The sequence below is a fragment of the Pseudomonas sp. UYIF39 genome (assembly GCF_029963765.1).
GTDB lineage: Bacteria > Pseudomonadota > Gammaproteobacteria > Pseudomonadales > Pseudomonadaceae > Aquipseudomonas.
Genome location: NZ_JALBYU010000007.1, coordinates 228,977 through 286,336, shown reverse-complemented (window position 1 = coordinate 286,336; position 57,360 = coordinate 228,977). Strand labels below are relative to the sequence as shown.

Genomic DNA, 57,360 nt, shown 5'->3' with positions numbered 1-57,360 from the left:
GCCGGTGGAAGTGCTGGTGATTTCGCCCAGTCAGCCGATCGACGAAATTGCGGCGCGGCATCGGCAGGAGTTACCGGCGGCGTTGCGCCTGTTTCTGCGTGGGCCGGGGGCGACCAGGACGAGCGGGGCGGGGGTGCTGAGTTATCTGCTGTTCGAGGCGGGGTATTGCAGCGAGTTGATTGACCTGGGGCGGCGGGATGCGTTGGCCAAGCGCGGGGAGTTGTGCCGGTTTCTCGGGATAGCCGAGGCAGCGGTCACTGCTTGAGATTTGCGGTGCGGCCATCGCGAGCAAGCTCGCTCCCACAGTTGATCAGTGGTGATCACAAATAATGTGTTCACAGGAGATCGAATGTGGGAGCGAGCTTGCTCGCGATGGCGTCCTTACAGGCGCCGAAGGATCAGAAGTGAACCTTGACCAGGAAGCTGGTCACGCTCTGATCGGTTTTGAAGCCCTGACTGTCTTCAATACCGTACTTGTTTTTCCAGTAGTCATACTCGACACCCACGTACAACTGCTTTTCGCCAAGGTTCAGCGCCTTGCCCAAGTCGTATTTGACCTGTGGATTGAAGTGCAGGTTGGCGTGGTATTCGCCTTTTTTGTTGACGTCGTTGTCGACCACCCAGTCCATGAAACCGTCGATCAGGATGTTCGAATCGCCCATCGGGATGGTGTAGGACCAGACCGGAGTGACCTGCCAGATATTGTCACCCGGGCGGTCGCCTTCGGTATGACGGTTATAGAAGTTCAACTGGAAGTAGTCGAAGCCCGGGATCGCCAGGTCGAAACCGGGACCGATCAGGTAGGACTCGGTATCGTTTTCACCGAACTCGTAAGTCATGGCCAGCAGTACATCTTTGATCGGGCCGAATTCGAGCTTTTGGTCGAATATCTTGCCGAACGACAAGCGTGGGCTGATCTCGCCGTAGTAAGTGTTCGAGCCCGCGTAGCTATCGTCCTTGCCGTTGTAGAAAATCTTGTCGATGAACATGAAGTTGTCGCCGTATTTCCAGCCATCGACGTGTTCGAAGGTCACCGTCTGCTGAATGCGCGGGTTGACCTGGAAGTCCTTGCCATACAGGTAGGTCAGGCTGTTGTTCTGCCATTGCAGCAAGTCGCCGGCCATGGCCTGGCCCCCGGCCAGCAAAGATCCCGCCAGCATCAGGCTAGTGCACGTACGTTTCATTCGGTTGCTCCCAAAAAGTAGGTGGTTCCACGTTATTTTTCTAAGGTCGGCGCTCTGGTGTGGCGCCTTTTTCTGTCGCTGTAAAAAATCATCCAATCGGTCAGCTTCAGTGCTGTTAGCAAGAGCTGAGCCAAGGCTTTTGAAAAGCCAAAAAACTCCCGTTCGGCGGCTCAAGAGCAGTCGATTGAGAGTGTTTTTGGAGTGCCTTGGTACCGTCCAGCGCCGGGATAAGTTGGCTTTCTGGTCAGGAATTAAATCCGGGCTTTTTTTTAGACCAGATTCGGGCGGCCGCGGAGAATACTGACTCATTGGCCAGGTCTCAAGTGCCCCGCAACAGCGCACCGACGACAGGTTTGGAGCACGGTTGCGGATCATCTAGAAATGCACCTTCACCAGCAGGCTGGTGGTGTTCTCATGAGTGTCGAGATTGGCGCTGTTTTCGATGCCGTATTTGTCTTTCCAGTAGCTGTATTCGACGCCGACGTACACCTGTTTCTCCCGCCAGCCCAAGGCCTTCCCCAGGTCATATTTGATCTGCGGGTTCAAGTGCAGGTTGGCGTGGTAGGTGCCATGTGAGTTCTGGGCGTTATCCACGACCCAGTCGATGTAGCCGTCGATCAACAGGTTCGAGTTGCCCAATGGCAGGGTGTAGGACCAGGCCGGCGTGATCTGCCAGACATCGTCGCCGGGACGCGAGCCTTCGGTCTGGCGGTAGTAGAAGTTCAAGGTGAAAAAATTGAAGCCCGGTACCGCGAGGTCGAAACCGGGGCCGATCAGATAGGCCTCGGTGTCGTCTTCGCCATTCTCGTAGGTCATGGCCAGCAACACGTCCTTGATCGGGCCGAATTCGAAACGACGGTCGAGGATTTTTCCGAAAGACAGGCGCGGACTGAACTCGCCGTAATAGGCGTGAACGCCTTTGTTCCGGTCTTTTTCGCCGTTGTAGTAAGTGCTGTCGACGAACAGGAAGTTGTCGCCGTACTTCCAGCGGTCGGCGTGCTCAAAGGTTATCGTCTGCTGGATCGGCGGGTTGACCGCGAAATCCTTGCCATACAGATAGCTCAGGCTGTTGGTCTGCCACAGCAGTAAATCGCCGGCCATGGCCTGACTGGCGGCCAATAGACCACCGCCCAACAGCATGTTTGTCTGTGTCCGAATCATCTGTTGCTCCCTCTTGTTTTTATTGTTTGAGGCGCAGGCATCCACCCTGTGGGAGCGGGCTTGCTCGCGAAAGCGGTATGTCAGTCAACAATGATGTTGAGGCTGATGGCCCCTTCGCGAGCAAGCCCGCTCCCACAGGTTCTGTGGCGCTGATGTGTTAGTGCGGGTGGGCGTGGCAGTCGTTGATGGCCGCGCGTTCGGCGCCGCCGAGGATGTTGAACAGCAGGTTCAGCGACAAAGCACTCAATGTCGCCATGGCGATTCCGCTGTGGGTGATCGGGCTCATCCACAGTGGCAGGTGGGCGAAGAACTCCGGACGGACCACCGGGATCAGCCCCATGCCAATGCTCACCGCCACCAGCAACTGGTTGCGACGGTCACCGATGTCGGCTTCCTGAAGAATCTTGATGCCGGTGGCGGCGACCATGCCGAACATCGCAATCGCTGCGCCGCCCAGTACGGCGGGTGGAATCGAGGCCACCAGAAACGCCGCTTTCGGCAACAAACTCAACACCACCAGCATACCGCCGGCGACGATGGTCACCGAGCGGCAACGCACGCCGGTCATCTGCACCAGGCCGATGTTCTGCGCGAAAGAGGAGTGGGTGAAGGTGTTGAAGAAACCGGCGAAGAACGAGGCGCCGGCATCACACAGCAAGCCGCGACGGAGCATTCGTGGGCAGACGTCCTGACCGGTGATTTTGCCCAGCGCCAGGAACATCCCGGTGGACTCGACGAAGATGATCACCACCACCAGGCACATGGACAGGATCGGTGCGAGTTCGAATTTCGGCATGCCGAAATGCAGCGGGGTCACGAATTGCAGCCACGGCGCCTGGGCCATGCCGCTCAGGTCTACCATACCGATCAGGCCGCAGAGTACGTAACCCAGGCACATGCCGATCAGCACGGAAATGTTGACCCAGAAACCGCGCATGAAGCGGTGGACCAACAGAATGGTGGCCAGCACTAGTGCGGCGATGGCCAGGTAAATCGGCGAGCCGAATTGCGCGGCACCTGCACCGCCGCCGGCCCAGTTCACAGCCACGGGGAACAGCGACAAACCGATCGAGGTGATGACTGTGCCGGTCACCAGAGGCGGGAAGAAACGCACAACTTTGGACATGAATGGCGCGATGATCATGCCGAAGAACCCGGCGGCGATGGTCGCGCCGAAGATCCCTTGCAGACCGATGCCCGGCATGCCGGCCATGGCCACCATGCTGCCGACAGCGGCGAAACTGGCGCCCATCATCACCGGCATGCGGATGCCCATGGGGCCGATGCCCAGCGACTGCACGATGGTAGCGATCCCGGCCACCAGCAGGTCGGCGTTGATCAGGAAGGCGATTTCTTCACGACTCAGGCCTGCGGCCTGTCCGATGATCAGTGGCACAGCGATGGCTCCGCCGTACATCAGCAGAACGTGTTGCAGGCCGACCAGGATCAATTGCAAAAGGGGTAAACGCTGAATGGCGGGTGCGTCGGGGATGCGCGCTTCGGATAGCTCGGACATGCAACACCTCGGATCTTTTTTATTCTTGTGATTTTTGTATCTGGGGGGGGGGCCGCGGCGCGGCCAATCGCGAGCAAGCTCGCTCCCACAGGTCCTGTGTAATCCCTGTGGGAGCGAGCTTGCTCGCGATGCTTTTGCTACTTAATTGGTTGGAGCTCCCTGAACAATCCACGCACCGATCAGGTCACGTTCCTGCTGGGTCATCTGGGTGATGTTGCCCAGTGGCATGATCTGGCTGGTGACGGCTTGAGCCTGGATGCGTGCAGCGTTCTGGCGGATCTGCTCGGGGGTATCGAACATCACGCCAGCCGGTGCAGCACTGAACAGCGGGCTGGTCGGTTTGGCCGAATGGCAAACCGCGCAACGCTCCTGGATCACACTGTGAACCTTGTCGAAACCGGGGCCGGCGTTGGACGCCTGAGCCGGTGCAGCGACAGGCGCAGCAGGTTTCGCCGCTTCAGGTTTCACTCCACCACCGAGAGCGGTTTCCGGCAACGGCTGGTACTCGATGGTGCCAGGCGCCTTGGCTACTTCAGGGGCGCTGGGCATCTGCGCCGGGCCAGTCACGTAAGCCAGACAGATCATGCCCACGGCCGCAACGGGCAGGGTCCAGGCAAATTTGTGGCTGTCATGACGGGTGTTGAAGTAGTGACGCACCAACACCGCGAGCACCGCGATCCCGGCCAGGATCAGCCAGTTGTATTGGCTGCCGTAGGTGCTCGGGAAGTGGTTGCTGATCATGATGAACAGCACCGGCAAGGTGAAGTAGTTGTTGTGACGCGAACGCAGCAGACCTTTGGCCGGCAGCGCCGGATCGGGCGTGCGGTTCTCGGCAATCGCGGCAACCAGTGCGCGCTGGGCCGGCATGATGATGCGGAACACGTTGCCGACCATGATGGTGCCGATGATCGCGCCGACGTGCAGGTACGCACCGCGACCGCTGAACACTTTGCTGAAGCCGTAAGCGGCGCCAATGATCAGCACGAACAGGATGAAGCCGAGCAAGGCAGGGCGTTTGCCCAGGGCCGAGTCGCAGAGGAAGGAGTAGACGAACCAACCGACGAACAACGAGGCAATGCCCAGTGCGACCCCTTCAGGGCCGGTCAGGCTGCTGCCCGGTGCCAGCAGGTACAGCGTCGGGTTGGAGTAGAACACCACGCACAGCAGCGCGATCCCCGACATCCAGGTGAAGTAGGCTTCCCATTTGAACCAGTGCAGGTTGTCCGGCATGGTCGGTGGAGCCAGTTTGTATTTTTCCAGGTGGTAGATACCGCCGCCGTGGATCGCCCACAGATCGCCGGCCAGACCACTTTTCGGATTGACCCGATTGAGGTTGTTTTCCAGCCAGACGAAATAGAACGACGCACCGATCCAGGCCACGCCAGTAATCATGTGAACCCAGCGCACGCTAAGGTTCAGCCATTCCAACAGATGTGCTTCCACAGTCTTTACCTCTCGCCTGTCACTCTGTTGTCGAGTGATCAGACCTTCTCTTATTGGTGGGGGGCAAGGATCAAACGCTCATCCTCTTTGAAAAAATGCTCATCGCAGTTATTGCCTGTGCCACTGCGATCAACCACCAGGAAGTCATCCCGCTTTTCGATCGTCAGCACCGGATGGTGCCAAACGCCGCGATGGTAATTAATGCCCTGCCTGCCGTTGGTGACGAAGGCGCGGACCAAGCCTGATACAGGTTCATCGCCAAGTGGCGCGACCACGATCAGAAAAGGGTTGCCGAGCAGCGGAATGAAAGCCTGGCTGCCCAGCGGGTGACGCTCCAGCATGCTGACGGTCAGCGGCATGTCCTGCGCGTCGGCGCGGAAGATGCTGATGATCGCGTTGTCCTCTGGCGTGGCGGTTTCCACCGTCGCCAGTTTATGGAAGCGCATGGTCGAACCGTTGTTGATCATGAAGTGATCGCTGCCGTCGGTTTCGATCACGTCACCGAAAGGGGCGAAGGCTTCTTTGGTCAGCGGTTCAATCGTCAATGTGCGCATGCTGGTCTTCTTACCCTGAATTCGTTGTTGTCTGTTCTGACGCTATCGCGAGCAAGCTCGCTCCCACAGGGAAACGCGGTCAAATGTGGGAGCGAGCTTGCTCGCGATTGGGTTCAGCGCTTATTTAGCGACCTTGCCGAGAACGCGCAGGCGGCTAACACCACCGTCCGGGAACACGTTCAGGCGGATGTGGGTGATTGGGTCCAGCGCCTTGATCTGCTCGGCGAAGGTGTGTTCGGCGTGCATTTCCAGTTTCTGCGCCGGCAGCAGTTCGCGCCAGAACAGCGATTGGGTTTCGATCTGGCTGTCGGTACCGCCCTTCACGAACGCGCCCTGGATCGAGCACGTGTCCGGGTAGTTGCCCTTGAAGTGCAGGGTGTCGACGATGACTTTTTCGATCTCGCCGGCATGACCCAGCGCGACAATGACCCAGTCATTGCCCGGCGTACGGCGACGTGCAGTCTCCCAGCCGTCGCCCATGTTGATGCCACGGCCCGGGTTGAGGATGTTGCTCATGCGACCGAAGTGTTCGTCGGAGCAGGCGAGGGCGCGGCCACCGTTCAGGGCTGCTGCCAGATCAACTTGCTCGTTGTCGCCCACAGCGGACCAGTTGCGGAACGGAACACCGTAAACGCGCAGACGGGCCACGCCACCATCCGGGTAGATGTTGAAGCGCAGGTGGCTGAACGCCTGGTCGTTGCTGATTTCGTGGTAGTGGTGGCTGTTGCCTTGCAGCTCGACGGCGGACAGCACTTCAGTCCACTGGGTGTTGTCGTCTGGCTCGCCCGAGGCCAGGAAGCAGGCTTCCAGGGAGGCCGACGGCGGGAAGTTGCCGGTGAAGAATGAAGTGTCGATGTCCACGCCCTTGATCGAGCCCGGAACGCCCAGGCGGATCACCGCGCTGTCGTAGCCTTCGAAGCGCTTGCGGCGCGACTCCCAGCCGTCCATCCACTTGCCGTTGTCATCGAACACGCCCTCCTTCCACACAGCCGGGGTCGGCTGGAACAGGCGGTTGGCATCAGCGAACCAGTCATCGGTGACCGAGATGATTTTGGTGCCCAGGCGGGCGTCGGCCAGGTTGACGAACTTCTCGAAAGGTACGGCGTAAGCTTTCATTCTTCTTGTCTGCCTTTAATTAGTTGGCTTGGGATGCTTGCAGTGCCCTGGGTGTCTTCGCGTTTTAAACCCTCGGGCAAGGCTCGCTATAGGGTCAGTAATCGGAACAGGGCGATCTTATTGATCTCTGCCAGCGCGCACTTGAACTCGGTGTCTTCCGGGTTGTGAATGCGCGTTTCGAACGCCGCGAGGATCTGATGCCGGTTGCTGCCTTTTACCGCCATGATGAAGGGAAACTTGAACTTGGCTTTGTAGGCGTCGTTCAGCTCGGTGAAGCGCTGAAACTCTTCGGCCGTGCATTGGTGAATACCGGCGCCAGCCTGTTCATTGGTGCTGGCTTCGGTCAGTTGGCCCTGGACGGCCGCACGGCCTGCCAGGTCCGGGTGAGCGTTGATCAGAGCCAGTTGGCTCTCGTGATCGGCGCTCAACAGGATGTCACTCATGCGCTGGTGCAGGGTTTCGATCTCGTCGATCGAAGCGTCCTGGCCCAGGTCGAAGGCCTTTTCGGCCACCCATGGCGAGTGTTCGTAGATGTCGGCGAAAGCGGCGACGAAAGCGTCGCGGCTCAGGGTTGATGGTTTCAGTGTCTGGAAGTGGCTCATTTGGCGGCCCCTTGGTACGGGTGGGCTTCGTGCCAGTGGCGAGCGATGTCGACGCGACGGCTGAACCACACCTGTTCATGACTTTTAGCGTATTCGATAAAGCGTTTGAGCGAGGCCAGACGCGCCGGACGGCCAATCAGACGGCAGTGCAGGCCGATCGACAACATCTTCGGTGCTTCGGCGCCTTCAGCGTACAGAACGTCGAAGGCGTCCTTTAGGTATTCAAAAAAGTCGTCGCCCTTGTTGAAACCCTGGACCTGGGTGAAGCGCATGTCGTTGGTGTCCAGGGTGTACGGAATCACCAGGTGCGGCTTGCCGGTCGGGTTGTTCGGTTCCCAGTAGGGCAGGTCGTCGTCGTAGGTGTCGCAATCGTAGAGGAAACCGCCTTCTTCCATCACCAGTCGACGGGTGTTCGGGCCCGTACGACCGGTGTACCAGCCCAGTGGGCGCTCGCCGGTGATTTCGGTGAGGACGCGGATCGCTTCGAGCATGTGCTCGCGTTCCTGCGCTTCGTCCATGTACTGGTAGTCGATCCAGCGATAACCGTGGCTGCAGATCTCGTGGCCGGCATCGACCATCGCGCGGATCACGTCCGGGTGACGTTGGGCGGCCATGGCCACGGCGAAGATGGTCAGCGGAATGTCGAATTCCTTGAACAGTTTCAGAATCCGCCAGACGCCGGCACGGCTGCCATACTCGTAAAGGGATTCCATGCTCATGTTGCGCGCGCCTTGCAGCGGCTGCGCCGAGACCATTTCCGAAAGGAAGGCTTCGGATTCTTTATCGCCGTGCAGGATATTGCGCTCGCCGCCTTCTTCGTAATTGAGTACGAAGGACAAGGCGATGCGAGCATTGCCCGGCCAGTGTGGGTGAGGAGGGTTACTGCCGTAACCGATCAGGTCGCGTGGGTAGTCAGCGCTCACTGCAGTCTTCCTTCTTATTCGTTCGACTTGTTCAAGGTCAGGTTTGTGAGGCGGCCTGCAGTGTGATGACAGGCTGGCGTCACAGCGATGGGCTGATTGTATACAACTTTATATCCACTTTGTAAGCCTGTTTTTTTGCATTTTTCACTGACTGCCACCTTCACATGTTATTGCAAGAAACCTGCCTGATCGGTCAGCTAATCGATGAAGGGTCCTTTGATCTTATGGTTCGGCGTCAGATTCGATACGAATCCAAGAATGGTGGGCATAGTGCTAAAAATCTCGTTTTTATTGTGTACAATTTTTTTGAAAAGTGTCTTAATCAGTCGCTCGCCGCAGCGTTTCGTGCTCCGAACCGGTGCGGTCTCCTTTTCAACTGACTTCGGGAGGCGCGAGGTCTGACTGCTCCACGCAGGCAGGCGCGCAGAATCAATGGGACGTTTGACTACTCACGTTTTAGACGCTGCACATGGGTGCCCGGGCAGCTCGATCAAGGTCGAGTTGTATCGCGTTGAAGGCTCGCAGCTGGAATTGGTCGCCACTGCGATGACCAACAGCGATGGCCGGGTCGATGCACCGCTGCTGCAAGGCGATGACTACCGCTCCGGGGTCTATCAGGTTCAGTTTCATGCGGGCGATTACTACCGCGCCCGTGGCGTTCAGTTACCGGAACCTGCGTTCCTGGATGTGGTGGTGCTGCGCTTCGGCATCTCTGCGGAGCAGGATCACTACCACGTGCCGTTGCTGATTTCGCCGTATAGCTATTCGACCTATAGAGGAAGCTAGGACTTTCCCCCCAAAAATCCTGCGCATATAGCTTCTTTGGTCTTTCGCCCGCTCACACTGCGGGCTTTTTTTTGCCTGCCTGAAAGTCAAAAGATCTTAGCGGCTCAACAACGAAGCCGCACCGGCACCACTGAACAACCCCGCACTCACCCGGTTAAACCAGCTCTGCCCCTTGCCGCTGCGCAAATACCGCGCAGCACCATGTGCCCCGAGGCCATAAGCCAACTTGCACAGCAAATCCAGCACGGTCCAGGTCGCAATCATCACCAGCAATTGCGGCAGGAATGGTTGCTCTGCACTGAGGAACTGCGGCAGGAATGCAGCAAAGAACAGAATGTCTTTCGGGTTGCTCGCGCCCAGCACAAACGCGCGCCCGAACAGTGCGCGAAAACGTGGCACTGGCGCGGCCTGGGGCACTTCAGCGCCGTGGGAGGGCAGGCGCGATTGTTGCCAGCTCTGCCAAGCCAGGTAGAACAGGTACAGCGCACCGACGATCTTCAAGGCGCTGAACAACTGTTCCGATGCCAGCAGCAAGGCGCCCAAACCCAGCGCCGACGCACTGAGCAAACAGATCGACGCAATCACGCCCCCCAGAAACGCCGGGTAAGAGCGGCGCAAACCGAAATTCAGACTGTTGCTGATCATCAGCAAAGACAGTGGCCCCGGGATCAGGATTACCACCAGCGCAGCGCCGCTGAACAGCAGCCAGGTTTCCAGACTCATCACTTTCCTCCATTTGCACAAAAGCCTCACCCGACGGGGTGAGGCTGTTTTGAAACACTGTTTTTGAAACGTAGACGGCTTACAAGAAAATGAACTTGGCGATGAAGATCGCGCAAAGCACCCACAGGCTGACGGAAATTTCCTTGTGCTTACCGGTGAAAGCCTTCAGCACCACATACGTGATAAAGCCCAGCGCGATGCCGTCGGCGACCGAGAAGGTCAGGGGCATCATGATCGCGGTAACGATCGCCGGAATACTGTCGGTCGCTTCGTCCCATTCGATGTGCGCCATACCGCCCATCATCAGCATCGCCACATAAATCAGCGCACCGGCGGTTGCGTAAGCGGGGATCATGCCAGCCAGCGGTGCGAAAAACATTGCGGCAATAAATAGCACACCTACGGTCACGGCGGTAAGACCAGTCCGACCACCAGCGGCTACACCCGCGGCACTTTCCACGTAGCTTGTGACCGGGGGAACGCCGACCATCGCACCGAATACGCTGGAAGCACTGTCGGCTTTCAGGGCGCGGGAGAGGTTTTCGATCTTGCCGTCAGCGTTCACCAGACCGGCGCGCTGGGCGACGCCCATCAGGGTGCCGGCGGTGTCGAACATGTGTACAAAGAGGAAGGCTAGCACCACGCTGATCATGCTGATGTTGAACACGCCCGCGATGTTCATGGCCATCCAGGTCGGCGCCAGGCTCGGCGGAGCGGACATGAGGCCCTCGTAGTGCACCAGGCCCAGGCCCCAACCCGCCAGGGTGACGGTGATGATGCTGATGAGAATCGCGCCAAATACTTTGTGGTAGCTCAATACAGCGATCATCAGGAAGCAGATGGCGGCCAGCAGCGGGCCAGGTTCGCGCAGGGAGCCGAGCTTGATCAGGGTGGCCGGGCTGTCGACCACGATGCCTGCGGTTTTCAAGCCGATCAGCCCCAGAAACAAGCCCACGCCGGCACCCATGGCAAAGCGCAAACTCACCGGGATGCTATTGAGCAGCCATTCGCGGATCCGGGAAAAAGTTAGAAACATGAACAACACACCGGAAACAAACACCGCGCCAAGGGCGGTTTCCCAGTTGTAACCCATGGTGCCGACCACGGTGTAAGTGAAGAAGGCGTTAAGGCCCATGCCCGGCGCGAGCCCGACCGGCCAGTTGGCGTACAGGCCCATCAACAGGCAACCCAGCGCGGCGGCGATGCAGGTGGCGACGAACGCTGCACCGTGATCGATCCCGGCGTCGGCCATGATGTTGGGGTTGACGAAGATGATGTAGGCCATGGTGATGAAGGTTGTCAGACCGGCAATCAACTCGGTCTTCACCGTGGTGCCATGCAAGCTGAGTTTAAAGATGCGCTCCAGCCAGCCATTGCGTAACGGCGGCGAGAGTTCCAGCGTCGGGGCTTCGGATTTGCGGCTTTCCACAGCGAGTACTCCTCAAGAGTTTTATTGTTATTTCCAGGTCCGGACCCATGAGGGTGGCAGCGGCCCTTTGAGGTACTTGCGAATTTGTTGACCTCTTGGTCAGGAACTCGCACGAAGTGGATTATGCTTTTGTATACAAATAAAGCAAATAATGTTTTTGAGTTTGTAGACGAAAAGTTTGTTGATCGGGATATATCGGCTATCAGCTTGGAAAGACCTAGGCTTTACCCAGCGCCATGTTCACAGCCAACCACCCGTTCACTGCCGTCTCCCCAGCCTCGGCAAACACCCGCTCCAGTAACTTCACTTGCTCGCGCCGCAACGACTGCTCAAACCGCGCACCATCGTCGGTCAGCTCCAGCAACCGCTTACGCTTGTCGGTTTCGGACGTGACACTGTTCACCAAATGCATCTCCACCAACTGGCGCAGGGGAATGTTCAGCGCCTGCTTCGTCACCCCGAGCGACGCCAGCAACTCCTTGACGCTCAAGTTCGGGTAGCGGGCGATGAAAAACACGATGCGTTGATGCACCCGGCTCAAGCCGCGACGCTCGAGCATTTCGTCGGCCTTCGCGGTGAACGCCTGATAACCGAAGAAAAACGCTTCCATCGCCTGTTGCTGAGTAGCGGGGTTTTTAAGGTCAATCATATTGACGTATCCGTTCGGTCTGTCGTAATTTCGGTCAATCAGTTTGACTCATTTTCCTCAGACCTCGCTACCGGTGACCCCATGGCATTTTCCGAACGCATCTCGCGCCTTAAAAGTTCTTTGATCCGTGAAATCCTCGCCGCCGCCCAGCGCCCGGAAGTGATGTCGTTCGCCGGCGGCTTGCCGGCCGAAGCCATGCTGCCGAAAGTCGAGTGGGCCGACATGCCGCTGTCCATGGGCCAGTACGGCATGAGCGAAGGTGAGCCGGCGCTGCGTGAAGCGCTGGCAGCACAGGCGCGGGCGTTGGGCGTACCCTGCGAGGCGAGTCAGGTGTTGGTGGTCAGCGGTTCCCAGCAAACCCTCGATCTGGCGGCCAAGCTGTATATCGACAAAGGCACCGAAATTTTGCTCGAAGCGCCGACTTATCTGGCGGCGTTGCAGATTTTTCAGCTGTTCGGCGCCGACTGCATCACTGTCCCGCTGGAAGCTGATGGCCCGAACCTTGCGCAACTGCGTACTCGTCTGGAAAAACACTGTCCGGCATTCATCTACCTGATCCCGACTTTCCAGAATCCTTCGGCCGTGCGCTACAGCGAAGCCAAGCGCGATGCCGTGGCAGCCTTGCTGGATGAGTTCGGCGTGACCTTGATCGAAGACGAGCCTTACCGCGAGCTGACTTTCGACGGTGGCAGCGCCACACCGATTGTCAGTCGGTTGAAAAAGGCCAGCTGGATCTACACCGGCACCGTGTCGAAAACCCTGTTGCCCGGACTGCGAGTCGGTTATCTGATCGCCAGTCCGGATCTCTTTCCGCACTTGCTGAAACTCAAGCAATCGGCCGACCTGCACACCAATCGCGTGGGCCAGTGGCAAGCGTTGCAGTGGATCGGTACCGACAAATTCCAGCATCACTTGAGCGAGCTGCGAGGCTTCTATCGGGTTCGTCGGGACGCGTTCCAGTCAGCCCTGGAAACGCATTTTGCGGATTTGGCGAACTGGAACGTGCCGCAGGGCGGGCTGTTTTTCTGGCTGACTCTCAAGCAGCCGCTGGACACACGTACGTTGCTCAAGGCTGCACTGGCAGCGGATGTGGCGTTCATGCCGGGCGAACCATTCTTCCCCGAACCAGACAGCAATCCAGGGCATTTGCGCCTGAACTTCAGCCACATCGACCCGGCTCGGCTGGACGAAGGGCTCAAACGGCTGGCAGCGGTGGTGCGTCAGGCTCAGGCGGCAAAAGCCGCTTGAGGCTGCTTGTGCGAGAGGATGCAGAAACAATAAACCGGCCAATGGGCCGGTTTATTTTTGTCCGAAAGCTGTTGTGCTTCAGGCTGCGGCAAACCGCTTGTCCAGATAATCGATGATTACCTTGGACTCATACATCCAGGTCGTCTGGCCATTCTCTACGATGCGCAGGCACGGAACCTTGATTTTGCCGCCCTGTTCCAGAAGAGCCTGGCGATCCTGTTCGTTGTTCTTCGCGTCGCGCAATGCCACCGGCACGTTCAAGCGGCGCAGGGTACGGCGGGTTTTCACGCAGAACGGGCAGGCGTGGAACTGATACAGGGTCAGGTCCTTGGCGGCCGTCTCGACCTGAGCCTGAGCGGCGGCAGGGCGCTGCTTTTTGCCTGGGCGGGTAATGAAGTCGATGAAGATGATCAGTTGGCCAAGGCCGACACGAAGCGCTTTTACGAACACGATATAAGCCTCACAGGGGCAAACAGAAGGCGCGCAGCTTACCTGATTTTTCACAGACGAAAAAAAACCGGCGATGAATGCCGGTTTTCTTCTGCTGCGAATTACTTGATCAGGCTGAGAAACTCGCTGCGGGTGGCCGCGTTTTCGCGGAACTCACCGAGCATCACCGACGTGATCATCGACGAATTCTGTTTCTCCACACCGCGCATCATCATGCACATGTGCTTGGCCTCGATCACCACCGCAACGCCCAGGGCGCCGGTGACTTGCTGGACCGCATCGGCGATCTGGCGGCTGAGATTTTCCTGGATCTGCAGGCGGCGGGCGTACATATCGACGATCCGCGCGACTTTCGACAGGCCCAATACCTTGCCGCTGGGGATGTAGGCGACGTGAGCCTTGCCGATAAACGGCAGCAGGTGGTGTTCGCACAACGAGTAGAGCTCGATGTCCTTCACCAGCACCATTTCGCTGTTGTCAGAGCTGAACAAGGCACCGTTGGTGACCTCTTCCAGTGTCTGTTCATAACCGCGGCAGAGGTACTGCATGGCTTTGGCGGCACGTTTTGGCGTGTCGAGCAGGCCCTCGCGGGAGACGTCCTCGCCCAGTTGGCCGAGAATCGCGGTGTAGTTCTGTTCCAGTGTCACAGAGGCTGATTCCATACGGGTTTCAGAGGGGTACTGTTTCTGTCTGTACCCATTTTGTACCAATCAAGCTGTTTTCGAGCTTCCCGAGTTCGCCCCAGTCTGTGCTGGCGTTGATCCATCGGGCGTAGGTCGATAGCAAATCTGAACGCTATGACCGAGCTGAGTGGCAATAAACGCAGGGTTCATCCCCGACATGAGGCACATGGTAGCGTATGTGTGCCGGCAGTTGTATTGCCGGCGGGCGCGAATCCACAAATCGGTCATTTCGGGTTTGCGCATCCCGCTACACCCTGTCACCAAGGTGCAGCAGTGATGCTTTCCTGAAGCCTGTATTGCTCAGCAAGCCGAGCAGGTTGTATCAGGCGTGAGTGATCGACAGATCGCTGATGATGCAGACAGAACCGTCTTGCGGGTCGGTGGTGTCGGAGTAATCGATCTGGTTGTACACGCCACCGTGGAAGGCCAGTGTTTTCGTATCCCAAGTGTTGTCGAGACGCATGATCGCGGAAGTGGATTTGACTCCATTACAGCTGGCGGATACAGAGACGGCGCCGCTCGAATTGGCGTGAATGTTGATTTTGAAAAGTGCACCGAGCGGCACGTTCTCCAAAATCGTCGAGTTCACCGGATCGTCCTGGAGGTAACTGGTTCGGAACCCCATCGTGATTTTTCCCTTGTTCCAGAACACCTTTACCGGAGGTCGCTCTGAATCCTTCACATGGATCTGGCCGATCACGACTTTCTGTAGCGAGTTGACCTTCATCAGTCGCATTTCTTGTCGGTTCCAGTGGTCCGTTGCGCTGGAGAACAGCCAATAGCCTGGCTCTTTCCACTCGCAGCGGGTTCGTAGCGTGCTCTTGCTCGAGGCTCCAAGTGTCGGCGCCGTCATCTGCAGCGAACCATCGTCAAGCATTGAGATAACGTCGGGACATTCGAGAAGCGCGCGCCAACCGATGAGCTCAAGTGCAATCGGGTTGGTATCGGAGATTGGAAGCGGGGTAGCGATGGTGAAGTTGCTGATGTCTACAGTCATGGTTTTTGCCTCAGTCCATTGATGTCGCTTTTTGCTCTGGTGAGCCTTGCGTTTGATGCAGGCCTACATCCCACTGCCCACTCAGTGAATGGGCAGAAGTGATGCTTGGCAGCTTCCGATCGACTCCCCGTCGGCCTGAGTTAAAATATTGGCATTCCTATATTTTGTGTCAATGGGTATTCCCATATTTTATTCCGCGGCTATATTCCAGGTACAAAAAAAGCCCACGCTTGGCGGGCTTCTCTTGGATGGGCGTCGATTTGCCGTATTGCACGTAATGGCACTGGACGCTCCCGAATCACCGTAACTCAGTTCACCGCGAATACATCGCCCACCAAAAAACATGACCCAAGATTGCGAGCTGCTGCTCCTGGATCTCGGCGAACGTGTAGTCCTCGTCCGGATGCTCGTCACGGTTGAAGCTGCGCAGGCGGATACCACTGGGCAGTCGGTAGACCTGTTTCACGCGGAGCTGGCCGTTGTGGTTGATCGCGTACATGTCGCCGTCGACGATGTCGCCCAGCGAGTTCTTACCGACGTTCATGCCAACGGTAGCGCCGTCGCGCAGTACCGGGAGCATGCTGTTTCCGCTCACCACCACGCACTTGGCGTTGTTGAACTGCACGTTGTTGTGACGCAGGTCTTTCTTGAAGAAGCGCAGCCTGGCGCTGTCGTTTTCTGCGATCACGAAACGGCCTGAACCGGCCGCCAGCTCGACTTCACGCAGGAAGGGGACATAAACCTCGTCGTCATCCAGGGGCGTGCTGTCGTCCCAAGGCCGGATGTCTGACATTGAAACGCTTGGAGGGGGGCGATTCAACGGAACAGCATCGGACACCCCTTTGAGCATGTCACCGACACCTTCAGCCAGCCACATTGGTGAAACGCCACACACTGAAGCGATCTGGGCAGCAAAGGCTGTTGCCTTCGATTTTCCGCGCTCGAGGTCGGAGATTGAGGTTTGCGTCAGGCCGGCGCGTTCGGCAAGCTCGGTCTGATTGAGCTTGGCGTGTTGGCGGGCTGCTTTGATTCGTTCTTTAAATTCCATTCGCAAAGTATTACGGGAGCTCCCATATCATTGCAAATCGTTATGTCTATAACTTGCTAGGGATAATCCCGTATGGGGTGTTATGAGTGCTATTTACTAGGCGACCGCTTTACTCGTCGCGACCTTCCATCATGGTCCGTTTGAGCATCACATAAACCGCTCCGGCGCCGCCGTGTTTCGCTTGGCACGAGGTGAAGCCGAGCACTTGTGAATGTTGGCGCAGCCAGGTGTTGACGTGGCTTTTGATCATCGGTCGCTTGCCGTCCAGGCGCACAGCCTTGCCGTGGGTGACGCGCACGCAGCGGATTTCGAATTTGGTCGCTTCGGCCAGAAACGCCCAGAGGGTTTCCCGAGCCTTTTCCACGTTCATGCCATGCAGGTCGAGGCTGCCTTCGAACGGAATCTGTCCGATCTTGAGCTTTCGCATCTGGCTTTCCTGAACACCGTCACGCGCCCACATCAGCTCGTCTTCCGGGCCAACATCGATGACGAACTGATCGGACAGCCCGTCAACGGTGGTGGCATCGGTGCGCACGGTGGCGGCCTGACGCAACTTGGCGATTTGCGCGCGGTCAGCTTTGGGTTTGCCGGTTTCTGCGCGATCGTGTTTGATCGGCTTGACGCCTTGGATCGCGCTTTTGAACAGGGAAAAATCGTCGTCTTGCATGTCAGCCTCCGCGAAGGGCGGCCAGTTTACCCAACTCGAAGCGAATGGGGCGCGAGAAAACGCGCAACACTCGACTCAGTCGTGCTTTTTCATCAAATGCGGGGAGATGTTCAGCTCTTGCGATTGCCGCGAGCGGCGACGGCAGCGACGCCACAGCCACACGCCGAGGTACAGCACGAACAGGCCAATCGCCAGAATCACTGCCGAACCGGCCCGGTTGGTATTCAACTCGCCCAAGGCGGGCGCGTGACCAAGCAGGCTGGCGGCACCGGCCATCGCCAGCAACACACCGCACATCGACAGCAAGGCAGCAAATGCCGCGCCGATTCGAAAACGCCAATTGCGTTGGCCTTTGGGCCGCAAGCGGCGAGCGTCAAAACCATCGGATAACTTCATTCCGACCTTCCTCAATGGGTATCGGCCCTTCGACCGGGAGTTGCCCGGGATGTTCCTGAGGCTAAGACAATTACAGCAAATGATAGATTTTTGCGGATGAGCGGCGGAATGGACCGCTCATCGAGCATCGATCAGATCAGTTCGTGAGTCAGCGCGAGGGTGGCAAAGTTGTCCGCCATGATCGCCATTTCAGTTTGTTGAACGTGTTCTGCGCTCAACACGCCGCCCTTGTAAGGCAGGTCGCGAGTCGCGCAGGCGTCTTCCACCAGCGTGCAACGAAAGCCCAGGTTCTTCGCGGCGCGCACCGTGGTGCTGACGCTGGAGTGGCTCATGAAACCGCATACGATCAGGTCCAGCGAACCGAGATTCTGCAGGCGTTCCAGCAGTTCAGTGCCGTGGAACGCACTCGGCAGCAATTTACCGATGATGGTTTCGTCGCCCTGTGGTTCCAGGCCCGGGATGAACTCACCGCGTTCGCCTTGTGGATCGAACAGCCCACCGACGGTGCCGAGGTGGCGGACATGGACGATCGGCCGGCCGGCTGCGCGGGCAGCGATCACCAGTTGCTTGATGTTCGCGACGGCAGCATCCATGCCGCTCAAGGCCAACGGGCCGTTGAGGTATTCTTTCTGGGCATCGATGATGACAAGGGTCGCATGGCTCAGAACGGCAGCTGCATAACCGCGGCCGCTGAGTTGAAACATCGTTTTTGGAACGGACATTCTGGGGCTCCTTCGAGTGGGGCTTTTGCGACATTGTCCTCTGGCTGAGCGCTTCTGTGAATCGCTACCATCGTAGGCGCCGTCTTTGCTGGCTCGCAGCCTTGTCAATAGACCCGTTTTGTTCAATAGGCGGCCGCAAAAATAGAATAGTCCTACATTAGCCCCGGTAGTTTTCCCGCGTCGTCGAGACGCGTTTTGGCTGTTAGAATCGCCAGTCGTTTTTTTTGGAGTTTGCCCCCGTGATCACTTCCCGACTTCGTACCCTGCGTGACCATATCCGTTGGGCCGTCAGCCGCTTCCATGGGGAGGATCTGTTTTTCGGCCATGGGACCGACAACGCCTGGGACGAAGCGCGTCAGTTGGTGTTGGGTGCCTTGCACTTGCCGTGGGAAATCGCCGACAGCTACCTCGACTGCAATCTTGAAGAAGACGAGCTGGTCAAGCTGCAACGCATGCTCAAGCGCCGTATCGAAGAACGCATTCCTACCGCCTACCTGTTGGGTGAAGCGTGGTTCTGCGGCATGTCGTTCATTGTTGATGAGCGTGTATTGATCCCGCGTTCGCCGATTGGCGAACTGATCGAAAAGCGTTTCGAACCGTGGCTGGGCGCCGAACCTGCGCGGATTCTCGACCTGTGCACCGGTTCCGGCTGCATCGGTATCGCCTGTGCCTACGAGTTCCAGAACGCCGAAGTGGTGCTGGCCGATCTGTCGTTCGAAGCGCTGGAAGTGGCCAACCAGAACATCGAGCGCCATGGCGTCGATGAGCGGGTGTACACGGTGCAGGGCGATGGGTTCGATGGTTTGCCGGGTCAGCGTTTTGACCTGATCGTGTCGAACCCGCCTTACGTCGATGCGGAAGATTTCGCCGACATGCCGGACGAATACCAGCACGAACCGGAGCTGGGCCTGGCTTGCGGTGATGATGGCTTGAACCTGGTGCGTCGCATGCTTGCCGAAGCGGCGGATCACCTGACCGAGAAGGGTTTGCTGATTGTCGAAGTGGGCAACAGCCAGGTTCACGTCGAGGCGCTGTACCCGGAAGTCGATTTCGCCTGGCTTGATTTCGAGCGCGGTGGGCATGGCGTGTTCATGCTGACGGCGGAACAGTGCCGTGATCATCAGGCCTTGTTCGCTTCCCGCGTTTAACCCGCAATGATCGCTCCCACGCAGAGCGTGGGAACGATCAGTTACCGGTGTGTAGCAATCCAGATCAACAACCCAGCCTGAAACACCGCAAACGCCACCAGACAGGTAATGGTAAAGCGCAGTCCGGCGTCTTCGCGCTTGTACTTGCTGACTTTTTCTTCGTGTTTCTTGAGTTTGACTTCCTGCTCGGCCAGATTTTGCTCGGCTTGCTGGAGCATCTGCGCCGCCTCAAGAATTTCCACGACCTGCAATTTTTCCGTACTCCAGTCACCCAGCAGGTCGCCGACCTGCACTTCTTTGACGCTGCCCTTCAAATGCTGGGCGTCGGCGTAGATCACGTCGAAACCGTGCATCCGCAAAAAATGATCGCGGCGCAGGCGAGTGTCTTCGTTCAACGCATCCTTGTTGTTCAGGTCTGTGCCGTCGACGGTGTAGCCGGGCCATCTCTTTTTCGCCCAGGTAATGCCCTGAGCGGCCATGAAGCGACCGATGCCACGGTTCATCGGTTCGATCTGCAAACCGCTGTCAGGCCCGAAATGCACGCGCTTGGTGGCGTGATCGACCCACACGTCCAGATGATTCTGTTCCTTGCGCACGCGCTGGCCGGGCAGCGAAATGCTCATGCGCATCAGGCTGTGTTCCTTGTTATTGCGCTCGGCGTAACCGAATTCAACAAAGCGCAGGGGCCGTCCGCCGGTGTTGCGGTCGGTTTGCAATGGCGCCAGACGGAGCATCTTGTGGTGCTCGGCGTGGACGTCCGCCCACGGCAGCTCGACCACTGGTGGTGTGTCTTTTTCAGCAGTGGTGTCGGGTGAAGTCTGGGTATCAGTCATAACGGCGAGATCCTGTCCAAGCTCTGCTTGCCGCCAGTCATAGCGCTGGCGACAAAGGCTTATCGGCCGTTTTTTTCAGGACTGGAGGGTTAGGGGGCGTTCTCAACCAGTTTTCACGCCCCCTGACACCGCTTAACTGGTGCGAAGTCCGTCAATAAACCTGAGGATTCGCGTGCCGAGTTCGGCCGCCAGCGGCAATTGCGGATCTTTGTAAGAGGCCAATTGCCGTTTTACATCGTTGGGCACGATGCGCATGACGTGGTTCATGCCTTCGATCAGCGCCAGCTCGGCGTCCGGTTTGGCGGCCTTCAACAGCTTGGCGTCACCGACACCGACCTGGATGTCGTTGCTGCCCTGGATGATCAGCGCCGGCATCTTCAACTTGGCGAATGCCGCCGCCGGGTCCTGGCGGAACAATGAAATCAGATACGGCTGCACGCTCGGGCGGAAAATCACCTGCAACTGCGGCGGCACGTTGTCGTCGGTGTGGCCGGCCTTGAGACTGTCGAGCAGTTCATTGCTGCGCAGCATCAGCGGTGGCGGCAGGCGATTGCTCAATTGTTGGCGCAGTACCTGATCGATTGGCCGGGCGCTGCCGGACATGGAGATGACCGCGGTGGCGTCCAGGCTCGGCGCCGCGAGGCTGGCGATCAAGGCGCCTTCGCTGTGGCCCAGCAGGATCAGTTGGCCAAAGCGCGGGTCGGTTTTGAGCTTGCGGCCCCAGGCCTCGGCGTCGGCTACATAGGCTTCCACCGAAAGGTTGCGCTCGTCCGGGGTCGCCGCAAGGCTCGCCGCCACGCCGCGTTTGTCATAACGCACGCTGGCGATGTTGTGTTTGGCCAGTACCCAAGCGAGACGCTTGAGGCTGTCGTTGCGTCCGCCGTCGGGGTTGTTTCCGTCGCGATCCGTAGGGCCGGAGCCGGAAATGATGAGGACAACCGGTACCGGCGTGTCGGACTTTGGCAGCAACAGCGAGCCGAAAAGCTCACCAGTGCCAGTGTCCAAAGTGATCGGGCGTTGCAGGACAGTGGCCTGTACAAAGCCGGTAAACAGGGTAAGGCTCAAGGCTATAACTCGCAGCATCATCACGCCATCATGAACAAGATGCCGGTTGGACTCGCAGGCACCCATAAGGTTCGAGGATGAACTAGTTGGGTAGCCTGCGTATACTGGCGCGCATTACGTATTTGGTTCGAATTCACGGAGCGTCCTGCATGTCCGGCAATACCTACGGCAAGCTGTTCACTGTCACCACCGCGGGCGAAAGCCATGGTCCGGCGTTGGTCGCCATTGTCGACGGCTGCCCGCCGGGCCTGGAGATCTCTCTGGAGGATCTGCAGCGTGACCTGGATCGCCGCAAACCCGGCACCAGCCGCCACACCACCCAGCGCCAGGAAGCCGACGAAGTCGAAATCCTCTCCGGTGTGTTCGAAGGGCGCACCACCGGTTGCTCCATCGGCCTGTTGATCCGCAACACCGACCAGAAGTCCAAGGATTACTCGGCGATCAAGGATCTGTTCCGCCCGGCCCACGCCGACTACACCTATCACCACAAATACGGCGAGCGCGATTACCGCGGCGGCGGTCGCAGCTCGGCCCGTGAAACGGCCATGCGTGTAGCGGCCGGTGCGATTGCGAAAAAATACCTGGCCACTCAGGGCATCGTCATTCGTGGCTACATGAGCCAGCTCGGCCCGATCGAAATTCCGTTCAAGACCTGGGATTCGGTGGAAGAGAACGCCTTCTTCAGCCCGGATCCGGACAAGGTCCCAGAACTGGAAGCCTACATGGACCAGTTGCGTCGCGACCAGGATTCGGTTGGTGCGAAGATCACCGTTGTCGCTGAAGGCGTAATGCCTGGCCTCGGCGAGCCGATCTTCGACCGTCTCGATGCCGAACTGGCCCATGCGCTGATGAGCATCAACGCGGTCAAAGGCGTGGAAATCGGCGCCGGTTTTGCCAGCGTTGCCCAGCGCGGCACCGAGCACCGCGATGAAATGACCCCGCAAGGTTTCCTCAGCAACAACGCGGGCGGCATTTTAGGTGGCATTTCGTCGGGTCAGCCGATCGTCGCGCACCTGGCGCTCAAGCCAACCTCGAGCATCACCACGCCGGGTCGTTCCATCGACATCCATGGCAACCCGGTGGAAGTCGTCACCAAGGGGCGTCATGACCCGTGCGTCGGCATCCGCGCCACACCGATCGCCGAAGCGATGATGGCTATCGTGTTGATGGATCACCTGTTGCGTCATCGCGGGCAGAACGCTGACGTGCGCGTGAGCACGCCGGTGCTGGGTCAGCTTTAATGGCTGACCTCATAGCCGCTGCGGTCTGACGACGGTGGCGGCGCTCCCGTACTGGCGGCTCTCCAGTTTCTATCTGTTCTATTTCGCCTTGCTCGGTTCAACAGCGCCGTTTCTGGCGCTGTACTTCGATCACTTGGGCTTTTCCAGCGCACGCATCGGCGAGCTGGTGGCGATCCCGATGCTGATGCGCTGCGTGGCGCCGAACATCTGGGGCTGGCTCGGTGACTACACCGGCCGACGCCTGGCCATCGTGCGCTTCGGTGCGGTCTGCACGCTGCTGACGTTTTCGCTGATCTTCGTCAGCAAGACCTACGCCTGGCTGGCGATGGTCATGGCCTTGCACGCGTTCTTCTGGCATGCGGTGTTGCCGCAATTCGAAGTCATCACGTTGGCGCACTTGCAGGGCCAGACTAACCGTTACAGTCAGATCCGCCTGTGGGGTTCCATCGGTTTCATCATCACCGTGGTCGCGCTTGGCCGGCTGTTCGAAGGGTTGAGCCTGGATATCTATCCGGTGACGCTGGTGCTGATCATGGCCGGGATCGTGGTCAGCAGCCTGTGGGTGCCCAACGCTCAACCGGCCCAGGGTGAAAGACAGGCGGGGGACGGTTTCCTCAAGCAGTTGCGCAGTCCCGGGGTGTTGGCGTTTTACGGTTGCGTGGCGCTGATGCAGATGAGCCACGGTCCTTATTACACCTTTTTGACCTTGCACCTGGAGCGGCTCGGGTACAGCCGTGGGCTGATCGGCGTGCTCTGGGCGGTCGGTGTGGTCGCCGAAGTCTTGATGTTTCTGGCCATGAGCAAGATCCTCGCGCGCTTCTCCGTGCGTCGGGTGTTGCTGGCGAGTTTTCTGCTGGCGGCGTTGCGTTGGTTGTTGCTCGGTTCGTTCGCTGAGTTCCTTTGGGTGCTGTTGTTTGCCCAGGTACTGCACGCGGCGACATTCGGCAGCTTTCACGCAGCTGCCATCCAGTTCGTGCAACGTAGCTTCGGCGCGCGCCAACAAGGGCAGGGCCAGGCGTTATACGCCGCACTGGCCGGCACTGGCGGCGCACTGGGCGCGTTGTATTCCGGCTACAGCTGGAATGCTCTAGGCCCCGCATTGACCTTTAGTATCGCCAGTCTCGCAGCCTTCGCGGCAGCCGTTATCATTGCCACACGTATGCAAGAGGACAGGCCATGAGCCTCACCCGTGAGCACCTCGCCCAGGAAATCATCGATGCCGGGCGTTTTCTGTATGGCCGCGGCTGGTCGCCGGCCACCAGCAGCAACTACTCGACGCGCCTGTCGCCGACGCAAGCGCTGCTGACGGTGTCCGGCAAGCACAAAGGCCAACTCGGCCCCGACGATGTGCTGGCGACCGATCTGTCCGGCAACAGCCTGGAACCGGGCAAAAAACCATCCGCCGAAACCCTGTTGCACACCCAGCTCTACAGCTGGCGCCCGGAGATCGGCGCGGTGCTGCACACGCATTCGGTGAACGCCACGGTGCTGTCGCGCCTGACGCCGCAAGACTTCATCGAGTTTGAAGACTACGAACTGCAAAAAGCCTTCAGTGGTGTGTCGACCCACGAATCCCGGGTACGTGTGCCGATTTTCGACAACGATCAAGACATTGCACGCCTCGCCGCCAAGGTGCAGCCTTGGCTCCAGGCCCATCCCGATTGCGTCGGTTACCTGATCCGCGGCCACGGTCTCTACACCTGGGGCGCGCGCATGAGCGATGCACTGCGGCAGATCGAGGCCTTTGAATTTTTGTTCGAGTGCGAGTTGAAGACGCGCTCGCTCTCGAACCATAAAGCATGAACCGTTAAGGAGTTGCCCTGATGAGCAGCCTGTCCGTTTACCACGTCTCAAGCCCTGATTTGCCTAACAAGGTGCTGACACATTTCGAAGACATCGCCTCGACCCTGGCCGAACAAGGCGTGCGCTTCGACCGTTGGCAAGCCGCGGCGAAAATCCAGCCCGGCGCCAGTCAGGAAGAAGTGATCGCCGCGTATCAGGAGCAAATCGACAAGCTGATGACCGAACGCGGTTACATCACCGTCGACGTCATCAGCCTGAACAGCGATCACCCGCAAAAAGCCGAATTGCGCGCCAGGTTTCTCGACGAACATCGCCATGGCGAAGACGAAGTACGATTTTTCGTGGCCGGCCGTGGCTTGTTCACCCTGCATATCGACGATTACGTCTACGCGGTGCTTTGTGAGAAGAACGACCTGATCTCAGTACCGGCCGGCACCCCGCACTGGTTTGACATGGGCGAGCATCCGCATTTCGTCGCGATCCGTCTGTTCAATAACCCTGAAGGCTGGGTGGCCAATTTCACCGGCGAAGACATCGCCAGTCGCTTCCCGCGTCTTGAGGACTGAGGCGATGCCGATCAAAGCGATTCTCACCGACATCGAAGGCACCACCAGCGCGGTGAGTTTTGTGTTCGACGTGCTGTTTCCCTACGCCGCCCAACACCTGCCGGAGTTTGTTCGCCAGCACGCCGCGCGTACGGATGTGGCCGAGCAACTGGCCGCCGTTCGCCGGGATACCAAAGAGCCGAACGCGGACGTCGAGCGGGTGATCGACATTCTTCTGAACTGGATCGCCGAAGACCGCAAAGCCACGCCGCTGAAAGCGTTGCAAGGTATGGTCTGGGAACAGGGTTATCAGGCCGGACAGTTGAAAGGCCACGTTTACCCGGACGCCGTTGAAGCGCTCAAACGCTGGCATCAGGACGGCTTCAAACTGTTTGTTTACTCTTCTGGATCGATTCAGGCGCAAAAGCTGATCTTCGGTTGCTCGGAGGCTGGTGACTTGTCGCCGCTGTTCAGTGGCTATTTCGACACCACCTCGGGGCCCAAGCGTGAAGCGCAGTCCTACCAGCGGATTACCCAGGCTATTGGCCTGGACGCTTCGCAGATACTGTTTCTGTCCGACATCGTCGAGGAGCTGGACGCGGCGCACACGGCGGGAATGGCTACGTGCGGGCTGGCCCGAGAGGACGGGGCGCTGGCGAGGCATGTGACGGTGGACAGTTTTGCGCGGATCGATCCTGCGACGTTCTGAGGCACATAACACATAACCTGTGGGAGCGAGCTTGCTCGCTCCCACAGTTCTGTAGGCTCTACACCGAGTGATAAGTCGGCAGGGCAAACCGCTGCTGGCTTTGCAGCATGGAAATCTGCGGCAGTTCGCTGGCCTGTTCGGCGATGTCACGGCGAATGGCACTGATCACCCAGGACAGCTGATCGCCAGCATGCAATTGCTGGTACGAAATCGAGCGTTTGAAGACTTTGCCGTCGGTGCTGCTCAAGGTCAGCAGAATGCCGCCGTCCGGACGTGGCTGGGTGGTCACTTCGAAGTTGGAGAATAGGGACGAGAATTTTTCTTGGATCAGGTTCATGGCTATCAGCTCCGTTAGCTCTTGAATGGCAAGCATGCAGAGGTAGTTGCAGTGATTGTGCCAGCATCTTATTTTTTAAAAGTCCTTATATATCAATTAGTTAGTTTTTCAGCGCTTTTGCACTTTCGTGCAATCTGCATGAATGGCCATCGTGCATCCTGCATTTTGCGTGGTCGACATCGATTCGATGGAACCATTTGCCCGGCGCAGGCTCGCGATTTCAAATGCCGCAGCCGTGGATACAAATCATTTCAAAAACCGCGTGTACAGCTCAGGAACCGCTGACGTATTTTCGGCCTCAATCAACGCCGCCCGAACAATAAAAAGATCGACCGGGAGCAACCATGAGCCGCACGCCGCACGACACGATTACCTGGGGCATGATGCTCCGCAAGCTGCCTTCCATTGCCAAAGCCATTCCTCGCGTGGTGAAGGGCATGAAAGCCGCCAACGTCAAGGACCCGACCCAACCGTGTGGCCTGGGCTGGAGCTTCGAGCAAGCAACGTTGCGCAATCCCGATGGCCCGGCATTGCTGCAGGGTGAGGTGGCACTGACGTATTTTCAGGTCAACCAGTGGGCGAATCGCATTGCCCAGCATCTGATTGCCCAAGGCATCCGCAAGGGCGATGCAGTGGCGGTCTTTATCGAGAATCGCCCGGAATTGCTGGTGACGATTCTGGCGGTGGCCAAGGTCGGCGCGATCAGTGCCTTGCTCAATACTTCGCAGACCCGCGATACCCTGGCTCACAGCCTGAACCTGGTGGCACCCGCGGCGATCATTGTCGGAGAAGAGCTGGTGCCGGCGTTTTCGGCAGTTCGCGAACGGGTGTCGATCGAGGCGGCGCGCACCTGGTTCGTCGCTGATCGAGACACCTTCAGCCATCCGGGCATTGCGCCCGACGGGTTCATCAACCTGATGACCGCCAGTGCCGACCGCTCCAGCGCCAACCCCGCCAGCAGTCAGCAGGTTTTTTTCGACGACCCTTGTTTCTATATCTACACCTCGGGCACCACTGGCTTGCCCAAGGCCGGGGTGTTCAAGCACGGCCGCTGGATGCGCAGCTCCGCAAGCTTCGGGCTTATCGCCTTGGATATGCGCCCGGAGGATGTCGTCTATTGCACCTTGCCGCTCTATCACGCCACCGGGCTGTGCGTGTGCTGGGGCTCGGCGATCAGTGGCGCCTCGGGGTTTGCCATTCGCCGCAAGTTCAGCGCCAGTCAATTCTGGAACGATGTGCGCAAGTACCGCGCGACCACCCTCGGTTACGTCGGTGAACTGTGCCGCTACCTCGTCGATCAACCGCCCAGCGCCGACGACAACAAGCACTGCGTGACGAAGATGATCGGCAATGGCCTGCGCCCCGGCGCGTGGGGCGAGTTCAAGACGCGATTCGGGGTGAACCATATTTGTGAGCTGTACGCCGCCAGCGACGGCAACATCGGCTTCACCAACATCCTCAACTTTGATAACACCGTCGGTTTTTCCCTGATGTCGTGGGAGTTGGCGGCGTACGACCACGACAGCGGTGTGCCGATTCGCGATGCCAAGGGCTTCATGCGCAAAGTCGCCAAAGGCGAGCAGGGGCTGTTGCTGGCGAAGATCGACGACAAGGCGCCGCTGGACGGCTACACCGATCCGCAGAAGACCGAAAAGGTTGTGCTGCACGACGTGTTCCAGAAGGGCGACCGTTATTTCAATACCGGTGACCTGCTGCGCAACATCGGTTTTGGTCACGCGCAGTTTGTTGACCGTTTGGGTGATACCTACCGTTGGAAGGGCGAAAACGTCTCGACCACCGAGGTTGAGAACATCCTTTTGCAACACCCGAATATTTCCGAAGCCGTGGCCTATGGCGTGGAAATCCGCAACACCAACGGGCGTGCCGGGATGGCGGCGATTACGCCAGCAGAGTCCCTGGCGACCCTGGATTTCAGTGAACTGCTGGCCTTCGCCCGTGAGCAAATGCCCGCCTATGCGGTGCCGTTGTTCCTGCGGGTGAAGGTGAAAATGGAGACTACCGGCACCTTCAAATACCAGAAGACCAGCCTCAAGGACGAAGCCTTCGACCCCGGCAAAACCGGCGATGACCCGATCTACGCCTGGCTGCCGGGGTCCCAGACTTACGTGCAGGTCACCCCGCAGTTGCTGGCGGATATTCACGGCGGCACTTTTCGTTATTGAATGCAGCGCTATTGAATGTGGCTATGGCCTTCCATGAGAAAAAAGAAGTGACAGCCTCGGGGCTGCTCGGGAAACTGTCGGCTTTGCGAATAACAGAACGTGGAGTGCCCAATGTCAGACCAAAGCCGCCAGATGACCCCCGAAGAAGCCGCTGAATTTGCCGAACAGGTATTCAATAAAGCGCGCGACGGCGACGCGGCCATGATGGCTGCGCTGTTGACCAAGGGCCTGCCGCCGAACCTGCGTAACCATAAGGGTGACACCTTGTTGATGCTGGCTGCGTACCACGGCCATGTAGAGACGGTAAAAGTCCTGCTCGAACACAAGGCCGACCCGGAAATCCGCAACGACAACGGCCAGAGCCCGATTGCCGGCGCGGCGTTCAAGGGTGATCTGGCGGTGGTCAAGGCACTGGTTGACGGCGGCGCGCAAGTGGAGGGTTCATCCTTCGACGGTCGCACTGCGCTGATGATGGCGGCGATGTTCAATCGCGTGGAAATCGTCGACTACCTGATCAGCAAGGGCGCCGACCCGAAAGCCAAGGATGCCAATGGCGTCTCTGCGCTGGATGCCGCCAAGACCATGGGCGCGGTGGACACCACGGCGCAGTTGCAGAAGCTGCTTGGCTGATTTGCACCCTGTAGCAGCTGTCGAGCTTGCGAGGCTGCGTTCGGCTGCGCAGCAGTCGTAAAACCTATATGTGCGGTCTCCCTGAAACACCGCATCGTCTGATTTTACGACTGCTTCGCAGCCGAACGCAGCCTCGCAGGCTCGACAGCTGCTACACACACACCATCAATACACCCAAACCTCAACCCGCCGATTCTTGATTCGCCCCTCATCCGCGCTATTGGCCGCCACTGGCATCTCGGCGCCAAAACCACGAATCTCGCGAAACACCACACCGCTTTTCACCAGTTCCCGCCGCACCGCCATGGCGCGTAGTTTCGACAGCAGATCGGCCCGCGCCGGATCACTTTTGGCGTCGCCAAACCCCACCAGCGTCACCTGCCGATTGGTTTTCTCGCGCTGCTTTATATAGTCGAGCACCCGCGACAGGTCCTGCCGGGCCTTATTGTCCAGCGTCGCACTGCCTTCTTCGAAACGGAAATTCACTGTCAGGCGCTGGGCGTGACGGCTGAGCGCCTGATAACCCTCCGGCATCAATGCATTCGGCGTGACCGTCATGGCCTGGACGGTCTGGGCGATAAAACCATTGGCCGCGACAATTGCCTGGCCCTTGCTACTTTGGGCGAACGCCACCAATGCGTCGGCCCACGGACTTTTCCCATTGGGCGGCAGGTAAAAGAACAGCCGGCGCGACAACGGATAATCTTCCGTGGCAATCAGGCTGTTGAGCGGGAGCATGGCTTGGGATTGGCCATCGGCAATCGCCACGGCTTTGGCCTGACGCACATAAGGCAGGCCGATGAAGCCGATACCTTGCGGGTCTAGGCTGACCGCGTCGGACAATTGCTCGCTGGATTCGAAACGTTTCGCCGCGCTGCTCAGGGTTTTCCCACGACGGCTGAGGACCAATTCCTTGAACGTGTCGTAGGTGCCCGATTGGTCATCCCGCGCATAGAGATGAATCGTCCCACCAGTGCCGCCGAGTTCTTCCCAGGTTTTTGCCTCGCCGCTGAAGATTCGCGCCAGTTGTTCGGTGTTCAGTTCACCCAACGGATTTTGCGGATGAAGAATGATCGCCAGGCCATCGATGGCGATCACCTGCTCGGCGCCGGAACTTTTAAAGTCGCCCAAGCGTGCAAGGTCTGTCCGTTCGCTGTCCTTGATCGGGCGCGAGGAGGCGGCGAGGTCGGCGGTGGCGGTTTTCAGGGCGGTGAAACCGGTGCTGGAACCGTGGGCCGCGATGTCCACCGCGACCCGGCGGCCCTGAACGGTTTCGCCGATGACGCGCAGTTCGTTGGCTTTGTCCGGGGCCTCGCTGTGAATCTTGAGCAGGCCCTGTTCGCGCATCAATCCCTCAACCAGCGCCGGGCCCAATGCCGCGCCTATGGTGTTGGAACCCTGGATGCGCAGCACCGGGCCAGAGTCGGGCGTCGGCAACGCGCCAGCCGACGCCGTCAGCGGCAGGCAGGCGCACAGCATCAACAGGAACAACACGCGCAACGTCATGCCGGCACCTTATAAGCCAAAGGAAGTGCCGGGAGAATAAGTCAGTAAGGTTTCTGAAAGATGACAGTCTTTAATGTGGGAGCGAGCTTGCTCGCGATGAGGGCCTGACATTCAATATTGATGCTGGCTGACAGTCCGCTATCGCGAGCAAGCTCGCTCCCACAGTTGATCTATGTCGATAGGTAGAGATCAGCTCAGCTCAAGCCAGATCGGCGCGTGATCCGACGGCTTTTCCATCCCGCGCAATTCGTAATCCACGCCCGCATCCTTCACCCGTGGCAACAACCCGTGGGACGCCATGATCAAGTCAATCCGCAGCCCACGCTTGGGCTCATCCTCAAAACCGCGGCTACGGTAGTCGAACCAGCTGAAACGGTCGGTCACCTGCGGGTTCAAGTGACGGAAACTGTCCACCAGGCCCCAGTTCTTCAAACGGGCCATCCACTCGCGTTCTTCCGGCAGGAAGCTGCATTTACCGGTTTTCAGCCAGCGTTTCATGTTGTCCGGGCCGATACCGATGTCGCAATCTTCCGGGGAAATGTTCACGTCGCCCATCACCACCAGCGGCTGATCGTTGCTGAACTGGCTTTCCAGCAATTGCTGCAGATCGTTGTAAAAGCGCTCCTTGGCCGGGAACTTGGTCGGGTGATCGCGGCTTTCGCCCTGTGGGAAATAGCCGTTCATGATGGTCACCGGCACGCCATTGGCGTCGGCGAACGTGCCCCAGATGAAGCGGCGCTGAGCGTCTTCTTCATCGGTGGTGAAACCTTTGTGCAGCGCGATAGGTTCCTGGCGCGAGAGCAGGGCCACGCCGTAATGACCTTTTTGACCGTGGAAATACACGTGATAGCCCAGCGCCTGAACCTCGGCCAGCGGGAATTGGTCGTCGTGAACCTTGGTTTCCTGCAGTCCGATCACATCTGGCTGATGCTTTTCGATCAGCGCCGCCAACTGATGGGGGCGAGCGCGCAGCCCGTTGATGTTGAAGGAGACGATCTTCATGGTCGGCAGTCCTGGCAAAAAGGGCGATGCTAGCTGACATGTAGGAATGGGGCTAGCGTGGCAGTAGTCCAAATGCGCTGCTAATGTCTGGGGGCGTGGGAACGATCGCGACCGCGCAAGGCTCGTACCAATAAGAACGAGGCCTTTTTAAGCCTCGCCCAGGGGAGATCTACCGTTATGCCCGAAACCTCGACCGTCATCGCCGATGTTCACATGCTCGACAGCGGCTATTCCCGCGAAGCGCGTTCGCTGTTGTACCAGGCTTACCGGCATGAGCCGACCTTCGGCTACCTGTTCGAAGCGGAGCGTCCCGGTTATGAACAGCGGGTCCGGGCCACTGTGCGCGAGTTGGTCAAACAACATTTTCTTCAGGACTTGCCGGCCATCGGCCTGCTGGTCAATGACCGGTTGATCGGCATCGCGCTGATCGCACCGCCGCAACGTCGCCTGGGCATCACTGAAAGTTGGGCCTGGCGTCTGCGCATGATGCTCAGCACCGGTTTTCGCTGCACCCGACGCTATCTCGAGTATCACGATGCCGTGATGGCTTGCGTGCCGTCCGATTCGGTGCACCTGCTGCCGTTGCTGGGAGTGCATCCGCAATTTCAGGGCAAGCACTTTGGTGAACAATTGCTGAAAGCGGTGCACAACTGGTGTGCGGTGGATGAGCACTCCGAGGGCGTGATCCTTGATACCGGGAATCCTCGCTATCTGGAGTTCTATAAGCGCCAGGGCTATGAGGAAATCGGTGAGGTTGCTGTAGGACCGATTCGCGAACACGTGTTTTTCCACGCCAATCCCCAGGTGTTACAAACAGCAACGGCATAAAGGTAGAACTTTCACCGCACGCCAGGCTCTATCACGCTCCCAAGCTCGTGATAGCATCCGCGCCTATGAAGTTTCCAGGAAGAATTACCAGTGGCGTGCTGATGCTGATTACCAGCTGCGCGGCGCTGGCGCAAAGTGAATTGGATGTGCGGATCAAACCGTCCAACGATGAACTGAAAGCCAATATAGAGGGCTATATCGGCAGCCTCGGCGATCGAGACGAAGAAGCCTTGCTGCGCTTCAGTCGTGGCGCTGAAGAACAGGCGCGCAAGGCCGCCCAGGCCTTGGGTTATTACCAGCCGCAGATCGACACGGATGTGAAGGGCGGCAAGACGCCTCGCCTGGTACTGAATATCGATCCCGGCGAGCCGGTGCATTTGCGCAACGTCACTATTCGCATCGACGGCCCGGCCGCTTCCCTCAAATCCTTCCGTGTACCCAAAAGCAATGCGCTGAAAACCGGCGCGGTACTCAACCATGGCCATTACGAAGACGCCAAGCGCCTGATTCAGAATCAGGCCTCTCGCTACGGTTTTTTCAGCGGTTACTTCAGCAGCCAGAAATTGTCGGTCGACCCGCGAGCCGGCGTTGCCGACATCGAACTGATCTATAACAGCGGCCCACGCTATTCACTGGGCAAGGTCAGTTTTGAGGGTGATTCACCGTTCGACGAAGACCTGCTGCGGCGCATGGTGCCTTTCAAGGCGGGCGCGCCTTATGACTCCGAACTGATCGCCGAGCTCAATCAGGCCATGCAATCGAGCGGCTATTTCGAAAGCGTGCGGGTGGATGCGGCGCCGACGGCGTCGAAGAACGATGTGATCCCGGTGGACGTCAAACTCGAAACCCGCAAACCACGGACCATGGGCCTGGGGTTGGGCTATTCCACGGACGTCGGCCCACGGATCAAGGCCAACTGGACCCGTCACTGGGTCAACCCTCAGGGGCATAGCTATGGCTGGGAGACCGAAGTCTCGGCGCCCCGGCAGAACGTCGGTGTGTTCTACGACATTCCCCTGGACCCGCCGCTGACCGACAAACTGCGGTTCGCCGGTGGCTATCAGAACGAAGAAATCGCCGACAAGGACTCCCTCAGCAAACTGCTGACCCTCGGCCCCGAATGGCACAGCAAGTTGCCCAGCGGCTGGCAGCGCGTTGTGTCGCTCAAGTGGCAGCGCGAGGAATACAGGCTCGGCGACGACTCAGGGCTCAGCACGTTGCTGATGCCAGGCGTCAACTATTCCTACCTGAAAAGCGACAACCGCATCGACCCGCACAACGGTTATCGCCTGGAATTCGCGACCAAAGTGGCCAAGGAAGGTTTGGGCTCGGACACCAATCTGGTCTACGGCACCGCGCTGGTGAAAGGCTTGACCACGGTCTTCGACAAGCACCGCTTCCTCGGTCGGGTGCAGGTCGGCGGCAGTGCCACCAATGGCTACAGATCTGTGCCGCCGTCGCTGCGCTTCTTCGCCGGTGGCGATCAGAGCGTGCGCGGCTACGACTACCAGAGCCTGTCCCCGGAAAACTCCGAGGGTGACCGCATTGGTGGCCGTTACATGGTTGCCGGCAGCGTCGAGTATCAGTACTCCATCGCCGAAAAATGGCGGGTCGCGACCTTCATCGACCAAGGCAACTCCTTCAATACCCTCGAACTGCCGAACCTCAAGACCGGTGTCGGCATCGGTGTGCGCTGGGTCTCGCCGGTGGGGCCGATACGCCTCGACCTGGCCCATGCGATGGACGACGACGGCGGCATTCGACTGCACTTTTCCATGGGGCCTGAGCTGTGAAGCGTGGTTTGAAAATAACGCTGGTGGCGATTCTGGCGCTGCTGATGCTGGTTGTCCTGACCGTGGCCACGGTGCTTGGCACGGCGACGGGCAGCCGCTGGGCGCTCGGCTTTGTGCCGGGTTTGACCGTCGAAAATTTCCAGGGCCGTTTGGGCGGGCAGTGGAGTGCCGACCATGTGCTGTGGCAGCAGGACAGCAGTCGGGTTGAGCTGAACAAGGTGATTTTCGCTTGGTCGCCGCTGTGCCTGACGCGCATGACCCTGTGCATCGAGCAATTAAAGGCCGATCAGGTCAGCCTGCAATTCCCGCCCGGCACGCAAGAAGAAAGCAGCGGGCCGATCAGTCTCCCGGATCTGAAGTTGCCCTTGGCCATCGAGCTGGGCGATGTCCAGGTCGGCAGCCTGCTGTTCAACGGCAGCGAAGAACTCAAGGGTTTGCAACTGGCGGCGCACTGGACGGCCAACGGCTTGCAGATCGATTCCGTTCATTTGCAAAGGGATGATCTGAGTCTGAATCTTTCAGGCCTGCTGCAACCCAGCGGTAACTGGCCGCTCAAGGCCGAAGGCAAACTGACCCTGCCAGCCCCCGGCACCGGGCCTTGGACGCTGGCCCTGAAGGTCGACGGCGATCTGCTGAAAACCCTGAATCTGAAAGCCGACAGCAGCGGTTACCTCAACGGGCAATTGACCGGCGAACTGCAACCGCTGGTGGAAAACCTGCCGGCCAAGGTGCGAATCACCGCTGACGGCTTCAAGGCCAGCGCCGATCTGTCGGACACCCTGCAACTCAACCAACTGGAACTCACCGGCGACGGTGACCTGAAAAACGGTTACCAATTGCTCGGCAAAGCCACGTTGCCCGCAGAACTTGGCCCGGTCGCGCTGTTGTTGCAAGGCAAGGTCGACGCCAACGGCGCGCAGATCGCCGGGTTGGACCTCACGGCCAACGACAAGCAAAGCCTGAAACTCACCGGCAACCTCGACTGGAGCAAAGGCTTGAGTGCCGATGCAAAAATCGACTGGCTGGATTTCCCGTGGCACCGGCTCTATCCGCTGATCGACGAGCCAGAAGTGGCGCTGCGCAGCTTCAACGGTGAAGTCTCCTACACCGACGGCAAGTACATTGGTCACTTCAGCGCCGCACTCGACGGCCCGGCCGGGGCGTTCAGCCTGACCAGCCCGTTCAGCGGCGACCTGACGAAAATCTACCTGCAACAAATTCAACTCGAAGCCGGGCAGGGCAAGGCCGAAGGGCACCTGAACCTACAATTTGCCGACGGCATCGCCTGGGACACCGCGCTCGACCTGTCGGCGATCAACCCGGCGTACTGGGTCGCGGAGTTGCCGGGCACCCTGGCCGGACCGTTGCGCAGCAAAGGCGAGATGAAGAATGAAAAACTCAGCCTGACCGCTGATCTCGACTTGAAAGGCAAACTGCGCGGCCAACCGGCAGTGATCCAGGCCAAAGCCGATGGCGGCGGCGAGCAATGGAACCTCAACGCGCTGCAAATTCGCCTCGGCGACAACAGCATCAACGGCAAGGGCAGCTTGCAACAGAAGCTCGCCGGTCAGATCGATATCAAGCTGCCGCGCCTGGCTCAGTTGTGGCCGCAACTGCGCGGTCAGCTCAATGGTCGCGTCGATGTCGCCGGCACGCTCAAGGCCCCGCAAGGCAAGCTCGGGCTGCAAGGTACGCAACTGGCCTTCGAAGACAATCGCCTGCAAAGCCTGAATCTGGACGCCACACTCGACAGCGCGCAACACGCAAAGATCGACCTCAAGGGCAGCGGCATCCAGGCCGGTGAAACGTCGCTGGGCACGCTGACCGCCAGCGGTCAGGGCGATATCAAAAACCAGAAACTCACCCTCGACCTGCAAGGGCCGAAGCTGAAGCTCGCGCTCGGCCTCGACGGCAATCTGGACAAAGGCAATTGGCGTGGACGCCTGTTCAGCGGCGACATCCAGGCCGGCGGTCAAGACTGGAAGCTGCAAGGTCCGGCGAAGCTTGAACGGTTGGCGGACGGCAAGATCAATTTTGGCACCCACTGCTGGACGTCCGGCCCGGCCAGCCTGTGCGGTGAGGATCAGCGCCTGATGCCTGAGCCGAAGCTGCGTTATCACCTCAAGCAATTCCCGATCGACAGCCTGGCGCAGTGGTTGCCCAAGGATTTCGCCTGGAAGGGCCGGCTCAACGCCGAACTGCAACTGGACCTGCCGGCCAGCGGCCCGAACGGTCAGATCAGCGTCGATGCCAGCGGTGGCACATTGCGCATCAAGGAGAAGGACCAGTGGTTGGACTTCCCGTACCAGACCCTGAAACTGAACAGCAAGCTCACGCCCAAGCGCATCGACGCTGACCTCAATTTCGTCGGCGGCAAGCTCGGTGAGCTTATGCTCCAGGCGCAGATCAATCCGCTGCCGAAGGACAAACCACTGACCGGCTCGTTCCGCCTGAGTGGTCTGGACCTGTCGGTGGCGCGGCCATTCGTGCCGATGGTCGAGAAACTGACCGGTCGTTTGAATGGCAGCGGCACGCTCGCAGGTACGCTGCTGGCGCCGCAGGTCAACGGCAATCTGCTGCTCAGCGACGGCGAGATTTCCGGGCCTGAACTGCCGATGGACCTCGAAGCGCTGCAACTTCAAGCCGTGATTGCCGGCGAAACCGTGCAGTTGAACGGCGGCTGGAAAAGTGGCAAGACTGGGCAGGGCACTTTGAGCGGCAACATCGCCTGGGGTCAGGCGTTGGTGGTGGACCTGGCGCTCAAAGGCACGCAATTGCCCGTCACCGTCGAGCCGTACGCCAAGCTGGAAATGGCGCCGGACCTGAAGATTTCGATGAAGGACGACAAACTGGCGATCACCGGCAAGGTGCTGGTGCCAAAAGGCGAAATCACCGTGCGTGAGTTGCCGCCCTCGACGGTCAAGGTGTCCAGTGACACGGTGATCGTCGGCCAGCAGACCGAAGAGGGCAAACCCCCGATGGCCATGGCGATGGACATCGATGTGGTGGTCGGGCAGGACAAACTCAGCTTTGCCGGGTTTGGCCTGACCGCCAACCTGCAAGGTCATGTGCACATTGGCGACAACATGGACACCCGCGGCGAGCTCTGGCTCAACGATGGGCGTTATCGCGCCTACGGTCAGCGATTGACCGTGCGCCGGGCGCGCTTGTTGTTTGCCGGCCCAATTGACCAGCCGTATCTGGACATCGAAGCGATTCGCCAGACCGACGACGTGATCGCCGGCATTCGCCTGAGCGGCAGCGCCGAGCAGCCGACCACACAGATCTTCTCCGAGCCGGCGATGAGTCAGGAGCAGGCGTTGTCCTATCTGGTGCTGGGGCGTCCGCTGAGTACCAGCGGTGAGGACAACAACATGCTCGCCCAAGCGGCGCTCGGGTTGGGCTTGATGGGCAGTTCCGGTGTGACCAGCGGGTTGGCCAAGGACCTGGGCATTCAGGATTTCCAGCTCGATACCCAAGGCAGCGGCAATGCAACCAGCGTGGTGGCCAGCGGCAACCTCTCCGAGAAGCTCAGCCTGCGTTATGGCGTTGGCGTGTTCGAGCCGGCCAACACCATCGCCTTGCGTTACAAGCTGAGCAAGAAGGTTTACCTCGAAGCGGCGGGCGGCGTGGCCAGTTCGCTGGACATCTTCTACAAGCGGGATTTCTAAACCCCTCCTGATCGGGCACGGTCCCCTGTGGCGAGGGGGTTTACCCCCGTTGGGCCGCGTAGCGGCCCCCCCTCAGCTGCAACTCCACTCCTTCTGAACCCCTACACATCTAAAAGCGACGACTGCTGCGCCGCCGAACGGGGCGGTGCGGCGTTCTGATAAACCCCCTCGCCACAGGGATTGTGGGTCGCCGTTTATCAACTAAATAGCAAGCACCCTAACTATTACGTTGACATTCGCTGCCTAGGCAGTAACATCTCGTCATACATTCTCTGCCTAGGCAGCTAATTGGTGGTCAGATGAAACATTTCACCCCAGACGCATTCCACACTTGCCATCTCGGTCTCCTGCTCGGGCGCGCTGCGCTGCTCAAGGACCGGATCATCGACACGCACATGGAACCCCACGGCATCACCGCCGCGCAGTTCAAAGTGCTGATCATCATGGCCCAATTCGGCGTCGATACCCCGGCCGAGCTGTGCCGTCACCTGTCGCTGGATAGCGGTTCGATGACCCGCATGCTCGATCGTCTGGAACAGAAAGGCTTCCTCGCCCGCCAACGCTCCGAGGCGGACCGCCGTCAGGTTCAGCTGGTGCTGACCGAGCAAGGCCAGCAGTTGACTGACCGCCTGCCGGAGATCGGCGCCGACGCCATGAATGAACTGGCTGGCGCGATCACCCCAGAGGAGTTGAAAACCCTCGAACAGATCCTGAAGAAAATTTTGGTGGCAGCCGGTGACTCGATCACCCTGCTGCGGGTAGGTGACAAATGAGCAGTAAAACCCTGCGGACCGGACTGAGCCTGGTGCTGGCGGCCATGACCCTGGCCGGTTGCGCCAGCTACAGTGGCCTGACCACTGAAGGCAAAAGCCTCGATGCGAAAAACCTCAAGGCCGGGCAATCCCTCAGCGGTGTAACTCTGTCGCCCGCGGCCTGGCCGAAAAGCGACTGGTGGAAAAGCCTCGGCGACCCACAGCTCGACGGCTTGATCCGCGAAGCCCTGCACGACAGCCCCGACATGCAAATCGCCGACGCCCGTGCTCACCAGGCCAGCGCCGCCGCCTATGCCGCCGACGCCGCCCGCATGCCCACCCTCGATGCCAGCGCTGGTGTCAGCCGTTCGCGTCTGGCCCGGGATCAGGACCCGAACGGGCAGGGCGGCACTTATTCCACCGTGCGCAACATCAGTGCCAGTTTCAATTACAACTTCGACCTCTGGGGCGGTCAGCGTGATGCCTGGGAAGCTGCACTGGGTCAGGCCCGTGCTGCCGAAGTCGATCAACAGGCCGCTCAGCTGACGTTGTCCGCCGACGTCGCTCGCGCCTACAGCGATCTGGGTCAGGCACACATCGTCTACGACCTGGCCAGTGAAGACCTCAAACGCACCAAGCAAATGCTCGACCTGAGCCAACGTCGACTGAGCTCGGGGATCGACAGTCAGTACCAGTTCCAGCAAACCGAAAGCCTGGAAGCCACGTCCGAAGCCAGCCTGATCGACGCCGAGAAACGCCTGCAAAGCGCGAAAATCGCTTTGGCCGTCTTGCTCGGTAAAGGCCCGGATCGCGGCAATGAAATCGCCCGGCCGAAAATCCTTCAAGCCAGCGCTGTAGCGTTGCCATCGGTGTTGCCGGCCGAGTTGCTCGGTCGTCGTCCGGACCTGGTGGCCGCGCGTTGGCGGGTCGAGGCGGCGAGCAAGAACATCGACGCCGGCAAAACCCAGTTCTATCCAAACTTGAACCTTAGCGCTGCGGCCGGTGCCGAATCTTTGCTGGGCGATGCGATGTTCGGATCGGCCAGTCGTTTCTTCAATATTGCGCCGACGATCTCGGTGCCGATTTTCGACGGCGGCCGCCTGCGTGCCAACCTCGATTCCCGCGACGCCGATTACGACCTCGCGGTGGCGCAGTACAACAAAAGCCTGGTGAAAGCCCTGGGTGATGTCAGCGACACCATCAACCAGTTGCGCGACATCGGCCGGCAGATCGGCGCTCAACAGCACGCCACCGACATTGCCCAGGATTCTTACAACACCGTGGTCCAACGCTACGGTTCCGGCATCGGCAATTACCTGGACGTGCTCAGCATCGAGCAACAATTGCTCCAGGCCCAGCGTCAGCTGGCCAACCTGAATGCCGAGCAGATCGACCTGTCGATCCAACTGATGCAGGCGCTGGGCGGCGGTTTTCAGGGTGAAACCCTGACCGCAGCCAACGCAACCCCAGCCACGCAGCACAACTAATTCAAGGTACTTGTCATGGCCACTGCCGATACAACTCCTGCTCCAACTGATAAAGCGTCTGACAACACTCAAGACACCAGCAACCCGCGCAAACGCAAAGTCATGCTGGTGGTGTTGGCGATCGTGGTGATCCTTGCCGGTGTTGGCGTCTGGGGTTATCACGAATTCTACGGGCGCTGGATCGAAAGCACCGACGACGCCTATGTGAACGGCAATGTGGTGGAAATCACTCCGTTGGTCACCGGCACCGTAGTCAGCATTGGCGCCGACGATGGCGACCTGGTTCACGAAGGTCAGGTGCTGATCAACTTCGATCCGAACGACGCCGAAGTCGGTCTGCAAAGTGCCCAGGCCAATCTGGCCCGCACCGTGCGTCAGGTTCGCGGTTTGTACAGCAACGTCGACGGCATGAAAGCCCAGGTCAACGCCCAACAGGCTGAAGTGCAAAAGGCGCAGGACAACTTCAATCGCCGGAAGAACCTCGCCGCTGGCGGGGCGATTTCCCAGGAAGAACTGTCCCATGCTCGCGACGACCTGACCTCGGCGCAAAACGCCCTGGCCAACGCCAAACAGCAACTGAAAACCACCAGTGCTTTGGTGGATGACACCGTGGTCTCGTCGCACCCGGACGTGATGTCCGCTGCCGCGCAATTGCGTCAGGCTTACCTGAATAACTCGCGCAGCACCTTGATCGCGCCGGTCACCGGTTATGTGGCCAAGCGCTCGGTACAACTGGGCCAACGCGTCCAGCCGGGCACCGCATTGATGGCAGTTATCCCGCTGGATCAGCTGTGGATCGACGCCAACTTCAAGGAAACCCAACTGCGTGACATGCGCATCGGGCAGCCGGTGGACATCGAAGCCGACCTCTACGGCAGGGATGTGAAGTTCAGCGGCACCATCGACAGCCTCGGCGCCGGTACCGGCAGCGCGTTTGCCCTGCTGCCCGCGCAAAACGCCACCGGTAACTGGATCAAGATCGTCCAGCGGGTGCCGGTGCGGATTCACATCAACGCCGAAGAACTGGCCAAGCACCCGTTGCGGGTCGGCCTGTCGACTCAGGTCGATGTGAACCTGCGTGACCAGAGCGGTCCGGTGCTGGCGCAACAACCGCCACAAAAGGCTTCGTTCAGCACCAATGTCTATGACCGTCAGTTGGCCGAGGCCGACGCGATGATCACTCAGTTGATCCATGACAACAGCGCTGCGGTCAGCAAAACCGTTCAACGCTGATTCGCCATCACACCGACCCTTTGTGGCGAGGGGATTTATCCCCGTTGGGTCGCGAAGCGACCCCAGCACTTCAAAGTCCAACCGCATTATGAGTTGACGACTGCTTCGCAGCCGAACGGGGATAAATCCCCTCACCACAAAGGCTCGCTCCCACAAGGTCAACTGTGTCTGTAACAGGTGCAGCGCCAATGAAGTCTCAAAGGATTCGCGATGAGCAATAACGCCTCTTTTACGCCGCCCAGCTTGTTGCTCAGCACCATCGGCCTGTCGCTGGCGACCTTCATGCAAGTGCTCGACACCACCATCGCCAACGTGGCGCTGCCGACGATTTCCGGCAACCTCGGCGTGAGTTCGGAGCAGGGCACTTGGGTGATTACTTCGTTCGCCGTGAGCAATGCCATCGCGCTGCCGCTGACCGGTTGGCTTAGCCGGCGCTTCGGCGAGGTGAAGCTGTTTCTCTGGGCGACGATTCTGTTCGTTCTGGCTTCGTTTCTGTGCGGTATCTCGACGTCGATGCCGGAATTGATCGGCTTTCGGGTGCTGCAAGGTCTGGTGGCAGGTCCCTTGTACCCGATGACTCAAACGCTGCTGATTGCCGTCTATCCGCCCGCCAGGCGTGGCATGGCCCTGGCATTGCTGGCGATGGTCACGGTGGTGGCGCCGATTGCCGGCCCCATCCTCGGCGGCTGGATTACCGACAGCTATAGCTGGCCGTGGATCTTCTTTATCAACGTGCCGATCGGTGTTTTCGCGGTGATGGTGGTGCGTTCGCAGCTCAAGATGCGTCCGGTGGAAACCAGCTATCAGCCGATGGATTACGTCGGTTTGATCAGCCTGATCATTGGCGTCGGCGCGTTGCAGGTGATCCTCGACAAGGGCAACGACCTGGATTGGTTCGAGTCGAGCTTCATCCTCATCGGCGCGGCCATTTCGGTGATCGCGCTGGCGGTATTCGTGATCTGGGAAATGACCGACAAACACCCGGTGGTCAATCTGCGGTTGTTCGCTTACCGCAACTTCCGCATCGGCACGATTGTGCTGGTGTTGGGTTACGCCGGGTTCTTCGGGATCAACCTGATCCTGCCGCAATGGCTGCAAACCCAAATGGGTTACACGGCGACGTGGGCGGGGCTGGCGGTGGCACCGATCGGTATTCTGCCGGTGCTGATGTCGCCGTTTGTCGGCAAGTACGCACACAAATTCGACCTGCGGCTGCTGGCCGGCCTAGCGTTCCTGGCGATTGGCCTGAGCTGCTTCATGCGTGCCGGGTTTACCAATGAAGTGGACTTCCAGCACATTGCCCTGGTACAGCTGTTTATGGGGATCGGCGTGGCGCTGTTCTTCATGCCGACCTTGAGCATTCTGATGTCGGACCTGCCTCCGAGCCAGATCGCCGACGGCGCGGGCCTGGCGACGTTCCTGCGGACCTTGGGCGGCAGTTTTGCGGCGTCGTTGACGACCTGGATCTGGATTCGCCGGGCCAATCAGCACCACGCCTATATGAGCGAAAGCATCAGCACCTATGAGCCGGCTACCCGCGAGGCGTTGAACAGCCTGGGCGGGGCGAGCAATCCGGCGTATGCGCAACTGGATCATGTGCTGACCAGTCAGGCGTACATGCTCTCCACCGTGGATTACTTCACGTTGCTGGGGTGGGCATTCATGGGCTTGATTGTGCTGGTGTGGCTGGCGAAACCGCCGTTTGCGGCGAAGGCCGGGCCTGCGGCCTCCGGTCATTGAGCCAAACACAAAACCCTGTGGGAGCGGGCTTTGTGTTTGGCCGTTAGTTCGCGGGTGCCGCAAGTTGCGGCGGTGGGGCGAAGTCAAACGGCGCCAACGCAAACCCTTGCTCATCCACCTGCAACGCCCACCCCTGACGATCCCAATCACCCAACACAATGCGCTTGGCCGCCTGCTCGCCAATCTGCAACTTGTGGATAGCGGGGCGATGGGTATGCCCATGGATCAAGGTTTTCACGCCATGGGCCTGCATGATCCGCGGTACTTCTTCCGGCGTGACATCAACAATGTCATTGGCCTTCATCCGCGTCTGCGCGCGGCTTTCACTGCGCAACTTGCGCGCCAGTTTATGCCGGGTGCCCAAGGGCAGATGCCGCAGGATGAACAGGGTGATCGGGTTACGCAGGTAGCGACGCAGCTTCATATAGGCTTCGTCGCGGGTGCAGAGACTGTCGCCGTGCATTAATAGCACCGGCTCGCCGTAAAACTGCACGACACTCGGGTCTTTCAACAACGTGCAGCCGGCCTGTTTGCAAAAGGCCTGGCCGAGCATGAAGTCGCGATTGCCGTGCATCAGAAAAATGGCCGTGCCGCTGTCGCTAAGATCGCGCAGGGCCTGGCAGATGGAACGCTGGAACGGCGTCATGGCATCGTCGCCAATCCACGCCTCGAAAAAGTCGCCCAGGATGTACAACGCACTCGCCGAGCGGGCGCGTCCGGCGAGCAAATCCAGAAACGCCCGGCTGATGTCCGGGCGCTCCTCTTCCAGATGCAAGTCTGAAATCAGCAGTATCACTCAATGATCTCGGCTTTCTCGATGATCACGTCTTCTGCTGGTACGTCCTGGTGGCCGGACTTCATGGTGGTGGAAACACCTTTGATCTTGTCGACCACGTCGGTGCCTGCAACGACTTTGGCGAATACCGCGTAGCCCCAGCCCTGAGTGGTCTTGGCGCTGTGGTTCAGGAAGCTGTTGTCAGCCACGTTGATGAAGAACTGGGCGGACGCCGAATGCGGCTCCATGGTGCGGGCCATGGCCACGGTGTACTTCTCGTTCGGCAGGCCGTTGTCGGCTTCGTTCTGGATGCTTGGGCGCTTGTCTTTCTTTTCTTTCATGCCTGGCTCGAAACCGCCGCCCTGGATCATGAAGTTACCGATGACGCGGTGGAAAACGGTGTTTTCGTAGTGACCGGCTTTGACGTACTCGATGAAGTTGGCCACGGTGATCGGGGCTTTTTCAGCGTTCAGTTCCAGGACGATGTCGCCATGGTTGGTGGTCAGTTTGACTTGGGTCATGATCGGTACTCTTGATATGAATTCGTGGGTTTCGGGGCTTTGCAGCCCTCAACCGGTCCGGCCAATTTTGGCCAAGATGCGCAGTTTAGCGTGCCAAGCGCGAATTTCGAGGCTGTTTTTCATTTGCATCCGATTAAATGCAGCCGTTTTTTGCCCTGCGCTGTCAGCGACTTGACGGCATCGGCTATGATAAGCCCCTTTGTTTTAACCGCCGCTTTGATTTGGCCAACTGGCCGCGCACTTGTACGTTCAAGGATCCTATGAGCAAGCCCACTGTCGACCCTACCTCGAATTCCAAGACCGGCCCTGCCGTGCCGGTCAATTTCCTGCGCCCGATCATCCAGGCGGACCTGGACTCGGGTAAGCACACGCAGATCGTCACCCGTTTCCCGCCTGAGCCCAACGGCTACCTGCACATTGGTCACGCCAAGTCGATTTGCGTGAACTTCGGCCTGGCCCAGGAATTTGGCGGCGTCACGCACCTGCGTTTCGACGACACCAACCCGGCCAAGGAAGACCAGGAATACATCGACGCGATCGAAAGCGACGTCAAATGGCTGGGCTTCGAATGGTCCGGTGAAGTGCGCTACGCCTCGCAGTATTTCGACCAGTTGCACGACTGGGCCGTTGAACTGATCAAGGCTGGCAACGCCTACGTCGATGACTTGAGCCCTGAACAGGCCAAGGAATACCGTGGCAGCCTGACCGAGCCGGGCAAGAACAGCCCGTTCCGCGATCGTTCCGTGGAAGAAAACCTGGATTGGTTCGCCCGCATGAAGGCCGGCGAATTCCAGGACGGCGCGCGCGTGCTGCGGGCCAAGATCGACATGGCCTCGCCGAACATGAACCTGCGCGACCCGATCATGTATCGCATCCGCCACGCTCACCACCACCAGACCGGTGACAAGTGGTGCATCTACCCGAACTACGACTTCACCCACGGTCAGTCGGACGCCATCGAAGGCATCACCCACTCGATCTGCACCCTTGAGTTCGAAAGCCATCGTCCGCTGTACGAGTGGTTCCTCGAGAATCTGCCCGTGCCGGCGCAACCGCGTCAGTACGAATTCAGCCGTCTGAACCTGAACTACACGATCACCAGCAAGCGCAAGCTCAAGCAACTGGTCGATGAAAAGCACGTTCTTGGCTGGGACGATCCGCGCATGTCTACGCTGTCCGGCTTCCGCCGGCGTGGTTATACGCCGAAATCGATCCGCAACTTCTGCGAAATGGTCGGCACCAACCGTTCCGACGGCGTAGTGGACTTCGGCATGCTCGAATTCAGCATCCGCGACGATCTCGACCACAGCGCCCCGCGCGCCATGTGCGTGCTGCGTCCGCTGAAAGTCGTGATCACCAACTACCCGGAAGGCCAGGTCGAGAACCTCGAATTGGCGTGCCACCCGAAAGAAGACATGGGCGTGCGCGTTCTGCCGTTCGCCCGTGAGATCTACATCGACCGTGAAGACTTCATGGAAGAGCCGCCAAAAGGCTACAAACGGCTGGAACCCGCTGGCGAAGTGCGTCTGCGCGGCAGCTACGTGATCCGTGCCGACGAAGCGATCAAGGACGCCGATGGCAACATCGTCGAACTGCGTTGCTCCTACGACCCGGAAACCCTGGGCAAGAACCCTGAAGGCCGCAAGGTCAAAGGCGTGGTTCACTGGGTGCCGGCTGCGGCCAGCGTCGAGTGTGAAGTGCGTCTGTACGATCGCCTGTTCCGCTCGGCCAACCCTGAGAAGGCCGAAGACAGCGCCAGTTTCCTGGACAACATCAACCCTGACTCGCTGCAAGTTCTCACAGGTTGTCGTGCCGAGCCTTCGCTGGGCAATGCACAGCCGGAAGACCGTTTCCAGTTCGAGCGCGAAGGTTACTTCTGCGCGGATATCAAGGACTCGAAACCGGGCGCTCCGGTGTTCAACCGTACCGTGACCTTGCGTGATTCGTGGGGCCAGTGATTCAAGGAAACTAAAGTGCTTACGATCTACAACACGCTCACCAAGAGCAAAGAAGTGTTCAAGCCGCTGGATGGCAACAATGTGCGCATGTACGTCTGCGGGATGACCGTGTACGACTACTGCCACATTGGCCACGGCCGCAGCATGGTCGCGTTCGACCTGGTGACCCGCTGGTTGCGCTTCAGCGGTTATAACCTGACGTATGTGCGCAACATCACCGATATTGAAGACAAGATCATCAATCGGGCCAAGGAGAACGGCGAGCCGTTCGACGTGTTGACCGAGCGCATGATCACCGCGATGCATGAGGATGAGGCGCGCCTCAATATCCTCAAGCCGGACATGGAACCGCGGGCCACCGATCACATCGCTGGCATGCAGACCATGATCCAGACCCTGATCGACAAGGGTTACGCCTATGCTCCGGGCAATGGCGACGTGTACTACCGCGTCGCCAAGTTCATGGGCTACGGCAAGCTATCGCGCAAGAAAATCGAAGACCTGCGCATCGGCGCGCGGATCGAAGTCGACGAGTCCAAACAGGACCCGCTGGACTTCGTGCTGTGGAAGGGCGCCAAGCCGGGTGAGCCGAGCTGGCCTTCGCCTTGGGGCGACGGTCGTCCGGGCTGGCACATCGAGTGCTCGGTGATGTCGACCTGCTGCCTGGGCGAGACCTTCGACATTCATGGCGGCGGCAGCGACCTCGAGTTCCCGCACCACGAAAACGAAATCGCCCAGAGTGAAGCGGCCACCGGCAAGACCTACGCCAACGCGTGGATGCATTGCGGCATGATTCGCATCAATGGCGAGAAGATGTCCAAGTCCTTGAACAACTTCTTCACCATTCGCGACGTGCTGGAAAAGTACCACCCGGAAGTCGTGCGTTACCTGCTGGTGTCGAGCCACTACCGCAGCGCAATCAACTACTCGGAAGACAACCTCAAGGACGCCAAAGGCGCACTCGAGCGTTTCTACCACTCGTTGAAAGGCCTGCCGAACGTGGCGCCGGCCGGTGGTGAAGCCTTTGTCGAGCGTTTCACTCAGGTGATGAACGACGACTTCGGCACGCCGGAAGCCTGTGCCGTACTGTTCGAGATGGTTCGCGAGATCAACCGTTTGCGTGAGAGCGATCTCGATGCGGCGGCGGGTCTGGCGGCACGCTTGAAGGAATTGGCCAGTGTGCTGGGTGTGTTGCAGCTCGAAGCTGATGACTTCCTGCAGGCCGGTGCTGAAGGGCGGGTTGATGCGGCTGAAGTTGATGCGCTGATTGCCGCGCGTCTGGCCGCTCGTGCAGGTAAAGATTGGGCCGAATCGGACCGCATCCGCGACCAGCTCACCGCCATGGGCGTGGTGCTGGAAGACGGGAAGGGTGGGACGACGTGGCGTCTGGCTGACTGATTGCGTTAGTCGCTGCAAAACAAAACCCGCCTTGTGCGGGTTTTTGTTTGTGCGCAGGTTTTTAGTCTGCGGTGACAGGGCTGGCGCCTTCACGAGCAGCAGTCAGCTTTCCGACTGGCGCAACCGCTTGTAAAGGGTGTTACGGCTAACCCCCAGACGCCGGGCCAAATGCGAGATATTCCCCCCAGCCGCCGCCAACTGCCGATTCAAATCCTCGGCATCATTCAAATCCACCGCCATCGGCTCCGGTAAATCCACCGGCTCCATCTCCAAATCAACAAAGAAATCATCCGGCAAATGCTCCGGCCGCACCGGTTGTTCCTCGGCCATGGCCAGCGCCACCTGCATCACGCTGCTGACCTGACGCAAATTTCCTGGCCACGGATGACGACTGAACAACTCCATCACTTCACGGCTCAACCCGGCCCATTGCGACGGTTCGCGATGCTGTTCCCACAGCCGCTTGAACAGCGCCTGCTTGTCACTGCGTTCTCTTAACGGCGGCAGTTCCAGGGTCAAACCACCAATCCGGTAATACAAGTCCTCGCGGAAGCGCCCCAACTGAACCTGCTCGCGCAACGAGCGGTTGGTTGCCGAAATAATCCGGATATCCACCGGGAACAACTCGCTGCTGCCTACCGGTTGCACGCAACGCTCCTGCAAAACCCTTAACAATCGCGCCTGGGTCGGCAACGGCATATCGCCGATTTCATCAAGGAATAGGGTGCCTTTGTCGGCCTTGCGGATCAGCCCGATGCTGCCTTTCTGGTTGGCACCGGTGAACGCGCCTTTCTCGTAGCCAAAAAGCTCGGACTCCACCAGTTCGGCGGGGATGGCTGCACAGTTGACGGCAATGAACGGTTGTTCACTCCGAGAGCTGGCCTGATGCAGGGCTTTGACGAAGACTTCCTTGCCGACCCCGGTTTCGCCATGGATCAACAACGGAATGTCTTTTTCCAGCAAGCGCTCGGCCTGGCGCACGGCTTTTTCTACTCGGCTGTCGCCGAAGTGCAGGGTGTTAAGACTGATTGCGGCGTGCGCGGTGACGGCGGGTTCGGCGCTCTTGGGTTCAGCAGAGAATAGCCGCGCCTGGATCGGCATCTGTTTTGGCCGCTTCAACAGGCACTGAAAGCGGTTGCGACCCGAGGCTTGCAGGGCAAACGGCAGGCCGTCCGGCTGGTTCAATAACTCCAGCAGCGAGACCTTGAACAGACTCTCGACGCTGACCCGCGACAGACTGATGCCCAGCAGATTGTCAGCCCTGCGGTTGGCAGACAGCACCTGCCCGGTTTCGTCAAAGATCAGCAGCCCGGCCCATTGACTGTCGAGGTTGTTCAGCCCGGTGTTGAACGTCAGTTGAAAATGCTGGCCATGGAACAGGTTGAGGATCAGCCGGTTTTCCACGCTCTGACTCATCATCTTGACCATGCCGAGCGTGTGGGATGGCGGCAGGTAGCTGTCGCTGGACACGTCCAACACCGCGATCACCTTGCGTTCGGCATCGAAAATCGGTGCGGCGGAACCGGTCATGAAGCGGTTGGCTTTCAGAAAGTGTTCATCGTGTTCGATGTGCACGGCCTGCTCGCAGGCGAGGGCGGTGCCTATGGCGTTGGTGCCGCTGCAACGCTCCATCCAGCTGGCGCCAGCGCTGAAACCACGGGTCAGGCTCGGCTCGATAAAACGCTGTGTGCCCCACGACGTCAGGACCTGGCCTTGATTGTCGGCGAGCATGATCAGGCAGTTGGAGTTGCTGAGGATGTTTTCGTAATACGGCAGGACTTCCTGATGCGTGGTCTGCACCAGCGAATGCTGGCTCTCCAGCAATTGGGCGATGCCTTCGGCCGGTAGCTGATCGAACGCTGGCGCGCTCTGATGGTTGAGGCCGAAGGCGCGGCAACGTTTCCAGGAGTCCTGAATGATGGCGTCGTGGGAGAGCGGCGAGGCAGGTGCGGCCATGGCAGTCGATCTCTGAGCATTATTATTTTTGTTATGAATAACGCGATTCTGTAGCAGCTGGCGGAGCCTGCGCTCGGCGACGTAGTCGTCGTGAAATCAGGCGTCGCGGTGTATCAGGAATACCGCGTATACAGGTTTTACGACGACTGCGTCGCCGAACGCAGGCTTCGCCAGCTGCTACACAGGATCGTGGTGAATTTGGATAATCGTGTCGCTAAAGCATCCGTAGAGTGTTGTTCACTATTGTTCATTGTCAACCGCCGGATTGTTCAATTGTTCAGTCGCGGTTGTTCATTTCTGTTCAGCAATGAACGCGGTTTTGCCCTTGTTTCACAGATTCTCAAGCCAGATCAACGGCTTGCAGTTTCTGGCACGAATGTCGCTCTGTAGCTCCGGTCGCTTGACTCCAATAATAAAAAGGCCGAGCCATGTCATTAACCCTGGAGCACGTCAGCCGTACCGTCGAGGGCCAGACCTGGATCGACGATGCGTGCCTTAATTTCGAAGCCGGATCTTTCAACGTTTTGCTCGGGCGCACGCTGTCCGGCAAAACCAGTCTCATGCGCCTGATGGCCGGTCTGGACAAGCCCGACAGCGGTCGGATCCTGATGAACGGCGTCGACGTCACCCAGCGCCCGGTGCGTTTGCGCAATGTGTCGATGGTCTATCAGCAATTCATCAACTACCCGACCATGACGGTGTTCGAGAACATCGCCTCGCCGTTACGCCAGGGCGGTATGTCCAATGAGTTGATTCAGAGCAAAGTGCTGGAAACCGCGAAGATGCTGCGCATCGAGAAATTTCTCCAGCGCCATCCGCTTGAACTCTCCGGTGGTCAGCAACAGCGCACGGCGATGGCCCGGGCGCTGGTCAAGGATGCCGAACTGATACTGTTCGACGAACCGCTGGTGAACCTCGACTACAAACTGCGCGAAGAACTGCGTCAGGAAATGCGCGAACTGTTCAAGGCTCGCCACACCATCGCCATCTATGCCACCACCGAACCCAACGAAGCCCTGGCGCTGGGCGGCACCACCACCATTCTTCACGAAGGCCGGGTGATTCAGAGCGGCAAGTCTTCCGAGGTGTATCACCAGCCGCAAACGGTGCTGGCGGCAGAGCTGTTCTCCGAGCCGCCGATCAACCTGATGCCGGGGCGTATCGCCGGCAACGAAGTCAGCTTCGCCAATTTCGTGCACTTCCCGCTCAACGTCGATTTGCGGCCGGTGGGCGAGGGTGAGTTTCGCTTTGGCGTACGGCCCAGCCATATTTCGCTGGTGCCTAGCAACGACGATGACCTGGAACTGGCGGTGACCGTCGAGGTGGCCGAGATCAGCGGGTCGGAAACCTTCCTGCACGTGCGCAACGAACATTTCCTGCTGGTGCTGCACTTGCCCGGCGTCCACGAGTACGACGTCGATGCGCCGATTCGCATCTATATCCCGACCCATAAACTGTTTGTGTTCGATATGCAGGGGCGGCTGGTCCAGGCGCCCGGTCGCCGTATCGCGAGGGTTGCCTGATGGCCGAAATTCGTTTGCAGCACCTCGCCCACAGTTACACCCGCACGCCGACCGGCCCCGAGGATTATGCGATTCGTGAGATGGACCACGTCTGGGAGCAGGGCGGTGCCTATGCCTTGCTCGGGCCGTCGGGCTGCGGCAAGTCGACCTTGCTCAACATCATTTCCGGATTGCTCAGTCCGTCCCAGGGTCAGGTGCTGTTCGACAGCAAAGTGGTCAACGACCTGACTCCGGAGAAGCGCAACATCGCCCAGGTTTTCCAGTTTCCGGTGGTCTACGACACCATGACGGTGTTCGACAACCTGGCCTTCCCGCTGCGCAATCAGGGCATGGCCGAGGCGAAAATTCACAGCAAGGTGCAGGAAATCGCCGAGGTCCTCGACCTTCAGGCGTTGTTGAGCAAAAAGGCGCGCAACCTCACCGCCGATGAAAAGCAGAAAGTCTCCATGGGCCGTGGGCTGGTGCGCGATGACGTGTCGGCGATCCTGTTCGATGAGCCGCTGACGGTGATCGATCCGCACTTGAAGTGGAAGTTGCGACGCAAGCTCAAGCAGATCCACGAGCAGTTCAACATCACCATGGTCTACGTCACCCACGATCAGCTCGAAGCCTCGACCTTTGCCGACAAGATCGCGGTGATGTACGGCGGGCAGATTGTGCAATTCGGTACGCCGAGAGAACTGTTCGAGCGACCGAGCCACACCTTTGTCGGCTATTTCATCGGCAGTCCGGGGATGAACCTGATCGAGGTACAGCCGCAGCCCGGCGGTGTCGGTTTCGCCTCGACTCATTTGCCACTTTCCGATGCTCAACAGAAACGCATCGTCGAGTCCGAGTGGAAAACTCTGAAAGTCGGCATCCGTCCGGAGTTCGTGCACGTGTGGGACGAGCCGTTTGATGAGGCGATGCAGGCACAGGTCGTACACGTCGAAGACCTTGGCACCTACAAGATCATGACCCTGAACCTCGACGGCGCCCCTTTGAAAGTGCGCCTGGCCGAAGACAAGCCAGTGCCTGAGGGAACCGCCTACATCAGCTTCCCGGCTCAATGGTTGATGGTGTATGCCGACGAATATCTCTTGGAGACGTAGCCATGAACAAGGTGCAGAACAACAAGGCCTGGTGGCTGGTGTTGCCGGTGTTTTTGCTGGTGGCGTTCAGTGCGGTGATCCCGATGATGACCGTGGTCAACTACTCGGTGCAGGACATCTTCGATCAGTCCAGCCGCTACTTCGTCGGCGCCGACTGGTACAGGCAAGTGCTGCTCGATCCGCGCCTGCATGACTCATTACTGCGTCAGTTCATCTACTCCGGCTGTGTACTGCTGATCGAAATCCCGCTGGGCATCGCCATCGCCCTGACCATGCCGACCAAGGGCCGCTGGTCGTCGCTGGTGCTGATCATTCTGGCGATTCCATTGTTGATTCCGTGGAACGTGGTGGGGACGATCTGGCAGATCTTCGGTCGGGCGGACATCGGCCTGCTGGGGTCGAGTCTCAATGCCATGGGCATCAGCTACAACTATGCGGCCAACACGATGGACGCTTGGGTCACGGTGCTGGTGATGGACGTCTGGCACTGGACGTCGTTGGTGGCGCTGTTGTGTTTCTCGGGGCTGCGGGCGATTCCGGACGTGTACTACCAGGCGGCACGGATTGATCGGGCATCGGCCTGGGCGGTTTTCCAACACATCCAGTTGCCCAAGCTCAAGAGCGTGCTGTTGATCGCGGTGATGTTGCGGTTCATGGACAGTTTCATGATCTACACCGAGCCGTTTGTGCTGACCGGTGGCGGTCCGGGGAATGCCACGACGTTCTTGAGCCAGACGCTGACGCAAATGGCGATCGGGCAGTTCGACCTCGGCCCGGCGGCGGCTTTCTCGCTGGTGTACTTCCTGATCATCCTGTTGGTGTCCTGGCTGTTCTATACGGCCATGACTCACTCTGACGCCAACCGCTGAGGTCTGCCATGAGTAAAAGAAAGCTCATTCCGCTGTTGATCTACATCCTGTTCCTGCTGGTGCCGATCTATTGGCTGCTGAACATGTCCTTCAAGAGCAACACCGAAATCCTCAGCGGCCTGACGTTGTTTCCGCAGGATTTCACCTTCGCCAACTACAAGGTGATCTTCACCGATCCGGCCTGGTACACGGGTTACCTCAACTCGCTGTACTACGTGAGCCTGAACACGGTGATTTCGCTGAGCGTGGCATTGCCGGCGGCGTATGCGTTCTCGCGCTATCGATTCCTCGGCGACAAGCACCTGTTTTTCTGGCTGTTGACCAATCGTATGGCGCCGCCGGCGGTATTTTTGCTGCCGTTCTTCCAGCTGTATTCCTCGATTGGTTTGTTCGACACCCACATCGCGGTGGCACTGGCTCACTGCCTGTTTAACGTGCCGTTGGCGGTGTGGATCCTCGAAGGTTTCATGTCTGGCGTGCCGAAGGAGATCGACGAAACCGCCTACATCGACGGCTACAGTTTTCCCAAGTTCTTCGTGAAGATTTTCGTTCCGCTGATTGGCTCCGGGATCGGTGTGACGGCATTTTTCTGCTTCATGTTTTCCTGGGTCGAACTGCTGCTGGCGCGAACCCTGACGTCGGTGAATGCCAAACCGATTGCGGCGGTGATGACGCGCACGGTCTCGGCGTCCGGCATCGACTGGGGCGTGCTGGCGGCAGCGGGGGTGTTGACCATTCTGCCGGGCATGCTGGTGATCTGGTTTGTTCGCAACCACGTGGCCAAGGGCTTTGCCCTGGGCCGGGTCTGAGGAGCTGATGATGGAATGGATGAGTTGGACGGTCCCCACCGCGGCGTTCTTCATTGTCATTGGCCTGATTCTGGTGGGCATGACGACCTGGGAATTGCGTTCGCCGAGCATTCTTCGGCGGGGTTTGTTGCCGATTGCCACCACCCGTGGCGATCGGCTGTTTATCGGTCTTCTCGGCAGCGCCTACCTGCATTTGCTGGTAATCGGCGTCACCGACTGGAGCATCTGGGTAGCGTCCGCGTTGTCCCTGGTGTGGCTGTTGGCTGTGATGCGTTGGGGCTAGTCGAATCGCTCGGCAATGTTGCTCCGAAAATCAAACAGGAGGTCTCTATGTTCGACAAAAACAATAAGCTGCGACATAGCGTTTCATTGGCAGCCATGCTGGCACTCAGCGGGCTGAGCGCTGCGGCGTGGGCCGATGCCTATGAAGACGCTGCGAAGAAATGGATTGGCGCCGAGTTCAAACCGTCCACCCTGACGGCCGACCAGCAGCTCGCGGAATTGAAGTGGTTCATCAAGGCGGCCGAACCGTTTCGCGGGATGGACATCAAAGTCGTCTCCGAAACCCTGACCACTCACGAATACGAGTCCAAGGTGCTGGCCAAGGCCTTTACCGAGATCACCGGGATCAAGGTGACCCACGACCTGCTGCAAGAAGGCGACGTGGTGGAAAAGCTGCAGACCGTGATGCAGTCGGACAAGAGCATCTATGACGGCTGGGTCAACGACTCGGACCTGATCGGTACGCACTTTCGCTACGGCAAGACCGAATCGATCACCGACCTGATGGCCAACGAAGGCAAGGCGTATACCTCGCCAACCTTGGACCTCAAGGACTTCATTGGTCTTTCCTTCACCACCGCTCCCGACGGCAAGCTTTATCAATTGCCTGATCAACAGTTCGCCAACCTGTACTGGTTTCGCGCCGACTGGTTCGAACGCGCGGACCTGAAAGCCAAGTTCAAGGAAAAATACGGCTACGAATTGGGCGTGCCGGTGAACTGGTCGGCCTATGAAGACATCGCCAAATTCTTCAGCGAAGACGTCAAGGAAATCGACGGCAAGCGTATCTACGGGCACATGGACTATGGCAAGAAAGACCCATCCCTGGGCTGGCGCTTCACCGATGCCTGGTTCTCCATGGCCGGTGGCGGCGACAAGGGCTTGCCCAACGGTTTGCCGGTGGACGAGTGGGGCATTCGTGTCGAAGACTGCCACCCGGTCGGTTCCAGCGTGACTCGCGGCGGCGATACCAACGGCCCGGCAGCGGTGTTTGCCACCACCAAATACGTCGACTGGCTGAAGAAGTACGCGCCACCGGAAGCGGCAGGCATGACCTTCTCCGAATCCGGTCCGGTACCGTCCCAAGGCAACATTGCCCAGCAGATCTTCTGGTACACCGCGTTCACCGCCGACATGACCAAGCCGGGCCTGCCAGTGGTGAATGCCGATGGCACGCCGAAATGGCGCATGGCGCCGTCTCCACGCGGTCCGTATTGGGAAGAGGGCATGAAGCTGGGGTATCAGGACGTGGGGTCGTGGACGTTCATGAAGTCCACGCCTGAGAAACAGAAACTGGCGGCATGGCTCTATGCGCAGTTCGTGACCTCGAAAACCGTATCGCTGAAGAAAACCATCGTCGGCCTGACGCCGATCCGTGAGTCGGACATCAACTCGCAAGCCATGACCGACCTGGCACCGAAACTCGGTGGTCTGGTGGAGTTCTACCGCAGCCCGGCCCGCGTGCAATGGACCCCGACCGGGACCAACGTGCCGGACTATCCGCGTCTGGCACAACTCTGGTGGAGCCACATCGCCGAAGCCGCCAGTGGCGATAAAACCCCGCAAGAGGCGCTGGATGGTCTGGCCAAGGATCAGGACGCGATCATGAGCCGCCTGGAACGCTCCAAGGCCCAGGCCACCTGTGCGCCGAAAATGAACCCGGAACGCGACGCGCAATACTGGTTTGATCAGCCGGGTGCACCGAAGCCGAAACTGGCGAACGAGAAGCCTAAAGGTGAAACCGTGAGCTACAACGAACTGCTGAAATCGTGGGCGGATGCGCGGAAGTAAAGGCTGAACCGCAAAAGGCCAACGGCACCGTGAGGTGCCGTTTTCTTTGGCGCCTGATCCATGGCAATCGCGAGCAGGCTCGCTTGTATGTTTAGACTTGAAGGGGTGGGTCTAATAGATCCATGTGCGCAGATGTGGCTTCTACCTTTCGTAGGTATCTAGTTGGCTGTCTGACAGAGAGGTATCGATGTCATTTGGAAATACGAGTTTGCCCTTCATGGCGCCGATCCGTTTAACACGCGTTTTTTTCAAGGTGATTTTGCCTCGGCGTTCTTTGGCTAACGCATCGAGGCCATCCATCAACTCTGAAAAAATAGTCCCCTTCATGGTTCTTGGATCTCCACTCGATAGGTGATCTTCAAATTTAGCGGCAAATGCCTTCTGCGGAATGTCAGCTATTGCTCACTGCTTTGCAGCAAATTCCTAGAAAGGAGAGGGCATTGAAGAGCAGAAGATTGCAGCCTGCGGCACCTCCTACAGTACACACCGTTCCAATATAGGCGCCAGCCGCATTTACCGGCTTCGATTGACGTGTCGGAACAATCCACAGCACTATCCAGCCATGAATACCCAATATCGAATGACCATGATGTGCTCCTCTATGACCGCTTCCGGCGGGCTATAAGGTCATACGTATTTGTCATTTGACGTGTTACCCAAAGCCCCGCCAGAGATGGACGGGGCTTTTTATTCCTCGTCCGCACATGGCTCATGGAGAGAGAAATGTTCGAGATCAGAAGAGCCACCTCGGACGATGCCCAGATAGCGTTCGACATTCGGCGACTCGCCATCCGGCATCAATGCGTCGGCGCTTACACCGAGCAGCAAATGTTCGACTGGACCAAAGGCTCGGTCGAAGACGGTTACGACACGCTAATGGACAAGCACTTCTATGTAGGCTGCGTTGAGGGCAAGCCCGTGGCGACCGGCATGCTCGATCTGGCGCACCGTGAAATTGGCGCAATCTTCATTCACCCGGATTTCATGCATTGCGGGCTGGGCAAGCGTGTTTTGTGTTTTCTTGAAGATCTGGCGCGGGATTTGGGACTGACCGAGGTGTGTCTTGATGCGACGATGAATGCTACTGATTTCTATCGGCGCTGTGGTTACGTCGGGGAGGAACCTGCGATTTACCATTCACCCTCAGGCCTTCGGCTGGCCTGCGTGCCTATGGTGAGGAAACTGTGAAGGCCTGAGCGCAAAAACGGCACCCGAAGGTGCCGTTTCTGTTTTTACCGAGTGTCGCTTAAGCAATCAACCCGCCAACCCTGCCTGCTGAACCAGTACCAGCAACGGCTGCGGATACAGCCCAAGGAAGAACGCCAGTGCGGCTATCGCCAGCAGCATCACGCCGCCTGCACGTTGTTCCCAGTGCAGTTGCGCATCGTGGCGACGCAGGTTCGGTTCGATCAGGTACAAGGTGACCATGACGCGCAGGTAGTAGAAGACGCCGATGGCGCTGCCCAGTACCAGGGAACCGACCAGCCACCATTGGTGCGACTCGACACCGGTAGCGATGATGTAGAACTTGCCGATGAAGCCCGCGGTCAGCGGGATACCGGCCAGGGACAGCATCATCACGGT

At 58.9% G+C, this 57,360-nt stretch carries 55 protein-coding genes and 1 pseudogene (2 of these 56 only partly in view); 27 read left to right on the top strand and 29 right to left on the bottom strand.

The window, feature by feature from the left end:
• A protein-coding gene (locus tag MO767_RS12540) for a patatin-like phospholipase family protein (RefSeq protein WP_282480746.1) crosses the window boundary here: on the top strand, positions 1–265 show its final stretch. The gene continues 908 nt to the left of window position 1, outside the view; 265 of the gene's 1,173 nt are visible here — the last part of the coding sequence; its start codon lies off the left edge, out of view; the stop codon is at positions 263–265.
• A 133-nt stretch (positions 266–398) separates the two neighbouring features.
• On the opposite strand, the gene MO767_RS12535 is transcribed toward MO767_RS12540, so the two are convergent.
• The 8 genes from MO767_RS12535 to puuE all read right to left on the bottom strand — a co-directional run bounded on the left by MO767_RS12535 (position 399) and on the right by puuE (position 8,499).
• On the bottom strand, positions 399–1,184 hold the full coding sequence (locus MO767_RS12535; protein WP_282480745.1) for an outer membrane protein OmpK: 786 nt from the start codon (positions 1,182–1,184) through the stop codon (positions 399–401).
• 375 nt (positions 1,185–1,559) lie between these two features.
• The gene (locus MO767_RS12530; RefSeq protein WP_282480744.1) at positions 1,560–2,345 is read right to left on the bottom strand and encodes an outer membrane protein OmpK; all 786 of its coding nucleotides are present in this window, start codon (positions 2,343–2,345) and stop codon (positions 1,560–1,562) included.
• Between the two features lie 157 nt (positions 2,346–2,502).
• Positions 2,503–3,861 carry a nucleobase:cation symporter-2 family protein gene (locus tag MO767_RS12525; RefSeq protein WP_282480743.1) on the bottom strand — a complete coding sequence of 453 codons (1,359 nt, stop codon included), beginning with the start codon at positions 3,859–3,861 and terminating at the stop codon, positions 2,503–2,505.
• Positions 3,862–4,002: 141 nt separating this feature from the next.
• Complete coding sequence (locus MO767_RS12520; protein WP_282480742.1) at positions 4,003–5,304, bottom strand: urate hydroxylase PuuD; 1,302 nt, start codon at positions 5,302–5,304, stop codon at positions 4,003–4,005.
• A gap of 50 nt (positions 5,305–5,354) precedes the next feature.
• A complete protein-coding gene (locus MO767_RS12515; protein WP_007960046.1) occupies positions 5,355–5,858 on the bottom strand; it encodes an ureidoglycolate lyase in 504 nt (167 codons plus the stop codon).
• Between the two features lie 120 nt (positions 5,859–5,978).
• The gene (gene alc, locus MO767_RS12510) at positions 5,979–6,974 is read right to left on the bottom strand and encodes an allantoicase (RefSeq protein ID WP_282480741.1); all 996 of its coding nucleotides are present in this window, start codon (positions 6,972–6,974) and stop codon (positions 5,979–5,981) included.
• A gap of 86 nt (positions 6,975–7,060) precedes the next feature.
• Positions 7,061–7,576 carry a 2-oxo-4-hydroxy-4-carboxy-5-ureidoimidazoline decarboxylase gene (uraD, locus tag MO767_RS12505; protein ID WP_282480740.1) on the bottom strand — a complete coding sequence of 172 codons (516 nt, stop codon included), beginning with the start codon at positions 7,574–7,576 and terminating at the stop codon, positions 7,061–7,063.
• Positions 7,573–8,499: an allantoinase PuuE gene (puuE, locus tag MO767_RS12500; protein ID WP_282480739.1), complete on the bottom strand. Its 927-nt coding sequence runs from the start codon at positions 8,497–8,499 to the stop codon at positions 7,573–7,575. Before puuE ends, uraD begins: the two co-directional genes overlap by 4 nt.
• 432 nt (positions 8,500–8,931) lie before the next feature.
• On the opposite strand from puuE, the gene uraH reads away from it, so the two are divergent.
• Positions 8,932–9,285: a hydroxyisourate hydrolase gene (gene uraH, locus MO767_RS12495; RefSeq protein WP_282480738.1), complete on the top strand. Its 354-nt coding sequence runs from the start codon at positions 8,932–8,934 to the stop codon at positions 9,283–9,285.
• 96 nt (positions 9,286–9,381) lie between these two features.
• Here uraH and MO767_RS12490 read toward each other — a convergent pair whose 3' ends face one another.
• The 3 genes from MO767_RS12490 to MO767_RS12480 all read right to left on the bottom strand — a co-directional run bounded on the left by MO767_RS12490 (position 9,382) and on the right by MO767_RS12480 (position 12,086).
• Complete coding sequence (locus MO767_RS12490; protein WP_282480737.1) at positions 9,382–10,008, bottom strand: LysE family translocator; 627 nt, start codon at positions 10,006–10,008, stop codon at positions 9,382–9,384.
• A gap of 79 nt (positions 10,009–10,087) precedes the next feature.
• A complete protein-coding gene (locus MO767_RS12485) occupies positions 10,088–11,407 on the bottom strand; it encodes an NCS2 family permease (RefSeq protein WP_282480756.1) in 1,320 nt (439 codons plus the stop codon).
• A 247-nt stretch (positions 11,408–11,654) separates the two neighbouring features.
• Positions 11,655–12,086 carry a MarR family transcriptional regulator gene (locus MO767_RS12480; RefSeq protein WP_282480736.1) on the bottom strand — a complete coding sequence of 144 codons (432 nt, stop codon included), beginning with the start codon at positions 12,084–12,086 and terminating at the stop codon, positions 11,655–11,657.
• 81 nt (positions 12,087–12,167) lie between these two features.
• On the opposite strand from MO767_RS12480, the gene MO767_RS12475 reads away from it, so the two are divergent.
• Entirely contained in the window at positions 12,168–13,334 is a 1,167-nt protein-coding gene (locus tag MO767_RS12475; RefSeq protein ID WP_282480735.1) for a PLP-dependent aminotransferase family protein, read from the top strand.
• Positions 13,335–13,412: 78 nt separating this feature from the next.
• On the opposite strand, the gene MO767_RS12470 is transcribed toward MO767_RS12475, so the two are convergent.
• The 8 genes and pseudogenes from MO767_RS12470 to MO767_RS12435 all read right to left on the bottom strand — a co-directional run bounded on the left by MO767_RS12470 (position 13,413) and on the right by MO767_RS12435 (position 18,297).
• On the bottom strand, positions 13,413–13,784 hold the full coding sequence (locus MO767_RS12470) for a glutathione S-transferase N-terminal domain-containing protein (protein WP_282480734.1): 372 nt from the start codon (positions 13,782–13,784) through the stop codon (positions 13,413–13,415).
• Positions 13,785–13,885: 101 nt separating this feature from the next.
• Positions 13,886–14,431 carry a GTP cyclohydrolase I FolE gene (gene folE, locus MO767_RS12465; protein WP_010456659.1) on the bottom strand — a complete coding sequence of 182 codons (546 nt, stop codon included), beginning with the start codon at positions 14,429–14,431 and terminating at the stop codon, positions 13,886–13,888.
• 22 nt (positions 14,432–14,453) lie between these two features.
• Positions 14,454–14,680, bottom strand: a pseudogene (locus tag MO767_RS12460) (site-specific integrase); the annotation flags it as partial.
• Positions 14,681–14,789: 109 nt separating this feature from the next.
• Positions 14,790–15,464, bottom strand: a complete 675-nt coding sequence (locus MO767_RS12455; RefSeq protein WP_282480733.1) for a polysaccharide lyase family 7 protein — start codon at positions 15,462–15,464, stop codon at positions 14,790–14,792.
• Positions 15,465–15,777: 313 nt separating this feature from the next.
• Complete coding sequence (locus tag MO767_RS12450; RefSeq protein WP_282480732.1) at positions 15,778–16,512, bottom strand: helix-turn-helix transcriptional regulator; 735 nt, start codon at positions 16,510–16,512, stop codon at positions 15,778–15,780.
• Between the two features lie 109 nt (positions 16,513–16,621).
• Positions 16,622–17,179, bottom strand: a complete 558-nt coding sequence (locus MO767_RS12445; RefSeq protein ID WP_056740389.1) for a Smr/MutS family protein — start codon at positions 17,177–17,179, stop codon at positions 16,622–16,624.
• 75 nt (positions 17,180–17,254) lie between these two features.
• Entirely contained in the window at positions 17,255–17,575 is a 321-nt protein-coding gene (locus MO767_RS12440) for a hypothetical protein (protein WP_282480731.1), read from the bottom strand.
• Positions 17,576–17,706: 131 nt separating this feature from the next.
• A complete protein-coding gene (locus tag MO767_RS12435; RefSeq protein ID WP_282480730.1) occupies positions 17,707–18,297 on the bottom strand; it encodes a cysteine hydrolase family protein in 591 nt (196 codons plus the stop codon).
• Positions 18,298–18,536: 239 nt separating this feature from the next.
• On the opposite strand from MO767_RS12435, the gene prmB reads away from it, so the two are divergent.
• Complete coding sequence (prmB, locus tag MO767_RS12430; protein WP_282480729.1) at positions 18,537–19,445, top strand: 50S ribosomal protein L3 N(5)-glutamine methyltransferase; 909 nt, start codon at positions 18,537–18,539, stop codon at positions 19,443–19,445.
• 41 nt (positions 19,446–19,486) lie between these two features.
• On the opposite strand, the gene MO767_RS12425 is transcribed toward prmB, so the two are convergent.
• Positions 19,487–20,278: a hypothetical protein gene (locus MO767_RS12425; protein WP_282480728.1), complete on the bottom strand. Its 792-nt coding sequence runs from the start codon at positions 20,276–20,278 to the stop codon at positions 19,487–19,489.
• A 132-nt stretch (positions 20,279–20,410) separates the two neighbouring features.
• Positions 20,411–21,409 (bottom strand): alpha/beta fold hydrolase, encoded by a 999-nt coding sequence (locus tag MO767_RS12420; RefSeq protein WP_282480727.1) that lies wholly within the window; start codon positions 21,407–21,409, stop codon positions 20,411–20,413.
• 83 nt (positions 21,410–21,492) lie between these two features.
• Here MO767_RS12420 and aroC point away from each other — a divergent pair, with 83 nt between their 5' ends.
• From aroC to mtnC, 5 genes are read left to right on the top strand one after another with little or no spacing between them, the layout of a single operon-like run.
• Positions 21,493–22,584 (top strand): chorismate synthase, encoded by a 1,092-nt coding sequence (aroC, locus tag MO767_RS12415; protein ID WP_128608335.1) that lies wholly within the window; start codon positions 21,493–21,495, stop codon positions 22,582–22,584.
• A 34-nt stretch (positions 22,585–22,618) separates the two neighbouring features.
• Positions 22,619–23,764 carry an MFS transporter gene (locus MO767_RS12410; protein WP_282480726.1) on the top strand — a complete coding sequence of 382 codons (1,146 nt, stop codon included), beginning with the start codon at positions 22,619–22,621 and terminating at the stop codon, positions 23,762–23,764.
• Positions 23,761–24,387: a methylthioribulose 1-phosphate dehydratase gene (locus MO767_RS12405; protein ID WP_282480725.1), complete on the top strand. Its 627-nt coding sequence runs from the start codon at positions 23,761–23,763 to the stop codon at positions 24,385–24,387. The genes MO767_RS12410 and MO767_RS12405 overlap by 4 nt, the downstream gene beginning before the upstream one ends.
• A gap of 20 nt (positions 24,388–24,407) precedes the next feature.
• Positions 24,408–24,953 carry an acireductone dioxygenase gene (locus MO767_RS12400; RefSeq protein WP_282480724.1) on the top strand — a complete coding sequence of 182 codons (546 nt, stop codon included), beginning with the start codon at positions 24,408–24,410 and terminating at the stop codon, positions 24,951–24,953.
• A gap of 4 nt (positions 24,954–24,957) precedes the next feature.
• Entirely contained in the window at positions 24,958–25,641 is a 684-nt protein-coding gene (gene mtnC / locus MO767_RS12395; RefSeq protein ID WP_282480723.1) for an acireductone synthase, read from the top strand.
• Positions 25,642–25,699: 58 nt separating this feature from the next.
• Here mtnC and MO767_RS12390 read toward each other — a convergent pair whose 3' ends face one another.
• Entirely contained in the window at positions 25,700–25,978 is a 279-nt protein-coding gene (locus tag MO767_RS12390) for a DUF3509 domain-containing protein (protein ID WP_008146103.1), read from the bottom strand.
• 344 nt (positions 25,979–26,322) lie between these two features.
• Here MO767_RS12390 and MO767_RS12385 point away from each other — a divergent pair, with 344 nt between their 5' ends.
• The gene (locus MO767_RS12385; protein WP_282480722.1) at positions 26,323–28,161 is read left to right on the top strand and encodes a long-chain-acyl-CoA synthetase; all 1,839 of its coding nucleotides are present in this window, start codon (positions 26,323–26,325) and stop codon (positions 28,159–28,161) included.
• Positions 28,162–28,272: 111 nt separating this feature from the next.
• Positions 28,273–28,791: an ankyrin repeat domain-containing protein gene (locus MO767_RS12380; protein ID WP_282480721.1), complete on the top strand. Its 519-nt coding sequence runs from the start codon at positions 28,273–28,275 to the stop codon at positions 28,789–28,791.
• 165 nt (positions 28,792–28,956) lie between these two features.
• Here MO767_RS12380 and MO767_RS12375 read toward each other — a convergent pair whose 3' ends face one another.
• A complete protein-coding gene (locus MO767_RS12375) occupies positions 28,957–30,297 on the bottom strand; it encodes a phosphate ABC transporter substrate-binding/OmpA family protein (RefSeq protein ID WP_282480720.1) in 1,341 nt (446 codons plus the stop codon).
• Between the two features lie 189 nt (positions 30,298–30,486).
• On the bottom strand, positions 30,487–31,299 hold the full coding sequence (gene xthA, locus MO767_RS12370) for an exodeoxyribonuclease III (protein WP_282480719.1): 813 nt from the start codon (positions 31,297–31,299) through the stop codon (positions 30,487–30,489).
• 177 nt (positions 31,300–31,476) lie between these two features.
• Between xthA and MO767_RS12365 the strand changes: the two genes are divergently transcribed.
• From MO767_RS12365 to MO767_RS12335, 7 genes are all read left to right on the top strand, one after another.
• Positions 31,477–32,127, top strand: a complete 651-nt coding sequence (locus tag MO767_RS12365) for a GNAT family N-acetyltransferase (RefSeq protein ID WP_282480718.1) — start codon at positions 31,477–31,479, stop codon at positions 32,125–32,127.
• 65 nt (positions 32,128–32,192) lie between these two features.
• Positions 32,193–33,920: an autotransporter assembly complex family protein gene (locus MO767_RS12360; RefSeq protein WP_282480717.1), complete on the top strand. Its 1,728-nt coding sequence runs from the start codon at positions 32,193–32,195 to the stop codon at positions 33,918–33,920.
• Positions 33,917–37,591, top strand: coding sequence for a translocation/assembly module TamB domain-containing protein (locus MO767_RS12355; protein WP_282480716.1), 3,675 nt, complete (start codon positions 33,917–33,919; stop codon positions 37,589–37,591). The genes MO767_RS12360 and MO767_RS12355 overlap by 4 nt, the downstream gene beginning before the upstream one ends.
• 299 nt (positions 37,592–37,890) lie before the next feature.
• Positions 37,891–38,364: a MarR family transcriptional regulator gene (locus MO767_RS12350; RefSeq protein ID WP_134422670.1), complete on the top strand. Its 474-nt coding sequence runs from the start codon at positions 37,891–37,893 to the stop codon at positions 38,362–38,364.
• On the top strand, positions 38,361–39,830 hold the full coding sequence (locus tag MO767_RS12345) for an efflux transporter outer membrane subunit (protein WP_282480715.1): 1,470 nt from the start codon (positions 38,361–38,363) through the stop codon (positions 39,828–39,830). Before MO767_RS12350 ends, MO767_RS12345 begins: the two co-directional genes overlap by 4 nt.
• A gap of 15 nt (positions 39,831–39,845) precedes the next feature.
• Complete coding sequence (locus MO767_RS12340; RefSeq protein ID WP_282480714.1) at positions 39,846–41,063, top strand: efflux RND transporter periplasmic adaptor subunit; 1,218 nt, start codon at positions 39,846–39,848, stop codon at positions 41,061–41,063.
• Between the two features lie 210 nt (positions 41,064–41,273).
• Positions 41,274–42,803 (top strand): DHA2 family efflux MFS transporter permease subunit, encoded by a 1,530-nt coding sequence (locus tag MO767_RS12335; protein ID WP_282480713.1) that lies wholly within the window; start codon positions 41,274–41,276, stop codon positions 42,801–42,803.
• A 43-nt stretch (positions 42,804–42,846) separates the two neighbouring features.
• On the opposite strand, the gene lpxH is transcribed toward MO767_RS12335, so the two are convergent.
• Positions 42,847–43,599, bottom strand: a complete 753-nt coding sequence (lpxH, locus tag MO767_RS12330; protein ID WP_282480712.1) for a UDP-2,3-diacylglucosamine diphosphatase — start codon at positions 43,597–43,599, stop codon at positions 42,847–42,849.
• Positions 43,596–44,099 (bottom strand): peptidylprolyl isomerase, encoded by a 504-nt coding sequence (locus MO767_RS12325; protein WP_033057103.1) that lies wholly within the window; start codon positions 44,097–44,099, stop codon positions 43,596–43,598. The genes lpxH and MO767_RS12325 overlap by 4 nt, the downstream gene beginning before the upstream one ends.
• A 260-nt stretch (positions 44,100–44,359) precedes the next feature.
• Here MO767_RS12325 and MO767_RS12320 point away from each other — a divergent pair, with 260 nt between their 5' ends.
• Together MO767_RS12320 and cysS are read left to right on the top strand one after the other, a co-directional pair.
• Positions 44,360–46,057, top strand: a complete 1,698-nt coding sequence (locus MO767_RS12320) for a glutamine--tRNA ligase/YqeY domain fusion protein (protein WP_282480711.1) — start codon at positions 44,360–44,362, stop codon at positions 46,055–46,057.
• A gap of 15 nt (positions 46,058–46,072) precedes the next feature.
• Positions 46,073–47,455 carry a cysteine--tRNA ligase gene (gene cysS, locus MO767_RS12315; RefSeq protein WP_282480710.1) on the top strand — a complete coding sequence of 461 codons (1,383 nt, stop codon included), beginning with the start codon at positions 46,073–46,075 and terminating at the stop codon, positions 47,453–47,455.
• A 102-nt stretch (positions 47,456–47,557) separates the two neighbouring features.
• On the opposite strand, the gene MO767_RS12310 is transcribed toward cysS, so the two are convergent.
• Complete coding sequence (locus tag MO767_RS12310) at positions 47,558–49,411, bottom strand: sigma-54-dependent Fis family transcriptional regulator (RefSeq protein ID WP_282480709.1); 1,854 nt, start codon at positions 49,409–49,411, stop codon at positions 47,558–47,560.
• 428 nt (positions 49,412–49,839) lie between these two features.
• On the opposite strand from MO767_RS12310, the gene MO767_RS12305 reads away from it, so the two are divergent.
• Genes MO767_RS12305 through MO767_RS12280 form a run of 6 tightly spaced genes read left to right on the top strand, consistent with a single transcriptional unit; the run spans position 49,840 to position 55,776 of the window.
• Positions 49,840–50,934, top strand: a complete 1,095-nt coding sequence (locus tag MO767_RS12305) for an ABC transporter ATP-binding protein (protein WP_282480708.1) — start codon at positions 49,840–49,842, stop codon at positions 50,932–50,934.
• Complete coding sequence (locus MO767_RS12300; protein WP_282480707.1) at positions 50,934–52,025, top strand: ABC transporter ATP-binding protein; 1,092 nt, start codon at positions 50,934–50,936, stop codon at positions 52,023–52,025. The genes MO767_RS12305 and MO767_RS12300 overlap by 1 nt, the downstream gene beginning before the upstream one ends.
• 2 nt (positions 52,026–52,027) lie before the next feature.
• On the top strand, positions 52,028–52,894 hold the full coding sequence (locus MO767_RS12295; protein WP_282480706.1) for a sugar ABC transporter permease: 867 nt from the start codon (positions 52,028–52,030) through the stop codon (positions 52,892–52,894).
• Positions 52,895–52,902: 8 nt separating this feature from the next.
• Entirely contained in the window at positions 52,903–53,703 is an 801-nt protein-coding gene (locus MO767_RS12290) for a carbohydrate ABC transporter permease (protein ID WP_017339615.1), read from the top strand.
• A 10-nt stretch (positions 53,704–53,713) separates the two neighbouring features.
• Entirely contained in the window at positions 53,714–53,986 is a 273-nt protein-coding gene (locus MO767_RS12285) for a DUF2160 domain-containing protein (RefSeq protein WP_027925091.1), read from the top strand.
• Between the two features lie 47 nt (positions 53,987–54,033).
• A complete protein-coding gene (locus MO767_RS12280) occupies positions 54,034–55,776 on the top strand; it encodes an ABC transporter substrate-binding protein (RefSeq protein WP_282480705.1) in 1,743 nt (580 codons plus the stop codon).
• Positions 55,777–55,917: 141 nt separating this feature from the next.
• Here the strand turns inward: MO767_RS12280 and MO767_RS12275 are convergent, their stop codons facing one another.
• Positions 55,918–56,103 carry a hypothetical protein gene (locus MO767_RS12275; protein ID WP_282480704.1) on the bottom strand — a complete coding sequence of 62 codons (186 nt, stop codon included), beginning with the start codon at positions 56,101–56,103 and terminating at the stop codon, positions 55,918–55,920.
• A 396-nt stretch (positions 56,104–56,499) separates the two neighbouring features.
• On the opposite strand from MO767_RS12275, the gene MO767_RS12270 reads away from it, so the two are divergent.
• A complete protein-coding gene (locus MO767_RS12270; protein ID WP_282480703.1) occupies positions 56,500–56,964 on the top strand; it encodes a GNAT family N-acetyltransferase in 465 nt (154 codons plus the stop codon).
• A gap of 66 nt (positions 56,965–57,030) precedes the next feature.
• Here the strand turns inward: MO767_RS12270 and nuoN are convergent, their stop codons facing one another.
• Positions 57,031–57,360, bottom strand: partial view of an NADH-quinone oxidoreductase subunit NuoN gene (gene nuoN, locus MO767_RS12265; RefSeq protein WP_033057078.1) — the end only. Its footprint extends 1,134 nt past the window's final position; only the last 330 of its 1,464 coding nucleotides appear in the window; the start codon falls outside the window, past its right edge; its stop codon occupies positions 57,031–57,033.

Coding starts and splice junctions, on each gene's coding strand:
- MO767_RS12535 (WP_282480745.1), bottom strand. CDS start 1,184: ATGAAACGTACGTGCACTAGCCTGATGCTGGCGGGATCTTTGCTGGCC.
- MO767_RS12530 (WP_282480744.1), bottom strand. CDS start 2,345: ATGATTCGGACACAGACAAACATGCTGTTGGGCGGTGGTCTATTGGCC.
- MO767_RS12525 (WP_282480743.1), bottom strand. CDS start 3,861: ATGTCCGAGCTATCCGAAGCGCGCATCCCCGACGCACCCGCCATTCAG.
- MO767_RS12515 (WP_007960046.1), bottom strand. CDS start 5,858: ATGCGCACATTGACGATTGAACCGCTGACCAAAGAAGCCTTCGCCCCT.
- alc (WP_282480741.1), bottom strand. CDS start 6,974: ATGAAAGCTTACGCCGTACCTTTCGAGAAGTTCGTCAACCTGGCCGAC.
- uraD (WP_282480740.1), bottom strand. CDS start 7,576: ATGAGCCACTTCCAGACACTGAAACCATCAACCCTGAGCCGCGACGCT.
- uraH (WP_282480738.1), top strand. CDS start 8,932: ATGGGACGTTTGACTACTCACGTTTTAGACGCTGCACATGGGTGCCCG.
- MO767_RS12490 (WP_282480737.1), bottom strand. CDS start 10,008: ATGAGTCTGGAAACCTGGCTGCTGTTCAGCGGCGCTGCGCTGGTGGTA.
- MO767_RS12480 (WP_282480736.1), bottom strand. CDS start 12,086: ATGATTGACCTTAAAAACCCCGCTACTCAGCAACAGGCGATGGAAGCG.
- MO767_RS12475 (WP_282480735.1), top strand. CDS start 12,168: ATGGCATTTTCCGAACGCATCTCGCGCCTTAAAAGTTCTTTGATCCGT.
- MO767_RS12455 (WP_282480733.1), bottom strand. CDS start 15,464: ATGACTGTAGACATCAGCAACTTCACCATCGCTACCCCGCTTCCAATC.
- MO767_RS12450 (WP_282480732.1), bottom strand. CDS start 16,512: ATGGAATTTAAAGAACGAATCAAAGCAGCCCGCCAACACGCCAAGCTC.
- MO767_RS12445 (WP_056740389.1), bottom strand. CDS start 17,179: ATGCAAGACGACGATTTTTCCCTGTTCAAAAGCGCGATCCAAGGCGTC.
- MO767_RS12440 (WP_282480731.1), bottom strand. CDS start 17,575: ATGAAGTTATCCGATGGTTTTGACGCTCGCCGCTTGCGGCCCAAAGGC.
- MO767_RS12435 (WP_282480730.1), bottom strand. CDS start 18,297: ATGTCCGTTCCAAAAACGATGTTTCAACTCAGCGGCCGCGGTTATGCA.
- MO767_RS12425 (WP_282480728.1), bottom strand. CDS start 20,278: ATGACTGATACCCAGACTTCACCCGACACCACTGCTGAAAAAGACACA.
- MO767_RS12420 (WP_282480727.1), bottom strand. CDS start 21,409: ATGGGTGCCTGCGAGTCCAACCGGCATCTTGTTCATGATGGCGTGATG.
- aroC (WP_128608335.1), top strand. CDS start 21,493: ATGTCCGGCAATACCTACGGCAAGCTGTTCACTGTCACCACCGCGGGC.
- MO767_RS12405 (WP_282480725.1), top strand. CDS start 23,761: ATGAGCCTCACCCGTGAGCACCTCGCCCAGGAAATCATCGATGCCGGG.
- MO767_RS12400 (WP_282480724.1), top strand. CDS start 24,408: ATGAGCAGCCTGTCCGTTTACCACGTCTCAAGCCCTGATTTGCCTAAC.
- mtnC (WP_282480723.1), top strand. CDS start 24,958: ATGCCGATCAAAGCGATTCTCACCGACATCGAAGGCACCACCAGCGCG.
- MO767_RS12390 (WP_008146103.1), bottom strand. CDS start 25,978: ATGAACCTGATCCAAGAAAAATTCTCGTCCCTATTCTCCAACTTCGAA.
- MO767_RS12385 (WP_282480722.1), top strand. CDS start 26,323: ATGAGCCGCACGCCGCACGACACGATTACCTGGGGCATGATGCTCCGC.
- MO767_RS12380 (WP_282480721.1), top strand. CDS start 28,273: ATGTCAGACCAAAGCCGCCAGATGACCCCCGAAGAAGCCGCTGAATTT.
- MO767_RS12375 (WP_282480720.1), bottom strand. CDS start 30,297: ATGACGTTGCGCGTGTTGTTCCTGTTGATGCTGTGCGCCTGCCTGCCG.
- xthA (WP_282480719.1), bottom strand. CDS start 31,299: ATGAAGATCGTCTCCTTCAACATCAACGGGCTGCGCGCTCGCCCCCAT.
- MO767_RS12365 (WP_282480718.1), top strand. CDS start 31,477: ATGCCCGAAACCTCGACCGTCATCGCCGATGTTCACATGCTCGACAGC.
- MO767_RS12360 (WP_282480717.1), top strand. CDS start 32,193: ATGAAGTTTCCAGGAAGAATTACCAGTGGCGTGCTGATGCTGATTACC.
- MO767_RS12350 (WP_134422670.1), top strand. CDS start 37,891: ATGAAACATTTCACCCCAGACGCATTCCACACTTGCCATCTCGGTCTC.
- MO767_RS12345 (WP_282480715.1), top strand. CDS start 38,361: ATGAGCAGTAAAACCCTGCGGACCGGACTGAGCCTGGTGCTGGCGGCC.
- MO767_RS12340 (WP_282480714.1), top strand. CDS start 39,846: ATGGCCACTGCCGATACAACTCCTGCTCCAACTGATAAAGCGTCTGAC.
- MO767_RS12335 (WP_282480713.1), top strand. CDS start 41,274: ATGAGCAATAACGCCTCTTTTACGCCGCCCAGCTTGTTGCTCAGCACC.
- MO767_RS12325 (WP_033057103.1), bottom strand. CDS start 44,099: ATGACCCAAGTCAAACTGACCACCAACCATGGCGACATCGTCCTGGAA.
- MO767_RS12320 (WP_282480711.1), top strand. CDS start 44,360: ATGAGCAAGCCCACTGTCGACCCTACCTCGAATTCCAAGACCGGCCCT.
- MO767_RS12310 (WP_282480709.1), bottom strand. CDS start 49,411: ATGGCCGCACCTGCCTCGCCGCTCTCCCACGACGCCATCATTCAGGAC.
- MO767_RS12305 (WP_282480708.1), top strand. CDS start 49,840: ATGTCATTAACCCTGGAGCACGTCAGCCGTACCGTCGAGGGCCAGACC.
- MO767_RS12300 (WP_282480707.1), top strand. CDS start 50,934: ATGGCCGAAATTCGTTTGCAGCACCTCGCCCACAGTTACACCCGCACG.
- MO767_RS12295 (WP_282480706.1), top strand. CDS start 52,028: ATGAACAAGGTGCAGAACAACAAGGCCTGGTGGCTGGTGTTGCCGGTG.
- MO767_RS12290 (WP_017339615.1), top strand. CDS start 52,903: ATGAGTAAAAGAAAGCTCATTCCGCTGTTGATCTACATCCTGTTCCTG.
- MO767_RS12285 (WP_027925091.1), top strand. CDS start 53,714: ATGGAATGGATGAGTTGGACGGTCCCCACCGCGGCGTTCTTCATTGTC.
- MO767_RS12280 (WP_282480705.1), top strand. CDS start 54,034: ATGTTCGACAAAAACAATAAGCTGCGACATAGCGTTTCATTGGCAGCC.
- MO767_RS12275 (WP_282480704.1), bottom strand. CDS start 56,103: ATGAAGGGGACTATTTTTTCAGAGTTGATGGATGGCCTCGATGCGTTA.
- MO767_RS12270 (WP_282480703.1), top strand. CDS start 56,500: ATGTTCGAGATCAGAAGAGCCACCTCGGACGATGCCCAGATAGCGTTC.